The organism is Providencia alcalifaciens DSM 30120 (genome assembly GCF_000173415.1).
GTDB classification, from domain to species: domain Bacteria; phylum Pseudomonadota; class Gammaproteobacteria; order Enterobacterales; family Enterobacteriaceae; genus Providencia; species Providencia alcalifaciens.
Genome location: NZ_ABXW01000017.1, coordinates 57672 through 115342, shown reverse-complemented (window position 1 = coordinate 115342; position 57671 = coordinate 57672). Strand labels below are relative to the sequence as shown.

Genomic DNA, 57671 nt, shown 5'->3' with positions numbered 1-57671 from the left:
TGTCGATACTCGAGGATTAACTTGCTTAATGCTTGTCTTTGGTTTGATGTTAGATAGCGTTTAAAATAACCTTGGATATGCATAAGTACATTAGTATGATTGCGCCTAGTTGCTTGGTGCTGTAATAAATTCATAAACTTATTTCGATACTCATCAAAATAAGAGTCGATTGAATCCCATTCATTGTTACTAGCAACAAAACGACCAAGTTCTCGATAAAGAGGTTGTGAATGAGCCAATAAAAGGAGCTTATATCGAGTATGAAAGTCGATTAATGAGTGACGATTGAAGGCGTTTTTCTTTAGTTCATTTAGCTCATAAAGAGCAAATACCCGTATAATGAAATTTTCGCGAATATGGGGATCACTTAACCTACCATCTTCCTCAACTGGTAACCAAGGCATAACTTTGAGTAATTGTTCAGTAAAAAGCCCCATTCCAGATTTTTTATTACCATTGCCAACAGAATCATACACTCGAACCCTTTCCAAGCCACAGCTAGGTGAGTTTTTACATACAATATAACCACTTAAATCTGAAAGCCTACTCAAATAGTCAGTCGAAAACTGAACCATTTCTTCAGTTAAATCGCCTTCCCGACCATCACTGAATTTGAGTCTAACGTTATTATCTTCAGATTTAACTAGCCTCAATGCGGGTCTAGGTGTTGGTAAGCCAATTGCCATCTCTGGGCATGCTTGTTGGTATTCGAAATAATCTGATAACTCATCTACAGCAAAATGAAAGCACTTATGACCACCATCAAATCTAACGCTATCACCCAATAAGCATGAGCTAATACCTACAGTGATTTTTTTACCTAATGTATTGCTCATATCACTAGAGGTAAGAAGATTAACCATCATTGCCACCTTATATGAAATCACTTATATACGAAATTGATTTATAATAATAATTGAATTCATATTAGTAACATTGCACTTTATTTACTAGCTTTATAAATCACTACTTCACACTCTAATAAAACAAACAAAAAAGCCCCACTGAAGTGAGGCTCATAAGCTGCTGACGTTGTTGTCATTCTTATCACAATATCAGCTATTTTACGATCGTAAAGTATTTTATTAAATCTTCTCTACATACCTATCTAACTCTAATTTTATATCTAACATCATCAACATTCCGTCAATAACACCCTCTGCTTTCTGAAGTTTTTTCCCTATGTGAGTATCTGAGCATTTATGTTCTCTAGCTAGCTGCATGAATGTTTTCCCAAATAAATAATAATCCAGTAGCAAGTCATGCATATGACGGTTCTTTTTATTTAATTGAGCCATACAGCTAGAGATAATCATTGCATCGTCGTCACAACATTGAAGTCGAGATTTAACCTTATTAGGTATTAAGCGACTAAAGCCTGCTGCTGTAGAATACCACTGAACTGACTCGACATTATTCGCAGCCCATGCGCCCCACATTTCTAGTACCTGTTGAATATTACGCATCCGTTACCTCGTATTAATTTGCGAGCTTTTGCCGTCGGATTCAGCGTTAATATGTTTAGCTATAGAAATGGCACTATCTGATTCTTTGGCGAGATTTGAAGTGCCTCTATCTCTTGTCTTGTACATAGTCATTAATCGCCCATTTATCACAGCATGATTTTCAGCATTAACATCGGTAGAGTATTTTTTTACTGTCGCGCGATAACATCCTAAGTACCTAGAAACCTTTGCCATATTTCCATATGTCCTAATAAGCAATTCAGGTATAGTCGTAATTTCAGCTTTCATAAATCCCCCATCTGGTAAGTGATCCCCTGCTGATACCAATCAGGCAATGTGAACTCAATCCGACCTATTACACCGCTAGCCCGTAGCGCCTGAATCCTTTTAAGCTCAATCTTCATGTGCTGATATAACTCATCCATTTGCCACGGTTTCAACTTCACTGAAGTACCGTCTAAACGAGCTACGCGGTCAATCGTCATTTCGCTGTAAGTGATAACAGCGTGAGCATTGAATTCGTGTGGGTCTTCGCCGAGTTTTCGATGGCAACCTACGCAGTGAGCGAAAGCATTAAAGGGATGGTATCGGGTTGATTTGTGTCGTCGTGATTTGAAATGTGAACAGTGGAGTTTTGAAGGTTCGTGTCTAAATTGTCTTCCGCAGTAGTCGCATTCATAATTTGCTCTTTCCCGGACCAACTGCGAAAACACAATATCGTGCTTGTCGCGTTTTAATGCCATTTATTTCTCCTGAATACCCCACTCAGCGACTACAATCACAACCATAGGGCTTTCGCTTAGTTCTATCGTCCTCATAGTATCTACTGCATGCGGTAATATAAATTTGCGCTTTAACATTCCAGCACACTTTCTGACCGCATCATTTGATTTATGAATAGCCCAGCATAATTTAAGGGTAGTAAGTGCGCTCATAAACACTTCAGCCTCATTTCTCATCTCTCTTGTTGCTCCTTAAGTTTCATATATTCCGAGTTATTGGGAATGATGATTGGGATGCCTTTCTCAATACACCATTGTTCATGCTTCTCCATCATTAGAAGCATCCGTGCTTTATCCATCTTGCGGGTTTTCTCACGCTCTCCGTTTTCATCACGACCTAACCAGAGACCGACAAAATATTCATGAGTTTCTTCATTAGTGATTGGCTTTGATAGAACGACTTCACCTGCCCCATTTTTAATATCAATGACAACGCCACGCGCACGTAGCCAATCGCCTGTGGTTTCTATCCACATGCGCCATGTTCTGTTCATTGGTATTGTTCTGAGGTCACGCCATTCAGTAATTCTGATTCGATATCGCTTACCGGTTTCTGTTAATTCTGAGAGGGTTTTGAATATGCCTTTGAGATTAGATTTGTGGAGACAGATGCCATCTGTCAATTAGCCTCCTATTTTACCCTTGCGAAAATTAGTTTTGAGGCGTAGCCTAATAACGTTAACTCGTTAATTAATCAGTTTTTACCTAGCTGCCATCGTATAATGGCTATTACCTCAGCCTTCCAAGCTGATGATGTGGGTTCGATTCCCACTGGCCGCTCCAATCGTCTTATCAGCCACTTTATCCCAATTAACTCTCAACTCCATTGCTAAGTTTAGCTATCAACTCATTTTGCCAAACCTTGATATAAGCTGTTCCACGAGGGAAGCATCTCAATAATTTTTTATTCAATTTACTTTGAATATTTAAGTAGTTCATCCCATTGAGCTTATGTCCTTTCTTTAATGACAGTACCTTACTATTAATATAACAATTGTTTTTTTCATCTAGCTTATGGTCTTTATGAAATAAAACACTCATTCTGTAATCTCTTAGCCGACAGCACTGTGATATTCAACATTCAAGTCATCAAGGCTAGCGTTACCTAAATTAGCCCAAAAGACAATCGTAGCCTCAGCATCCAACGCACACTCTGCTAACATTAGCTTTTCAAATGGCTTTCCATTCCATGTGCCGGTAATGTTGTATACCGCTTCGTCATTCATCTTAAAACTCCTTATGATTCTATGTGTTACTTGAGTCCATATTTGTTTTTCCAATCGGCAATGATTGATAACGCTTTGTCACGCTTAGTGGGTATCACTAAGCTTTCAAGTTGCAAAACTGGATCAGGGATTTTCTCACCTAATTTAATACGATTAGCCATAGTCTTAAGCTCAGACGCGCAAAGTTTTATAACCTCTGAATCCGATAAGTTTCGACTTCGCATTTCTGAGTAAATTTTAGTGACCATCCAGTAACAAGCGTTCGACTGCCAATTAAATCTACGCCAACCTCGCTCAGAGCAATACTTCTTGAACATGTCGTATAGTTCAGTTTCCGTGGGCAATCCGAGCTGAGTAAAGTCTTCCTGTTTGCACCACTTGATGAATTGACCGACTGCGGGGAAAAAAGGCGAATCACTTGCCCTCGCGTGTCTCATTCCGTTTTGAAGTTGCTCGCGGGTAGTAATTCCATTTTCAGCAAAGGCGGCAACCCACTGTCGCTTAGCCGCGAGCTCGTCACTTTCATTTTTAAATATGGTGTTTACTGCGGCAGGAAAGATTTGTTTCAGGTTTCGGAATAACACATCAACGAGTTGCTCAGCTTGTGGGTTTACTATTTTTTGCGGCGTACTGTCTTGAGCAATTTTAGCCAGTGCGCCTGCATCACGATTAGCAATTGCAGTTGCCAAATGAGATTTCATATAAATTCATTCTCCCATGCTTCACGAGTATTCCAGCTTTGTGTTGGCTCTTGCTCTACAACTCGTTTGTTTCGGTTTGGTTGCTGACTTTGAATGACTAAAGTCGCCCATTTCTTGCGAAGTTTTGCAGGAGATAACACAACGCTACACCAGAACGAATCGCGGTTAGCCCATTGGAATAATCGGCAAATATCTTTGTGTGAATACCCGTCTAATTGCCTCATCAAGCGAATATCATTAGCCCATGATGACCAGTTTGGCTCTTTGGATGTAGGACTGATTATCAACACTTGCGAGTAAATCCATTGTGCTGCCTTCAAGTCGTCAGCATTTCCCCACTTGTTACCTTTGGGGGAACAAACAACAGCATCAGCCTTCAAGGTTAAAATGTTATCCAGTGAGTGGTCAGAGGATTCGTTAGAATTCTCTGACGAAAAATTATTAATATTATTGTCTTTGGTAAGACTGTTTTTGGTGTTGGGTGATTTCGCCAAACTAGAAACCTTTTTTTGCCCAACTTTTTGGGCGATTTCGCCCAACTTTTTTTGTGGTGTTTTTGGGCGTTTTTTGGGCAGTCTTTCTAACTGCCATTGCTCAAGATTTACGTTGACACTTACCAGCTTAAATCCGCCGATTTTTCTGAGATTGATAATTTTTCTCTCAGCCAAAACCTTTAACGCATTACCGATATCAGAGTCATCTAACCCTGTCATTTCTGCTAGATAGGTGTTGGTTACCTTATCCTCTGATTTATTCCAGCCATATGTGCAATCAATCACAGCATCGAATACCTGATGCTCTCTTCCAGCCATTTTTAGCTTTGGCTTGAGCCTACTGATACTGGTAGCTAGACGCATATAGCCATTATCAAGACTAGCCACTTGCTCCCCCGATTTATCAGCCAATCGTCGCTTATTAGCAAAATCCACATGCCTAACAATACTCATAGCGACCTCCATATCGATTTGTGATGTAATTCATTTTCATATATAATTACCTTGCGAAATTAAATAATTAATGCGCCTCAGTTGCTCCAACAACTGGGGCGTTTTCTCGTGTAAGCAAGCGTGAAAGCTCGCCAATTTGCTTCCACAAAAAGCGATATTCCTCTTCACTAATTTTCTTTTCACCCGGCAAAACAAAATCAATTACCCCTGCCGCTGCTAATGTCTCACATAGCTCAGGTATCTTTTCGGTTCTACGAGTGATAGTTGAGTCATGAACGCCTAATGATTTAGCGATAACTGTTTGAGATGTTGTTCTGATAACTTGATAAGCGGTTGCCACCAAGTGATTGGATACAAATCGGTTAAACGATTTGCGTGAATTTGCGTTTTCCATAATTTATATTCCTTCATATATAGTTAGTCCGTTACCCACGATCCTGTGGGCGTTTTTATACTTGGTAAATCTGCCGCTTTATCAGCGGCTCCGTAGCAGCAAAAAACTGCGATTGTTAAAGAGCCGTAAATCTATGATGTTTTAGGTGGGAAAACATCATCTAGAGAGCATTTTGCACCAAGTTTTTGTAGCACTTCGACAATTACTCGACAATCATTCAGACTAGGTGTTCTGATGTTTGACTCGTAGTTTGCAATTCGCGATTGCCCCCACCCGATTGATGAAGCTAAAACAGCCTGAGAAATTCCTAGTTTTTTTCGCTGTTCTGCAATGTTATTCATTATAAATATCCTCCATGTCCACTTATTACATTACACACAATATGTGATTAGGTGTCAATCACATATTGTTTGAATACTTGAATCACATTTTGTGTTAAAAGATAGACATGAAAAAAATAAATGAAATTATCGGTGAAAGACTGAAGTCTATTCGGGAATCAAGAGGCTTAAGCCAAGCGCAACTTGCAAAGCTGTGCGGATATTCAGCAGCCTCTAGAATTGGAAATTATGAACTTGGGGAAAGAAAAATAAGTGCTGATGATGCATTGGTCATCAGCGAGGCGCTTGGTGTATCACCAGCAGAGTTAATGTTTGGTACCCAAAGTGATCAAGTTATTAGTAATTACGAATACCCATTGCTGACCAAAATTCAAGCAGGCGCATTTACCGAAAATAGCAACTCTTATACAGAGAAAGATGCTATTGCATGGATACCTACAGCCAAGAAAGCAAGTGAACGCGCTTTTTGGCTTGAAGTTGAAGGTCATTCAATGACAGCAGCACAAGGAGGTAAACCTAGCTTTCCTGAAGGAATGTTGATACTTATTGACCCAAAAGAGCCTGTGAATGTTGGTGATTTTTGTATCGCTAGGCTAAACGGTAACGAATTTACATTTAAAAAATTAATAAGAGAATCAGGACAAACATTCCTTGAACCTCTTAACCCGAAATTTGATTTAATCCCAATAAATGAAAACTGCGAAATCATAGGTAAAGTTATAAAGTGTCAATGGTCTGATGACACATTTTGAGGAGAAAGCATGGCATTCAATGATATTGAACTAGCAAATATTGAAAAGTGCATGGAATTTTTCTTAGAAAAACGCCGCCCAGCAGAACATCTCAGAGATGAGCTCGATTTACAGTATCGTATTGAAGATGACTCGGTCGTTATATTCGAGGTTAGACAGCTAACATGGAGTGACTCAAGAGTAGAAGAACCTGTAGCAAAAATAATACATAACAAAATCACAGGCTCTTGGTCACTACTATGGATGGATAAAGACAGTAACTGGCATCATTACGATGAAAAAATGTTAGGCAGCTTTTCAGATGCTATTAAGCTTGTAGAAGATGACTTGCAAGGTTACTTTTTCGGCTGACGACACACTTTAGTGTGTGCATTTGTTAAATATTAATGGATGACTAATAGTGGCAAAGTGTACTGATTATCAACCTAGCCAAGTAGAAGTTGACAATATCCTATACTGTGAAAAGTTCGTTGACTTCTCTGGTGTTAGCTGGACGGAAAAACCGCCCCCAAACAGACCACTTTTATGGCTTCAAATGAATATTTTGCCATTAGACAGCGATGGAATACCATTGCAAGGCTTAACTATTTTAATCCAATGGAAACCTGATCATGAGCCAAAGCAAGATGGCGATGAAATATTTCCAAAGATTAATATTGTAGCACTTTATAACAAGAAACGAATTTTTGCAGTTGATAGCTATCCATTTGATGGACATACAAATAGATATAAAGTAGATCATCCTGACTTTGTAAATTATATTTTAGGTGCCCACTACCATGTTTACTATGAAGAAGCTGGGCGCTATAGTGACGTAGGATTCCCAATTAAAGAAGCTATAAAATCAGATGATATCAGAGGGTTTTGGCAGTTTTTTTGCAAACATTTAAATATAAAATGCATAGGTGAACTCCCTATACCTTTAGAAGATATATCTGGACAAATAGGATTACCATTATGATGTGCTCAACAGTCATATCTAATCTTGGTTTTGAATGTCACCCTATAGGTGCTGAATTACTAAGAATCATTAGCCCATTCACTTTCTGTGATGATGGGGAGCATGTTGGCGCCTTCGTAAAAGAAATTAATGGTAAATATCTTGTAAGTGACCGATGCGACGCACTAATGAATATGGAAGCACGGGGCATTTCACTTACAAAAAAAAGAATTGATGAAATACGTAGCTTTATAAGCCATCAAGGCGCAGAACTTAACGACAGAGGTGAAATTGTTAGTTGGGCAACAGAAGAGACAGTTGGGTCAGCTACATCTAATGTAATCAGAGCTGGTATATTGGCCTCCACCTTATCTATTGATTGGCATCAATCGGTCAGAGTTGAAAAATTTGAAAGTGAAGTTATAGATTATTTATATCACTCCAGCTTAAAAGATAATATTTCATTGAAGTCTAATGTATTAGGAATGAGCGGGCATAACATAGTCATTCCAGTAACAGTTAATACAGAAGTACCAAAGTATCTTTTTACATCTAGCGTAAAACAAGGTGGAAGCTGGAATAGTGCATACTCTCTACTTGGTAAGCTAATTGATCTAAAAAATGCAAACGCCACATTAAATAATCGATATGTTGTTGTTGATAGCGAATCAATTGGTGCTCAAATGCAACAACTATCTCTTTTATTTAATGAAATAAGCCATGTATTACCTTTTGCCAAAAGAGATAAATGGATATCTAAGCTAGCCGCATAACTTTCACTGCCCAAGCCCTCCCCGCGAGGGCTTTTTTGTATATAGAACCCACAGCCATCTAAATGGATAACCATATGAAAAAAATCATGATTTTATCAGCTTTAATTTCGTTAACTGCCTGCTCTTCAGGAAAAAATGAAAATCCGCCAACACAAGTAGGAATGGCTAACCCTGCTTCAGTTTATTGTGCAAAATTAGGCGGAAAACTAGATATAGTTAACACCAACGATGGACAAGTCGGATATTGCACCCTCCCCTCTGGCGAAAAAATTGAAGAGTGGTCTTTGTACAGAAGAGATCACAAATAAACATAAGAGCCCTAAGGGACTTTTTTTATGCCTTCCCCCTACGAATGTGAATAAAATCACAAATCGTGTCTAAAAATAAAGTTTTTTTCATTTAAAATCATCACGTTAATATCTAAACCCATAATTGAACACAATTTGTGGTTGACATTTAAATCACGATTTGTGAATATTATGAGCATCAACGGAACACAGCTCGTTGATGTTCTTTAACAACGATGATAGTGAGCTGTGTATTAACTATCAGAATGGAGTCGCTGATAAAGCGGCAACCTTCTCAGAAGGTTTTTGTGAGAATAAGGTGTTCACTCACTCCAGAGAGCTCTGCCCAGACATGAGAAACCGCCCTGTAAAAACAGATATAATCAAGGATTTCAATCCTTATTCTCACCAAAACCAACTATTTGGAGGGCATATGGCAACTATTTATGTGAAAAAATCACGCAAACCTGAATTTTTGCGCGGATTATCTAGAAATAGACGTCACGCTAGACGAAAAGCTGAAGCTATTTCGAAAAAAAATATTGAAATGAAATTGGATTCAATATTTCCAACAAGAAAAAATGTAAAACCAATTAGCCGAGTTGAAAAAGCAATTTCAATTCGCAGTACTAAAGTTTATGACTCAGTAGATAATACCTGCTTACCCAACGCTAGTATTTACTCAGCCAAATATCGTAAATCAGGAACGTTATTAGAATCTGGCAAAGTAACGGCAAGAGCTTAAAAGCCCATTCAGTGAGTGAGCTATGGTGAGTAACTAGGAGGAAATGAAAGTATGTTTTAAAGAGTTTACATCACACGGTAGACAGGTTTTAGTAAAAAAAGCGCATAACCCTGATGAGTCAAAACTATCTGTTCGTTTCTGTTGGTTTGAAGAAAACTTTCAAGTTAAATTCGGAACTTCTTTTAAGTTCAATGACGTCTGCGAAGAAAGCTTTAATAAATCCAAACCCTTAGAGATAAGTACGTCGAAGTAATCAACCAAGAAGAGACCGACAAAGTTGTGGCGGCAATCATGCCAGAAATTTAATCATTCATCGAATAGCAATACTTACTCTAGCGTCTTTACGAGGGCGCTAGGTTGAATAATAGGAGGTATAGAATGGCTGGTAAAAAAGTACAGTTACATAGAGTAAAACTTTACGGTAAAAATTTTTATTTTCATGAGAATTCAATTTCTGGGTTCTGGGAAGATGATGAAGATAAAGAAGATATCAGATCAGCAATTATGCTAACTAGCGGTAGTGACTTAGTTTATCCCGTACCGCTATCTGAGCTACTAGAACAATTAAAAGAAATTATTGATTTTCAGCTACCTTAAAAGGTATCTAAGAACGCTTTCGATGGAGGTGGGTTTTCTTTACTCCATTGCTTCTTGGCGACTTCATAGCATTCAGGATATAGAACTTCAATCTCAGCCATTAGTTGCTCTGGTGTCTTGATTGAATTTTGTTTAGTGGCTAATGCTAGAGCCATATCAAAAGCAACCCTTTCTACAGGGTTATGTTCGGTAATAACATTTTTAGACATCAATTCAATCCTCTCTATCTCAGGGGAGGAATAAGTATATCCAATTTATTACTGGGAAGTAATAAACCTCAGCTGCCTGACGTGGTTAAAAGCAGGCAATTTGATATTTATTTTACTCAAAAAAAACACGCATAAGGAGGAAAAATGCCACACGCTAAAGCATCAGTAGATATTAATTTGAAACTCATTCTGTCTGATGAAATGCAACCAAAAGTAAAAGGTATGGCTGAAATATCCGTACCTGAAAATGAGCCAAATATTCAAATGCTATTGGATGAATTTGTGAAAAATCTAATCGGGAACACAGCGGTGAAAACTGCACTCAAAAAAGCCGCATTAAAAACATTAGTCAGAGACATTATCCATTAAAAAAGACTTACCTCTTTCATATTTAATCAAATAAATATCACCAACATCAGGGGACTTTCTATCGCTATCGCAAGATAAGTGAGGATTTCGCACATCCGGAGATAAGCATGAATATTGATAAATACAAACTTTGTTTAGCTCAATCACAAGCTGGAATTGCTCGTTATCTCAAGGATGAGAACGGATGGAGCGAAGCAAATGAAACATTAAAAACCGCATATGGAGTCAAGCATGAATGCAAAGCAGAAATACATAAAACAGCAAATATTCGCCCTACTGCGCGAGTCTGACATGACTGATAAACAAATAGACGAATTAGTTGCTGATTGGAAATTTAAGCAGCAATGCGAAAAGACAAATCGAATTCTTCGGCAAGTTAATTCTCGTGGAGCATACGCATTCACGTAAGGATGAGCCATGAGAATTCAAATATATAGCCCTGACCCTAAGTTTGATATTGGAGAAATGGCTATTGATATTTATAACGAGATTGACGGAGAGGAACTTCGGCAACTATCGGAATCAACCAAGGATAGGATTCTAAAGAAAATACAGGATGTATTGGAAGAGAGGCTTATTCAATGAACGAAGGTATTTATTACGACATTTCAAATGAAGACTATCACCATGGATTAGGTATTAGTAAGTCACAACTTGACCTGATAGATGAATCTCCGGCTGATTTTATATGGCATAGGGATGCGCCAGTAGATAACGAAAAAACAAAAGCTCTAGATTTTGGCACGGCTTTGCATTGCTTATTGCTAGAGCCTGATGAATTTCAAAAAAGATTTAGGATTGCACCAGAAGTAAATCGTAGAACCAATGCAGGGAAAGAGCAAGAAAAGGAATTTCTTGAAATGTGTGAAAAGGAAAATATCACACCAATTACCAATGAAGATAACAGGAAGTTATCACTCATGAAAGATAGCGCGATGGCTCACCCAATAGCTCGATGGTGCCTGGAGGCGAAAGGAATCGCTGAAAGCAGCATCTATTGGAAAGACAAGGATACGGACATTCTTTGTCGTTGTAGACCGGACAAGTTAATCGAAGAGCATCATTGGCTAGTTGATGTAAAAAGCACTGCCGACATACAAAAGTTTGAACGCTCTATGTATGAGTACCGATATCACGTGCAGGACTCTTTCTATTCGGATGGATATAAGTCACTAACGGGTGAAATGCCTGTTTTTGTTTTTCTTGCCGTAAGCACAGTCATTAATTGCGGGCGTTATCCAGTCAGAGTGTTCGTATTAGATGAACAAGCCAAATCCGTTGGTCGCATCACTTATAAACAAAACTTATTCACATATGCAGAATGCCTTAAAACTGACGAATGGGCAGGCATTCGCACGCTATCTCTGCCTAGCTGGGCTAAGGAATTAAAACATGAGCACACCACCGCTAGCTAAAACTGATTTACAGAAAACCCAAGGAACAGAAGTAAAAATAAAAACTAAATGAACAAAAACTTGTAGAGTTTATTAATCAGCCGGGAATGAAAGCACAATTAGCAGCAGCATTACCTAAACATATCACATCTGACCGCATGATTAGAATTGTCAGCACCGAGATTCGCAAAACTCCCTCTCTCGCAAATTGTGATATTCAAAGTTTTATTGGTGCTGTAGTTCAATGCTCACAATTAGGATTAGAGCCGGGTAATGCATTAGGTCATGCCTACCTTTTACCCTTCGGTAATGGTAAGTCAGATAACGGTAAATCAAATGTTCAGCTCATCATTGGCTACCGAGGAATGATTGATTTAGCAAGGCGTTCAGGTCAAATCATCAGTATATCAGCCAGAACAGTGCGCCAAGGCGATAACTTTCATTTTGAATATGGGTTAAATGAAAACTTAACTCATATACCCGAAGGAAATGAAGATTCACCAATTACCCATGTTTATGCTGTTGCTAGGTTAAAAGATGAAGGTGTTCAGTTCGAGGTTATGACCTATAACCAGATAGAAAAAGTTCGCGACTCAAGTAAAGCGGGTAAAAATGGACCATGGGTTACCCACTGGGAGGAGATGGCAAAGAAAACAGTCATTCGCCGACTTTTTAAATACTTACCTGTTTCCATCGAGATGCAAAAAGCCGTCATACTTGACGAAAAGGCTGAGGCAAATATAGAACAAGATCACTCTGCAATTTTTGAGGCTGAATTTGAAGAGGTAGATAGCAATGGCAATTAATCTATTCATCGTTACAGCTCACTTAGGGCAAGATTGCGAACAACGATGGACTCCTAATGGAAAAGCGGTTGTATCATTCAGTCTCCCTGTAAAGCAGGGTTACGGTGAACACGAGAAAGTATCGTGGGTTATCTGCAAGATGTTTGGCTCTAAAGCTGAAAAGCTACCTGAATACTTAACCAAGGGGACAAAGGTTACAGTAACTGGTGAGTTCGTCATGGAAGAATGGACAAGCCAGAGTAGTGAGAAGAAATCAGCACCAGTAATCATTGTTGATAAAATTGAGTTTGGCAATAATCAGGCAGGAAGCCAACAGCCAGCGCTACAACCTCAACAGCCACAGCAACAAGCTCCGCAGAATGACCCGCCTATGGGTTGGGATGACGAAATTCCCTTTGCCCCTATCGGGCTCCCCTATCCTAGCCACGCTATTTATATGATTTAACCAAATGATATAACCATGATTTCATCATATAGATTTTCTTTTTAAGACTGCTAGTATCTAATGCTCAAGTGCATTACATAAGAGGCAAAAAATGGCTACATGGGATATAACAAAAAGCGAAGTTACATGTAAAGGTTGCGGAACTAAATATTTAGAAACCAAACACCAATTACCAATGAGAGAAAAAGGGTCATACAACTGTCGTGTATGTGGAGAAGAGATAAACCGCTGGAATGGTGGAGTTGATTATTCATACACAAAAATAGACGAATAACAGTAACTCTATATACTTCCACCCTGCACTAGCAGGGTTTTTTATACCTAAAATTCAGAGTAACAATTCATGCCAATAATCGGATATGTATTACTGCTTGTAATGCATGGTTCTGCTGTGTCTGTATCTGAACAAATATACACATGCAAGAGTATGAGGGATGTAGTTAGGCTTAAAAGAGAGAATCAGCAATGTCATTATATTTTAAATTCATCTATAGAAAAATATGGAGACAACTATGAATACAAACCTTTCTGTAGAGTGCTTGCCAATATCTAAATACTGCGAGTTATTTGGTGAGAGCGCAGATGCAATCAACAAACGAGTTCAAAGGCGATTCTGGCAAGAGGGAGTTCATGTATTAAAGGTCGATGGTTCAAAAGAGCGTTGGATTGATATAAAGGAAGTCAACAAGTGGGTCAGAAAAAACAAGCAGGATACCTATTACCAAGAGGCGTAACCATCCGTCAAAATAAAACCAAAAATACGTTAGTTATTACATTCACTTATAAAGGGGTTCTGTGTAGGGAACCCTTATCCAGACTAACCGTAGATAATAAAAATATTAAATACGCAGAAAGGCTACTCGCTGAAATTCAAAATAATATCGAAAAAGGTACATTTAATTACTACAAGTATTTTCCTAACTCTAAAAAATCAAATTTCTTCGGAGATAATAACCGTGAAAAAAGAGTTATTGATTATTTAGAAGAATATCTTGTGATTTGTGAAACTAGAAATCTGTCACCATCGACTATCAAAGGCTATGAAAAGTGTAAAAATGCCTTATCAGATTTACACCAATTTCATGTTTCATCACTTACTCCTGCTATTCTTAAAAATTGGATACAGAAGCAAACGACAGTATTAAAAACTATCCGTAATCAACTCTCTTTCTTGCGCAGCTCGCTAGATGAAGCCATTACTGATGGGGTTATATCAATTAACCCTGTCAGCCTTGTATCGGCATCAAGATATCAATCAAAAAATAGTGGAGCTGAAAGCAGTTATATAGTCGACCCATTATCCCCTAAAGAAGTCTCCGCCCTACTCGCTGCAACAAAGTACGAACAATGGAAAAACTTATTTCAATTTGCCATTAATACTGGGTTAAGAAGCTCTGAATTATGTGCCTTGAGATGGAGTGATATAGATTTCATAGAAAACACTGCACACGTGCAATCCGCCAGCGTGGTAGGTGTCATTAAGAAAACCAAAACTAAAGCTGGTACCAGAAAAGTTGAATTAAATAGTGAGGCCATGAATGCTCTAAATGAACAAAAGCAATTCACGTTTATGAAAGACTGTGTAATTTTTGAAGATCCGAAAACAAATAAAGCTTGGGCTGGCGCTGATGCGATCAGAAAGAAAGCATGGGTACCAACATTGAAAAAAGCGGGTATTCGATATCGCAATCCTTATCAAACGAGACATACCTTTGCCACAAGACATATAAGCCAAGGAGCTAATCTGTTTTGGCTAGCTGGACAAATGGGGCATAAGGGGCCAGAGATGTTGTTTAGGCACTATGGAGGATATCTTAAGGAGTATGATGGGAGTAGTGTAAAAAATATCAACTCAATACATTTAGTTTAAAATATTAAAAAAACTTTATTTTATGATTAGTCTTTTCTTAAACGAGCTTAATAATATATTCATAAATAACATGATGAAAAAATCATAGGTAATTAATTTATCATTAAAAAATTAATTACCTCCCCCCTTAAATAATTCTAATTAAATATTATACTGCCTTTATTTAGCTTTGATTTAGTAATAAACATGTTATACATTATTATCACATTGACTAAAAATTAGCAGATATTAATTTTATGAAAAATTTGTCACGATATATCAAAAATATTAAATACCAGCATAGTACAAAAATTGCCAATTGGTTAGTCGAACTTTCAACGTACAAAGCTAAACGAATATTAAAGGAAAGCGAACCTATCGGAGTATTGGTCGATAATACTGTACTATCCCACGCAACAACACATAAAACGACATGGATTCATACAGGTCTTAAGACCATAATGTTAAAACTGGATATTTGGCTCGAACTCCAGTCTATTCATCAAAGGCTAAAACTCGTGAATATGATGACATTAGCTATCTCCCCAGCTTGTTTTCTCTCCAACGAGCAGGACTTCTAAATTTTTATTCATCTTCCGAATTATATAATGAACGATTTTATCAACCAGTCGGGCGATTTCAAGGGTGCGGATACTTAGATTCTAATTTTTTTGAAAACAGACCTCTCAAAATTATTGATCAAAATACTTTCCCTTGCCTTGGTCCTTCATGGATGGAACTTCCAAGTTCGCAAGAACAACTTATCCAACGACTAAAAAAGATGGAGATAGAAGATCCTCTATATGCTTCACTAGTTAAGGTCCTTGGAAGAAAAAATAGTCAAGATGCGTGGCATATACGAACTGCAGAAAAGTACGGACTTTACTGTTTTCTGACGATGGATTTCAAGTTAATTAAAACTCTAGAGGCACAACGGAAGTCTCCACGGATAATTTCCTTGAAAACATCGATCATGACTCCTGCAATGCTAGGAAAAAAATTACGCCTTTATCCAATGCCACCTAAAATTTTCAGTTATACCAATGTAACGCCAGCACATAGTAATGTTGCTGACATTGAGAAAAAATAGTTATAGTTCAGGAAAAATATAACAACTAACTTCTATTAAGAGCCCAGGAAAAATAGCCAATTGAATTTTTCTGGGAATACATAAAATATACGAGAAAATTCATGTCCATAACATTCAAAAATTTAGAACTCATATCTGTTTTGGGTGAATCCGCAGGATTTAAAACAGGCTTAACATTGAGTAAAGATGAAATTATTGATTTATTCTCAATCGATTCAAGCTTTAGAAGAAGTTTATCAGTTCCTGATGAAAAATATATAAGAATATACCCTGAAGAGATCGATGAGATGTTTGCACATATTTTATTCAAACTAGGAAGTGTGGAAACAGATGGATGTATTCCAAGCACAATTCGCCTTCACCATAAATATAAAAACGATTCAAATCTTTCAGTAATTTTTACAGAGATTATGAGATTATGGAATTTACATTTACAGCTAGCTATGGATAAAGCAATGAAAGAAGGTAGAGAAGAATTAGATCCAACCTCTTTCATAATTGAGTGTAAAAGAAAATTTGGACAAGTTGGCTTAAATATTAGTATGGAGTTTATTAATGGTAATATAGATGATATGCACCGGCGCATTAGCAAAATAAGAAGAGTTAACTGGAAAGATACTATAGCACTTAAAGAATTATTCGAGTCTGAATCCTTGGAAAGTGAATATGGTAACTTCATTGATCAAAGATTTATTGATTACCTCCAGAGGAACTCAGATAAATTAAACGAAATGCATTGGAGAAAATTTGAAGGACTTACTGCAGAGTATTTTACTCGTGAAGGATTTAATGTTGAACTTGGACCTGGACGTAACGATGGCGGTATAGATGTACGTGTTTGGAAAGATCACAAAAAAGCTGGAGAACCTCCACTTATTTTAATTCAATGTAAAAGATATAAAAATAAAATTGATCGTACCGTTGTAAAAGCTTTATGGGCAGATGTTGAATGGGAAAAAGCTGAGTCTGGACTTATAGTAACAACCTCAGGGATTTCCCCAGGTGGTCTTTCAGACTGCCAAGCACGTGGATATATGATTAAAGAGGCCAATAAAACAACTATATCCGAATGGCTGAATAAAATGAAGACACCTGGCAGTGGTATATTTATGGGAATATGATTAAGTTACTATTAATTAGCTTATCGCTGTGAGCTAATCATTTAGGACATCTAATCTAAAAAATACCTTGCCTCAAGAGATAATATTACACCTACACATTGACCTTCATGTGCACATCTAGTGCACATTATTGTCCCCTTCTAGAAATACCCTTTCAAAATCAATAAATTGAAAAACTTCGGATGCGGATTCAACTCCCGCCAGCCCACCAAATTTTAACTGTCAGTGATGTGACAACAACTTTAAAAACAGTAAGTTAGTAAAGTTGGACGGACAGCAACATGACTCAGAATGGACTTTGAAATGCACATTTAATGCACGTGCACTAGAAGAATAAAAAAGCTCACTCCGGTGGGCTTTTTTGTTATCTACCAAGCACTAAATTTGTAACACAGCCATCTTAATTATATTTAATCAATTGAGTATATAGGGTGTATTATGACAAACAAGATGTTCGGTAATTTCATAAAACAGATTCGTATCCAATAAAAATATCTCAACTTCAGAGGTAGCTAATAACTTAACTGGAGCTGAGTATATTCGATATGAAAATGGGGATATGTCTACCTACATCGATGATCTGCTTGTTATAGGGAGAATTTTAGATACTAATGTGAATTATCTGCTGGGTATATATGAGAAAAGCAGTTCCTTGTATGAAATGTAACCACAGAAAACCCAGCTTATCCTTATTATATTCAATAGGTTCTTTGCAAGCTTCATCCTTCACCTGTTCGAAAAAAACTCAATATTAACATTTAAGACTTTAAGTGCTGATACCAAAGTATCTCATAACTCCACGTTCCCCCCCAAAAAAATCAAAGTTATATAAAATCTCTAATTTTATTATGTACCACTAATAAATTAATATTATTTTTAATTAACCTTAATTTATAAATCCTCACTAACCTATACATTCAATGAGTTATATACTCTACGATTAAATAAGCTGTCATCTCTATGATTTCAATTCTGTTGAAATCATAGCCAACCTATTTTCATATATTATCAATAAAAGCCTACAAATTAATTTGAAATATTCGAATTGTAAACCTTATTAAACTTTGGATAGAATGTTTCCCTAGAATTTCAATTGTTAATCAATTGTATTAATTGATTGATGACCAAGTTAATTATTTTGGTATTTTTACCATCATACAATCAATTTTATATTCGAGGTCAATTAATGTAGCTTTATCAGATTCATCTGTACATTTCTACTCGCCTCTGGATAGCACATTATCCACCGAGGAATTTAAAACTTTAAATATAAACAAACTGGAATCTAATAACTCATCTTTCTATATGAATGTTGAAGGAATGCATGGCGATTTCCTTAATGTTACTGATTTTTCAGGAAAGAATAACATTGTAAATGTTGCTGGGAGCGGCAAAGAAAGTAGCGATGGATACCACTTGATCCATGCAGGGAATAGTACAAAGGATGCATTTAAACTCAACGGAGATAAGGTTGAACTTGGTTCATTTGTTTATACTCTGGAACAAAAAATGATAATTGGTATTTAAAGCAACATTCAGACCAATTATCTCAATCGGCTAAAAGTGCGTTATCGATCGCATCCTATGCCTCTACTATTTTCACTAATGAATATCATACTATCACTGATAGATTAAATAATAGTATGACCGATATAAATGGAAACCAGGTATGGGGAAGATATATTCATAACGAGTATAGAGTTGATAATGGAGTTAACAATCCCTACAAGTTAAAGCAAAATGGTTTTGAGTATGGTATAGGAAAAACTTTTGATATAAATACTGATAGTCTTAATACTGGTATTTCTTTTGGTATGACAAAAAATGAAATAAAAGAAAAATCAGGAAGTAAATCAGATGTTGATAGCTACTCATTAGGTCTGTATGCATCATATATAAAGGATAACGGTTTTTATTTAGATGCATTAGTCAAAGGAAATTACTTTGATAGTGAAAGTAGCGTCAGATTTAATATGAATAACATCGCGAATACAAGCTTTAAGCAAAAAGGTATTGGCTCTGCGTTTGAAATAGGAAAACAAACTAATTTTAATCATTCATTCATTACTCCTTACGCTAGAATTGAATATTTCTCTGCTAAAAATAATGAGTTAAAAATGACCAATGGAATGAAAGTAAAATTAGGAAATGATAAATCATTAAAAGCGGAAGCAGGTGTTAAAGCAGGTTACACATTCGATATTGGTGAAAAATCCACATTAACACCTTATATAAAAGCCTCATTTGAAAACGAATTCATTAATGATAATACTGTATTAATCAATGATACCGTAAAACTTAAAAATGATTATTCAGGAAGTATGGGCAACTACCGTGTTGGTCTAGATGCTCGTATTAACAAGAATACATCACTTTATACTGAAGTTAGTTATTCAAAAGGCTCAATGATTGAATCGCCTCTTAATATTAACGCCGGTGTTCGAGTGTTTTTTTAGTCCTTAATCATTATTTTCTCAGAAAGCCCAGTAATTAGGCTGGACTTTTCCTCTTTATTACTCCAACTTTTATTGATACCCTCTAGTTCTCTTATAGCGACTTCCCGCTAAATGCTGACTATGGGATTATATGCTGCCCGCAAAAATTGCCCAGCTAAGTTGAAGCAAGTAGGTCCACCGATTTCATCTAACTTTTCCATCTCTTCAGGTTATGTATCATCTCTCGTTACTGTCCCCCTCCCCCATTGAAGCTGCAGGAATACCGGGTAACGAATACACCAACGTAGCACGCCAGTCCACCTCCCGCCACCACGTCCAATACGTGAGATATTGCCAATAATCGCGGCGATTGCCATTATCGGCATCGCTGATTTAGGACCCAATATATTTACCAATATAGGGAGAAGGATTAAAGAAGATCTTGTACCAACGATTCCACTTAATGCACCCGTGAATATGGCAACGATTGTTATGCAGATATAAATTTCCATGATGTCTCTGATATCCGTCTCACCGCTCACGTATTTGTGGCCTCAAATACATGAGTAGTCGAATGGGAAAAATGGATGAAAGAAGCAGGCATAGAAGGTTTATATCCGCTGAGGTTTCAACGTTTTGAACATAACTATTTAAGTATGCAAGCTGTCATTGATGGTTTAGGTATTGGAATTGCAGAGCTTCCAACACTTTCGCATGATTTAAATAAAAAAAGACTTCAAGCACCTTTCCAAGTTCAGGTCACTGGCAGTCAATATGCAGCGCTGGCTGCACCTGATGTTGACAAGTCATTATCATTAACTTTGTCTTTGGAATGGCTTGAACAAGAAGCATTAAAGTAAAATGACTCCTGTTTAATGATTTTCTGTATTTTTAAAATAATGAAAAAGCCATCAATTGGAGTGTGTTAATACAATGCCCCAGCTTAGCGAGCTTTTGATGATAAATAGTCACCCATTTAAATTCAGAAATTCGCGGCAAAATTGGACGATGTTGTTCTCTTGTATCCCTACCCTGCCGCCGTTAATACAACAAAAACTTATTTTTTGATATTAAAAAGCATTATGAAAGCGGTGCACCAAGTTGTATCCTAACGTAAATAAAACAGCAGAAAGAGTATAAATCACATGAAATATCAAGATGTAACAAAATCCCCTAGTGAAAACTCTTATTTTCTCGTTTTTAATATAACGGATAAAGATAAGTATCGTGATGAGCTAGTGGAATTTTGTAATAATTTCTCAGGTCTTATTCGTAGTATGAGAACTCGCTTCCCCGCATTAGAAACGAGCTGTGTTATGGGGTTCGGCGCTCAAGCGTGGCAAACGCTTTTTCCTCAACTCTCTACTCCCAAAGAACTCAGCCCATTTAAAGAGATCAAAGGCAAAAACTTCACTGCCGTTTCTACCCCTGGTGATATCTTCTTCCATATTAGAGCGTTAAATGTCTCAGCCTGCTACGAATTAGCCTCTATTATCAGCCAAAATCTCGGTGATTTTGTAGAACATGTTGATGAAGTTCATGGGTTCCGCTATATGGATGGTCGTTCTATCATTGGATTTGTCGATGGTACTGAAAACCCTGAAATGGAAGATGAGCGTGTTGATTATGCGGTGATTGGTGAAGAGGATCCTAATTTTATCGGTGGAAGCTACGCCTTTGTCCAGAAATACATTCACGATATGACGGCGTGGCAAAATCTCACCACAGAAGAGCAAGAAAAGGTGATTGGTCGTCATAAGTTTAATGACGTCGAGCTATCCGATCAGCAGAAATTACCAAGCTCTCATAACGTTGTGACCAATATACAAGATGAGCATGGCGAAGATCTCAAAATCGTTCGTGCGAATATGCCATTTTCTAATCCTTCTAAAAATGAATATGGTACTTATTTCATCGGCTATGCACGATATTTTTCAACAACCCATCGCATGTTGAAAAATATGTTTAGTGGGGCAGATAATGGTGCAACGGATGAATTATTAAAATACAGCACCCCCATCACGGGAACGCTATTTTTCATTCCACCTCCTTCCATGTTAGATGATATTGAATAATTGATTTTACAGGATGCTAGGAACCAAGAAATTTATCTATTGGTTCCTTTTTGATTTATTACTCGGCATTTTTTCTCTGTGTTTTATTCATCATTATCGCAGTATTCTTAATGGCTATCTTTGACACTCTGATGTGCATGATGGCTGATATGCCCCCAGAATAAACTCTGGGGGTGCAAACGTTAAATAACTAGGCGAATAGATTATCAGTGGTGTTGCATTTCGTGAGCAATATCGTTTCCATTCATCGAATAGGGATAATAAGTCGGCCAATTATCTAACTGAGTCAATAACGCTTCCTGCGACTCATTCCCCATATAAAGATGGAAATGCCCCGCTTTTTCCGGTGCAATAATATGATCACTGAACTGGATAAATTTAGGAGCTTGGCTACTTTTATCTTTACACTCAAATAAGTAGCGAACCCCCTTCTTCCCCGAGGTGTAATTTAAAATCCGATAACCCGCATAATCATATTTACATTGAGTGACCTTATCGCCGCGATGAAACTCAATGATATTATTTTCAATACCAATCATATCCACATCGGTTTTATACCCTTTAGCATAATAAGCTCGGTACTCTTCGGCTGTTTTGTCCTTATTCTTTACTGCTTTTGCTTGCATAACAGGATCCAAAGTCCCATCAGCGAGATAAGGTTCAACAGATTGCCAAACACCATCCCAATCACTCAATTGACGATCTTGAACATCCTTGTCCGAAAAAATACCTTTTGCAGCTTGGCGTTGCGCTTCAGTCTGCGGTTTATCATTATGATGCCCATGTGCCATCACCACGCCACTGAATAAACTGGTTAACAAAACCAATGGAAGCATGTTTTTTGTCATCATACTGCCTCCAATGCCGCTTGAACACGCTGATTTGACTTACAAATTGAGTCGATAAAAATATCGCGACGAGTCATTTTACCATCCTGATAATCTGTTTTTTTCCATGCCAATGAGCATAATACGTGCATCATTTTTCCTCTCTTGTCTGAACAAAATTTCCGAAACGCTTATTAAAGCGAGCAACATTACCTTCCTGAGAATGATTTTTCTGCTTACCGGTATAGAACGGATGAGAGTGAGAGGAGACATCAAGAGTCACATAGGGATAATTTTGCCCTTCAAATTCAACGGTTCTCTCTGTTTTTATCGTTGACCCAACTTTGAAATACACATCAGCAGCAGTATCGTGAAAAATCACTGTCCGGTAATCCGGATGAATATTCGGCTTCATAGCCACCTCCACTTGTTATGTTATAATATAACATTAATATTTTTTTTCATCGTTGACTACTCTTTTTTAGCCTTAATATTTCTATGGTTTACCCGGCTTATTGGCTGATGATTAAAAATACCAAGCAGTACGATCGGAAAATCGAACGCATGCGATGAAGCAAATCCAAGTCAAAGTTGATGGCGAAAATTGCAGTCAATGAAAGCGTTTTATGATCAATAGCAATTCATTTGCATAAGAAGAGGATTAAGGTAAAAGCAATTCTAAACTTTCGATTTTGATCACGTTCGACACGTATCTATCACTCTGCCCGTAAAAATTCATAATTTAAAACATGATGTTAATCGTATATTTCCCATCAAGGATTCCAACTTGGCAGTATTTAATCCGATATAACCACTATTAAGTTACTATCTAGATAAAACAACCGTATTTTTGAATAAGTAAGGATAAACATCCATATTTAATCACGACGTTTACCTGAAAAATGATGTTACTCTCAGTGATTGTTTCATTAAATTTAATATATGAATGTAAAATTAGCTGAATGAGGTCTAAACCTTATAAATTTAAGAAATAAAATTAATCATTGTTTTTATTTCTTACTCGTCAATGCATTTGAGGTTTTATCTTTATTTAATTAGAATTTTTGCCTGTTGATGTTAAGCATTACTCAACTTCAAACTTATATGTCATGAAGGAAATAAAAATGACAGGAAAATATCCTATTGCCAAAATAGTGGGGAGCAGAATAAAAAAACTGAGAAAAGAGTATGGATTAACAGGAACAGAAATTGCAGCATATTTAAATGTGAGTCAACAACAGTTCTCTCGTTATGAACGTGGTATCAATAGAATTGATATAGACTCATTAGTCATGATTGCTGATTTTTTCAAAATAAGTATACATTACTTTTTTGAAGATATTTCCACAGTACAAATAAATAACTGGACGGTGAATACAGAGACGTATTTATAATTAATAAGCAATTGCATTAGACGTAGCAAGCCACAGCTTTTAAGGATCTCCTTATATTTATCCATCCTCTTTAATAATAATCTATGCTCATGTTTTCGGGCACTATAAATCATTAAAATTAATGAACACTTAAATTTCCATCAAATCACTGTGGTACCAATTTATATTGGTATCACGTAATTAACCAGCTAAGGCAAAGTCTTAGTTTATTAGAATCAGTACTATGTATATTAAGGATTTAAAAATGAAAAAGACATTATTAACCTCTTCAATTATCGCATTAACTTTAGGTGCGGCATCCACTGCATTTGCAGCAGATGTAGGAAGCGGTACTATTGAATTTAATGGCACAGTGAATACTGGTGCCTGTACAATTGCGCCATCTTCAGTAAATAAAGAAGTTCAATTAGGTTCAGTACCCGCAGTATCATTAAAAACTGCTGGCGCACAAGGTCCTAATGTAGACTTCACCTTAGAATTATCTGACTGTGTATTAGACCCAACAACAAGCGGAACAGATTTTTCTAAAGTAAAAGTCAGCTTCACGGGTCAAATGGATCCTGCTGGTAGCTTATGGGCAAGCACGGGTACTGCACAGAATGTTGGCGTATTATTCCAAAATGATGCAGGTCAAAGCATCAAGTCTGGCGATACTATTACCCAAAACATGGCTGCGGGAGCAAATACCATTAATTTATCTGCACGTATGCAAGCGTTAGGTCAAGCAACTTCGGGGTCAGTTAAATCAACCGTAGCTTACGTTTTAGATTACCAGTAATTTTTAAAATTAATATTATAAATCTTTATATTAAATTTTAATTAGTAATTAATTTACTGGGTATGCTATGCCTTATATTTATAGTATATCCAGTTTTATCTATTTTAAAAAAATCAATAAAAATAATATTTTTATAGCATACTCCGGTCAATAAAAAATGAACAAATTTAAACAAAACATAGTGACTAGTTTAATTTCTAGCTTATTTTTATATTCAAACTATGTTAATGCAGACTCTGTTCAATTTAATCAAGACGCTTTATCCATTTCTGGTAATACAGATATTGATTTAAGTTCATTTGAAAAAGGAGCCTCACAGGAAGGCGCTTATTTTTCTAACGTATCTATCAATGACCGAAGAATAAACTTTTTTGATAAAATCGATTTTATCAATAGAAATGGAATCGTACAGCCTTGTATATCACAAAAACTAGTCGAAGTTATCGGCTTAAAACAAGAGTTTATTAATAAGATACCTACGTGGGCAGAGGGTCAATGCTATGACTTGTCTGTTCAAGATGACAATATTACATCGCACTTTGATGATGAAAAGCAAGAGCTTGCATTATCAATACCACAAGCCTACTTTTTATATTCAGATGAAAACTGGGTTCCCCCTATGCAACGCGAAGTAGGAATTAATGCGCTTGTATTGGATTATAATATTGTTGAAAACTACATCAAATATAAAAATACTCAAAATACAAATAACTTAAGCTCATTTGGTACTATTGGCGCTAACGTTGGGCGTTGGAGAATCCGCAGTAATTATCAATTACAAAAAGATTTTAATGATAATAAGAATGATAATTTCAAATGGGTTCAAACGTATATTTTTACTGATTTACCGGACTTATCGGCTAAGTTTTTTGCCGGGAAATATTATACTGCCAGCCAAATTTTTGATTCTGTACGCTTCAACGGTGTCAGTATTTTTACTGATGATAATATGTTACCTACTGCTTTAAGAGGCTATGCCCCTAATGTAACAGGTACAGCAACGAGTAATGCAACCGTCGTCATTTCTCAGAATGGTCGTATATTAAGCCAAGTCAAAGTTGCGCCTGGACCTTTTTCAATTGATAACTTGAGCTCTGCTTTATCTGGAACGTTAGATGTAAAAATAACCGAAGAAGATGGGTCGGTGAGAGAATACCAAATATCATCAACAAATATCCCATTTTTAACCCGACCTGGCATGTTGCAATATAAATTAAATGCCGGTCAATTAGCCCCAATGGATGATAAAAATGTCAATAATAACTTTATCTCAACCGAATTTTCTTGGGGATTATTGAACAACTTATCCGCCTTTGGTGGACTATTTGCAACGTCAGATAACGAATACTATGCATATAATGCTGGTATAGGCTTAAATATGGAGTCTTTGGGAGCCATATCATTTGATGTTACGCAATCTAAAAATCATTTACATACGACGAATTCAGGCACTGGAGAAAGCTATAGAATCAACTATGCAAAGCGATTCTCAAATTCAAGTCGACTTGATTTAACGGGATATCAATTCTCAAATGAAGGGTTTATGTCCGTCAATAATTTCATTTATACAAAAGGTAATCCAACGAATCTTCATTTTCGTCAAAAAAATGTTTTTACGACCTCATTTACACAACAAATTCCTGATTTAAATTCAGATGTGAGTTTAAGCTATTCGAGAGAAAGTTATTGGAATGAATCCAAAAGTAATGACACGTTAAACTTGTCATTCAATAAAACGATTAAAAATGACTTTTTTGATAATGCACTTCTCTCATTATCTATTAGCGAAAGTAGCTATGTAGAAGGTAAACGCTCTAAACAAGCTTATCTTTCATTAAGTATTCCCTTTGGTGGCGAAAAAAATTCACGTTTACAATATTTTGGTTCTTACAATGACCGCGATAAAAAATACAGTAATAACGTTAGCTACCATACAAATATAGACAACAATAACGTCAGTTTAGGTGTGTCAACAAAAGACTTTTTTGATAATACAACATTAAATACGTCGATATATCGTGATACTCAATATGGTACAGCTCAAATGACGGGGTCATATGGTAATGATTATCACACCTTAAGTGGGTCATTAAATGGTTCATTAACTGTTACGAGCCAAGGTCCTGTGTTACATCGCAGAGTATATGATAATCAGGCAAGAATGGTTATTGATACTGATAACGCTAAAGATGTTTCTATCAATAAAGATGAGTCGATTACCAATAGATTTGGTTTAGCGGCAATTAGTAATGTGCCAACATACTACAAATCCACTCAATATATTGATCTGAATAGTATCCCTGACAATGTCAGTATTGATGATAGCGTGATTGAATCAACATTAACGGATGGCGCAGTTGGCTATGCAAAACTCAATACAGTTATTGGTGAAAAAGCGTTAATGACTATTCACTTTCCTGACGGGAAAACACCACCATTTGGAGCGTTAGTTTATGACTCAGCAAAAGATACTGTATTAGGGATGATTGCAGAAGACGGTCAAGTTTATTTGACTGGAATTCAATCGAATCAAAAATTAACTATTAAATGGAATGGCGGACAATCATGTCAATTAATGATTGAAAACCAAAACATCCAAAATATTCATAATGTAATTTGTAATAAAGAATAAATACCATGAGAAAATTTAAATTAATTATTAGTAGTCTATTATTAGCATGCACATGCGCGCATGCCTCAATCTCAGCCGATCGTACGCGGGTTATTTATGATGAAGCCAGTAAAGGTGTGAGTATTGTGGTTGAAAATACGGATAATAAAGATCCCTTTTTAGTGCAATCGTGGATTGAAAATGAAAATGGTCATAAGATTAATGAACCATTAATTGCATTACCACTATTACAGCGCATTGATCCTAAGCAAAAGAAACAAGTGAGAATCAGTGCATCGAAAAATAATCTCAACGCCGCGGAAGATAAAGAAACCTTATTCTATTTTAATATATTGGGAATTCCCCCGAAAAGTGAAATTGAAAATGCAGTTGAGATTGTTATTCAATCAAGATTTAAACTTTTTTATCGCCCAACAGGATTAAAAAAATATCCTGATAATAACTGGCAAAAAGAGTTAAAAGTTGAAAAAACAGGAAATTCATTAAAACTCACTAACCCAACGCCATATCATGTTGTTGTGATTAATATTAATGACAATTTAAGCAAAGTTGATAACTTCCAAGAAATTATCATTAAGCCAAATAGTAATTCGGTGTATTCATTACCCGATAACAAAACAAAATCACCGAAAATGGTCATAACGTACATTGATGATTATGGCACGCCAAAGCTATTAAATTACACCTGCCAAAGTACAACCTGTACATTGGTTAATGATAAATAGGAAGAAATGATGCCCCCCTATTTTAAGAAAGTTGTACCCATTATTTTATGTTGCTTTTCATTTTTGAGTTTTAATGCCTTTGGCGCAGTAACGAATTGTCAGGCCTTAAATGGTGAAGAATTCTTACAGGAAAATATTACCTTTGATATCAAAAGCAGCAGTACCACTATATCACCAGGAACCACATTAGCAACAGCATCATCTTCATTTATGTCTTTCACCTGTAATTTTACAGGTAGCGTAGCGGCGCCCAATCATGTTTATTTTAAAAATGTCCTCTCTGCGCAAACAAAAACGCTTTTAATTAACAGTGGAGTTACGGTGACTCAGCGAAGTGCAATTGGTGGAGGAATAACTGCCACCCTCACAGACTCAAATGTTCCAAGTATAGATTTAGGGCATTGGAGTCAACCGGCGGTAGGAACCACGGTAAATATAGGTATCATGTATAATTTTGTCGTCATAAAAGGGTCCAATGCCTTGAAACCCTTTGATACGGGCAATGTTCTATTGGGATATCATGAAGATTATCAAGGTAAATACCTTGGTGCTCCTGTTTATATACGTATCGTGGGTAATTTAACATTGCTTTGTCCGACACCCGCAGTCAGTGTAACCGCATCAAATGGCGGAAGTGTTAACTTTGGCACTATCTCACCAAAACAAATGAACGCAGGAGAAGCTGTGAGTCGCACATTTAATGTGGGTATGGCGGTATCTCAAGATTGTGAAACTGGGTTAAATGTTTCAGTGCGATTTGAACCTAACAATAATACGGTATTGGGGAACAAATACCTTGATATGGGAAACGGATTGCAAACTGTCATCAAAAGTAACGCAACAGAATTAGACTTTAATCAAAACTATGCGATTGGTGAAATTAAGCCTCAATCTCCTGTAAATGTACCTTACACTGCAACCTTAAGTCAGATTAGTGGACGTTCAATAACCTCTGGCCCCTTTTCGAAAACCATACGCGTTGTTGTTTCTTATTAGTCACCTTGACCACCTGTTATGATAAAAATGTCTATCACAGGTGGTCTGCATTCAAAAATATAACCTTAAATAGACAGTCACCATTTGACATTTTTTCGGCGTTGTTATACTAAATATCAAGCCCCCTCATAAGGAGTAACTTAGATGAAAAAGTTAACCTTAGTCCTCGTCGATGACCATCCAATTGTCCTATCGGGATTAAAAAAACATTATCCCAATCACTCCATTTTTCTATTGAAGGGGAATTTACGAATGATTCTGATCTGTTTGCTTTTTTAAAAAGCCACACGGTTGATGTGATTGTGACTGATTACATGATGCCCAATAACACACAATCTAGTGATGGACAAAATTATATCCAATTTCTACGTCGGAAGTACCCGAACATCGCATTAGTCGTATTAACAATGATATCTAACCCAATGATTATTCAGACTTTATATGATAACAATGTGAATGCTGTTGTCTCAAAAGAAGCGCCATTACCAGAATTAATCAAAGCAATCACTTTAGCCGGTCAAGGAAAGCAATATCGCCAACCTATTGTTGATTTAACGACAACAATGAAAAGCCGCAATGCCTCCACACTGGATGAAAGAGTGAAAACACTTTCGCCTCGTGAGTTAGAGGTATTGCGATTATTTGTCCAAGGTAAGCCGATTGTTGAAATCGCGAAACTGCTCAACAGAAGTGATAAGACGATTAGCCTACAAAAAAATGCTGCAATGCGTAAATTAAGAGTTGAAAATAACCAAGCACTGATTAGCTATTGCATTACGCACCATTTGTTTGATTAAGCTGATTTAGCCAATGGGTTAATTCATCACAAATCGCGGTATAGGACTCCGCTGTATTGGATTCTGTTAACTGTTCTTCTAGTACTTGAAGTTTACTGGCAAGGTCACGTTGTTTTACACTGACTAGTGCCCCTCGAATACGATGAGAAAGCTGCTTTACAACGTCGATATTATTATCATTGACGGCTTGGTAAAGGTCATGAATATCAGCCGTAAAATGTTGAATTATATTCGCCCTATCATTGCTATCGAGCGGATTAATCAACGCCATCGTGACGGCATCAGAAGTCATACCTGATGAATAGGTAGGGAAAAAACGATTAAATAATTTGACTAACGTTTCTAACTCAATAGGCTTCACTAGCCAAGTATCCATTCCTGCGGCTAAACAGCGCTCCTCTTCATCCTTTAAGCCATTGGCTGTCACGCCAATAATTGGACACGTTTCACCTTCACTACGCAACTGCTTGGTTAATTCATATCCATCGCGATAAGGCATATTAACGTCAGTTAATATAATATCGACAACTTGATTATCCCAAACCACTAAAGCTTCCTCACCATCACTTGCCATAAAGACTTCACAACCGAGTAATTCTAATTGTTCTTGAAGCGTAACTTGGTTAATCGGATTATCTTCTGCCACTAAAACGCGCAAAGAATATTCATTAGCATATGAAGGTGTTTGTAAGATTGGGCATGTTAATGGTAATGCTGAATTATCCTCATCTTTTAATAAGAAGAGCTGTTGATTAAATTCCGATAAACGGAAACTTGCATCATCACTTATCCATATCTTTCCATGCCAATCTTGAGGTAAAGAGAAATCCTGAATGAATATACTGACAGCAATGACCGATGATGTATCTGTTGGTAATTCCGCTTCGGTAAAATAAACTTTTGCTCCCCACCGAATTAACCAATTATAAATATTATTGGTTAATAATGGGTCGATTGTTCGTAGCCAGATATTCGCCCCTGTTAAACTCTTCCACTGAATATTGTTTTTATCGAATTCTAACGGTAAGGTAATTTGGAAAGAGCTACCTACCGTAAGATTACTGGTGACACTGATTTCTCCCCCCATAAGTTTTACCAACTCGGCACAGATAAATAAGCCTAAACCAGTACCACCATAGGTATGCTGCCCTGAGTGGGCTTGATAGAAAGGCTCAAACAGTTTTTCTTGCTGTTCTTGGCTGATCCCCACACCGGTATCATTGACAAATAATATTATATTGTTATTTGTGCCGTTCCTTAATTCAACCGTAACCTTTCCATTGTGGGTAAACTTAATAGCATTACTTAATAAGTTGCCAAATATTTGTTGTAGCCTTGCCGCATCACCAATTCTGACGGCATAAATATTGGGATCAATAATAGCAAATAGCAGCAACTTTTTCTGCTGAGCTAGCCCTTGATATAACTGAACGGTGTGTTGTATTAAATCGAGTAGATCAAACGATATATGTTGGATATGAATTTGGTTCGCTTCAATTTTACTGATATCAAGAATATCCCCAATAAGATGCATTAATAACTGAGATGTTGTCGACATCCTATCAATAAAGTGTTTTTGTTTTGGTGATAAAGCCGTGTTTTCTAATAATTCTAATGTCCCGATAATGCCATAAAGTGGCGTGCGTATCTCATGGCTCATCGTGGCTAAGAAATTAGACTTTGCTTGATTCGCTTCTTCCGCAAGGCGTTTAGCATGATTAAGCTGTTTTTCAGTTTCAGCTTGTATTGTGATATCAGTAAATGCGCATAAAATAACAGGACGTTGCTGATAATGAGTTGCAGTGCTAACAATATATAATACGTGTTCCCCTGATTTTAAAACAGTTGTCACTTTTTCCTGTTCAGAAATAACACGGCTCAGTAGTTCATTATATTCCATTGAATCGTGAGGAGAATCAGTATTGGGTATATTTAACCAATACTTAGCGAGCTCATTCGCAAAACGAAGATCTTGAGTTTCTGTATCAATAACACAGAGCCCTATCGGCGTTGTTGCAATCAATGTTTGATTAAACGCTTCGCTTTCGACGATAACTTGCTGAGAAAGTATTGCTGGCTGTAGAATTTTTCTATGGTACCACTTCTTATATCCCCAGCCACATAACAAACTAAAAAGTAGAGATATAACAAGACTAATCGGTAACCACATATTATCTTCGAAAAATGCAGCGTAACTAATTCTGTAATAACCTATCCAATCTGTATCTTTAAAGCTTAACTTCATGACTAAACCATTTTGAGTATAGAAAATACCTTCCGATGGCTCAGTAGGCACTGGAGAATCACCCAGTAATAAACCAAAGTCATCATGTAATAGCCAGAATTCATGCCTCAATGTTGGGTTCAATATTTTCTCTAGCACGCTGAGATGGTCTTTACTGACTAGAGAGACTGCATAAATATTTTTAGGGGAGAGATGGGCATTTTGCCATAAATTGGCATCAAAACCTGCGGGAACGATACCCAGCAAGTTATTTTTAAATTTATCTGCTTTTAACCAAATAACGGGCATTTCTTGTTCGTCGTATTGTATGTCAGCAAACTGTTTGTTTATTACTGGTAAATTATCTCTAATACTATCGGTTACTGCACGAAACAATTCAGGTGATATGGCTGTATTCCCCATTAGCGTGCCTACGGATGGGACACTAATACTGATATAGTCATGTTCATTAATAAAAAATACCGCCGCCGCGGGATAGTAAGAGCGCCCCCAAAATGTAGAGTAAAAATCAGCTAAATATGCGCCGAGTGAAAATAAGATACTCGGGACTCTAGAACACTCTAAATTGTTGCCACACGCTAACGTAAATGGCATTGCGACTATAGATTCTTTGCCTTCTAATAGCCTTAATGGCCAATCTCTCGGCAAAAACTGATCATTTATTGAATAGGTTCTACTTTCTAGCAGTTCTGATAAATCCTGATCTTGTTTATTTAATGCTTTTAAAAAAATTTCTTGTTCTATCAAATAGCCAATAAAAGATTTGAATTCAACTTCTAATCGTCTAGTTTCTTGGTGAACTATTTTATTAGCACTCCAAAATAATGTTGTGAGTAATACGAGTAAAAGAGGCAGAGTCACTGTTAATATACTATTAGTTCGCCCAGAACTGCGCGTTATACGAGAAAAAGCAGTGGGTAATTTATTTGGCATAGTACTATTCTCTGCTATGATAGGTCTAATCCAATATATTTATATTAATATAAGATAAGCCAACTAAACAGAAAAGTTTTAGCGTTAATACCTATACAATTGCTGATGTATAATAATCTTTTAAATCATCAAGTTCCCAGCCAAATCCATTTAAACCTGAAATATACATAGATAATTTAGGGTGACGCCCAATGATATAAAATAATCGGTGATAAAAATCAGGGAAGTTAACCTCAATAATTAATAAATATTTAAATAGTACATCAACAGTGAGAGCATTCTCACCACGCTCGTATCGAGATAATTGTTGTTGACTAATACCTAACTTTTTTGCAACACACTCCCCACTAACTCCCTTTTCTATGCGGTATTCCTGCATGCATTTTCCTATCAGTTGACTGATATAATATAATTTTTCTTTTTTCATGATAGATAACGACCTTAGTGTCATAAATTAAACCCACTTCCTAACCCTCAAATTATAGCTAGGTAGATAACCCTATAATATAAGGTATTCCTTATTCGAAAATGAATATTGCTAGCTTCACAATAGTGACGCAATCAAATAGATACATTAAATATTTTTATCTTTATGGTAGTAGCGTATTTCATACAATATTCATGTAGATTTAAGTTTACATCTAATTTTCAACTTTACATATTAGGTTATATTTTATTTAAATATTCATTAAGTACAATAACCTGCCATAAAAAATAATATTCTGTCTTTTTTAATTCTAAACACCACATTCTTATATATAAAAATTTATCATTTTTATTAAAAATAAAATAAGGCACTCAACCACACGCAAATAGCGAGTAACGATAAATACTATTTTTACGTTTATAGTTTATATTGTCCCCTAAAACATACCTATATGATTTTTAAGGTATTAAATACAACTTGGTAGGATAAGGTCAATTGATATAATTTCCGAGCCTTAATTTTATAATTTTTTTTGTATTAAAAATCAGTTATATACCCAATTTTTATTGAAAGAAATTTTTTACGAACATTATCGATTTGGTGAAATATTTTCACATTAAATGCTATTTTATTCTGTCTAGCATACTATTTAGCCATAAAAAACAAAATGAAAAACAAACCATTTATAATCATGCGGTTATATTTATTTATTTCGATATACTCTAGAACAAATAGCCTCTTGAAATAAATTAACACAACATTAACAAATATACATTTACCCCTTCGAAAAAAGTGTAAAACATTATTTACCCTCAATTTACTCTATTAACTCTCTATTCTAGAGCACAGTATTAAATGAAGAAATGTTAAAAATAAAATGTTAAGAAATGAATCTTTTTTAAGATGATTCTTAAGAGAAACAAATATATTACCTAGTAAAGATAAACTCAAAAAACACAAGTCAAATTAACGACCCCACTCACAAGGGAATGCCTTTAGAATCACACCCATTTATCCCCCCTATTTTATCATCATGAAATTTGTTCATGTTGGTAATGAAATTAAGTCGCTTTCTCTCCCTTCCTCACTCTGGCATAAATTAAACATATTAACTTACTGGCAACATAAGATTGATGAATGAGAAAACAGGCAACTTCTCGGCAATCAAGCAGTGAACGCCGTTTTCCTATTAGAGTTACAGCTAGGATGCAGAATACGATGAATACACACTTTACCTTTAACATTACACGCAGCCTTTTTGATGAAAACTATAATCCATCAGAAAATACGCGAATTACGACGAACTTTGCTAATTTAGCGCGAGGCAAAAACCGTCAAGAAAATTTACGTAACACACTGACGATGATCAACAACCGCTTCAACTCACTGGTCTTTTGGGATAACCCTACAAGCGACCGCTATGCTGTTGAACTGGAAATTATCTCTGTAGAAATGAACATCAAGGAGAAAGACAGCACTTTCCCAGTGATTGAAATTTTAAAAACTAACATTATCGATCAGAAAACTCAGCAGCGAATTGAAGGCATTGTCGGGAATAACTTTTCATCTTATGTGCGGGACTATGATTTTAGCGTGTTACTGCTGGAACATAATAAAGATAAAGCTGAGTTTAGCATTCCAAATAAATTTGGCTGCTTACATGGCAATATTTTCAAGTCTTTTATTCATTCCAATGAGTACAAAGCCAATTTTACTAAATCACCGGTGATCTGTTTGAGTGTCTCTAATAGAGAGACTTACCATCGTACAGGAAATCAGCACCCTATATTAGGCATTGAATATCAGCCAACTAATGCCTCTTTAACAGAGCAATACTTCGCCAAAATGGGCTTACAAGTCCGTTACTTTATGCCGAAAAATAGTGTTGCCCCTTTAGCTTTTTATTTTACGGGAGACTTGCTGAGCGACTACACCAACATTGAGTTAATCAGCACTATCAGCACAATGGAAACATTCCAAAAAATTTACCGTCCTGAAATTTATAATGCCAACGCGGTGGCGGGAGAATGCTATCAGCCAAGCCTGAATCAACAGGATTATTCATTAACCAAAATTGTCTATGACCGAGAAGAGCGCAGCCAACTCGCCATTGAGCAAGGGAAATTTACTGAAGAACACTTCATTAAACCCTATCAAAACATTCTGGAGAAATGGTCTGCACAGTATTCGGCTTAATAGAGCGCATCGATTTAGAAAATCAATTCGCTTTCACAAAATAACGCATAACTAAAAATAAAATAAAAGGTCACCTGTCATGAAAAGATTATTACCCACTTCAACTGCCGGTAGCTTACCTAAGCCATCTTGGTTAGCAGAACCAGAGAAACTCTGGTCGCCATGGAAATTGCATAACGAAGAACTTATCGCAGGCAAACAAGATGCGCTACGTTTATCACTCGATGACCAACTGCGCGCTGGGATCGATATCGTCAGTGATGGCGAACAAACTCGTCAACACTTTGTCACGACCTTTATTGAGCATTTGAGCGGTGTCGATTTTGAGAAGCGTCAGGTCGTTAAAATTCGCGACCGTTACGATGCCAGCGTACCGACCGTGGTCGGCGCAGTCGCTCGTCAAAAACCCGTATTTGTGGAAGATGCCAAGTATTTACGCCAATTAACCAACAAGCCGATAAAATGGGCATTACCCGGTCCAATGACCATGATTGATACACTCTATGACAATCACTATAAAAGTCGTGAAAAATTAGCGTGGGAATTTGCCAAAATTCTTAACCAAGAAGCGAGAGAGTTAGAAGCTGCGGGGGTCGATATTATCCAGTTTGATGAACCAGCATTTAACGTATTTTTTGATGAGGTAAACGACTGGGGAATTGCTGCGCTAGAAAGAGCCATTGAAGGGCTGAAATGTGAAACAGCGGTACATATCTGTTATGGATATGGTATCAAAGCCAATACCGATTGGAAAAAAACGCTAGGTTCAGAATGGCGACAATACGAAGAAGCTTTCCCAAAACTGCAAAGCTCAAACATCGATATTGTTTCTCTAGAATGCCACAACTCCAATGTACCAATGGATTTAATTGAACTGATCCGCGGAAAGAAAGTGATGGTCGGCGCCATTGATGTGGCAACAAATACCATAGAAACGCCAGAAGAAGTCGCCAATACCTTGCGAAAAGCCCTTCAATTTGTTGATGCAGATAAGCTGTACCCATCAACCAACTGTGGCATGGCGCCATTATCGCGCGACGTTGCTAGAGGTAAGCTCAATGCCTTAAGTGCGGGTGCTGAGATTATCCGAAAAGAGCTTGCTACAAAGTAAATTACCCATCATTTGGCGATCTCACCATCGCCAAATATCAAAACGCTTCCTCTTCATAACCACTCATTTTCTGTCTTGTCTTACTGAAATTTCAAGCAATTATTTCAACCACTCTCACAGAACTTACCGAACAATATTGTTAGCTATCTATTTTCAATCCTATACTTTTTTTGCTCAAAAAGTGACTAATAACTAAATAACTGGAAGGATATAACCCATGAAATTATCTCTACTAGGATGTTTATTTGCAGCTTCATTTTCTTTGCACGCTTATGCAGCAAGCGAGCCACCAATCCGATTAGTGATCCACGGGGGAGCCGGTACTATTACAAAAAACACTATCACTCCCGAACAAGAAAAAGAGTATCAAGAAAAGCTCACACAAGCGTTGGAAGCCGGCTATGCCGTACTCAACAAAGGAGGCAGCAGCCTCGATGCAGTTCAAGCATCGATCAATGTCATGGAAGATTCCCCACTGTTTAACGCAGGGAAAGGGGCGGTATTTACCCATGAGGGTAAAAATGAAATGGATGCTTCTATTATGGATGGTAGCAACCGCAAAGCAGGTGCTGTCGCGGGCGTCACCAATATCAAAAATCCGATTAATGCCGCTTATGCCGTCATGACCAAAAGCCCTCACGTCATGATGGTATCTAAAGGTGCAGAACAATTCGCGGCAGAACAAGGCCTTGAAATTGTTGATCCATCCTACTTTCGTACCGACTTCCGATGGGAACAGCTCCAAAAAGCAAAAGAAAAAGAGAAAGTGGTTCTCGATCACGATGGCAAAAATGCGGCTCTCTTTGTTGACCCGATGATGTATGACTATAAATATGGCACTGTTGGCGCGGTCGCACTCGATAAAAACGGCAATATTGCGGCAGGAACCTCCACGGGCGGCATGACTAACAAACGCTTTGGTCGCGTTGGTGACTCTCCAATTATTGGAGCGGGTAACTATGCAGACAATAACACTGTCGCGGTTTCCGCCACCGGCTCTGGTGAAATGTTTATCCGCACAGCCACCGCACATAACATTGCCGCTCAAGTCAAATACAACAAAACCCCGATTGACCAAGCAGCCCGTAATGCACTGGATGAAGTCAAAGAGCTCAACGGAAGTGGTGGCGTGATTGTGTTAGATAAATCAGGTAACTATGCCATGGAGTTTAACTCTGAAGGCATGTATCGCGGAACAATCGGTAATGATGGCAAACCGCAAGTCGCGATTTATAAAAACGATTAAGTTCCTCGCATTTAAATTCGCTACGTCATAAAAATACAAAAGCCCACCAATGTGGGCTTTATAACCTTGATTTACAACCTATTATTTATAAATTAATGTTATAGATCAATGTGTTATTAACTACGCCTATATAAACAACGGCTCTCAGCCTAATGACTTTTCAACTGCACCACTGGCCAAATACCCTTTATGGAACGCAGCTTGCCTTGGAGAGATACGCGCAACCGCCTCTGCTGAGCAAGAGGCATCCACCAGCACAAAACTGGCATCATCGCCTTTTGCTGGCCACACTTGCTGGCCCTTTTCATCCAACGGCAATACATTGCCCGTGGCGATGGCAAGGGAACGAGATAATGCCAACTCATCCGGACGCGTGTACAACTGCGCATATAAGTTGGCTTTTTCTAACATATCCCCGAGACCAAATGGCGACCAGTGATCAATCACACTGTCAGTCCCTGTCATCACAAACACACCATTTTTATTCAGCGTTTTTAATGGCATATGCAATGTCCCGATAGGCACGGTCGAGGCTATAGTGATCTGCTGCTCAGCCAAGCGTTTTGCCATCGCATCGGCATCTTCAGGATTTAACATAGCTAATGCAAAGGCATGACTAATTGTCACCTTGCCACGCAAGCTTCGGTTTTCATCCACCGTTTTTATCATATAGTTGATAGCGGCAAGTCCTGCTGGGCTTGTCTCATGCAGATGGATATCAATCCCTTTGTTATAATCCAGTGCAATCTGGAACATCGCATCAAGGGATTTTTCCATCGCCCCATCAACATTGGTCGGATCTAGCCCGCCCACATAGTGCGCCCCCGCTTGCATCGCTTCTCGCATCAAAGGGACTGATTTTGATAGCAGTAAACCATGTTGAGGGAAAGCCACAATTTCACAGGTGAGATCTTGCTGACGTTTATCCAACACCGTTTGCAGTGCTTCAAGGTTTTTTAATCCAGAAACAGGTTCAATATTGCAATGACTGCGCGCGATGGTCGAACCCTGGGATTGAATCAGATCGATCAATCCATGCGCTCGTTCCTGAGTGAAAGGCTGCAATTCAGGCAACATTTTCTGCTCTAACGTGATCATATCCATAATGGTTTTGCCTTCACGGGATTGCGGTGCTTGCCAAGGTCCGCCGTAGAAGGTTTTATCCAAATGGATATGCATATCTCGAAATGCAGGCAGCATCAATTTACCCTGTGCACTATAGGCATTCAACGCTGAGTTAGGATGCTGCTTGTTAGGTAAAACCGCCACGATTTTTCCATCATTAATCTCGATGGTTTGTAACGCAGTTTGCGTGCCAATAACCGTACTATCACGGAAGTTAAAGCCCGTTTCCAGTAATGCATCATCTAAATAATAATGCTTATCCTCAATACGAGAAACACCAGATTGCGGTACATTTTGTGGCGCTGCTCCCGCAGACATCGCTCCTAATAATGTACAAGCGGCTACCACTTTTGCACTCGTGGTCAGAAATTCTCTTCTGCCCGACAATTGTTCTACATCCATAGCAACTCCTTATCATCGATAATTCGACCTCATATCGTGAGGTCGAGTGAGACTCAGCCTTGAATAATGTGGGTTCCCGTCTCGCCACGTAACGCCGCAGGCAGCGCTTCAGGAGTCGTGATAATCACGCGCTTACCGCCATTAGCGATAAACGATAAACTGGCTTCGATTTTCGGTAGCATGCTCCCCGCAGGGAAATGTCCTTCTGCCATATAACGCTGCATATCCGTCGTGGAAGTTTCACCAAGCGCTTTTTGTTCCGGTTTGCCAAAGTGAATACACACTTTTTCAACGCCCGTGGTGATGATCAAAATATCGGCATTCAACTCTTTAGCCAACAATGTCGTCGATAAATCTTTATCAATCACGGCATCCACACTTTGATAACCGCCCCGTCCATTATTCACCACAGGGATACCACCACCACCCGCCGCCACAACCACATAATCATGTTCGGTCAATGTGCGAATGGCCGCAGATTCAATCACTCGCTTAGGTTCCGGGGATGCCACCACGCGGCGGTATCCACGTCCCGAATCCTCCACAAAATGCCAGTCTGGGTTCTCCTTTTGCAACAACTCAGCTTGCTCTTTGCTGAAAAACGCACCAATTGGCTTCGTCGGGGCAGCAAAGTTAGGGTCATTCTTATCCACTTCGACTTGAGTCACGACAGTTACCGCTTGGCGATGCTGCTGCTGAGCTAATACGTTAGTGAGTGCTTGCTGGACTAAATAGCCAATACCCCCTTGAGTATCTGCTACACAGTTAGCCAGAGGTGTTAACGGTAGGCCTTCCGTCACATGGGCAATCTCAGCGCGACGCAAATCCAACCCTACCTGCGGTCCATTACCGTGAGTCAGCACAATATTGTAATTACCTTTAAGCATATCGCTGATGTGCTGAGCCACTTCTTGAACTGCTTTTTCTTGAGCTTCAATGGATTGGCTGCTGTTATCTTTAATAATACTGTTGCCCCCGATGGCAACAACCACGAGTTCTTTCATGATTAACTATCCTGATACCGAAAATTTGGCAGAGAGTGGGCGTACTGAGTACACCCACTATAAAGATTGGCTTATTACGCTGATTTGCTAAGCTTTTCAGCTTTCTCAGCTTGTTGCTGCTCCACCGTTTGGCGACCATCTAAAAAATGTTTGATAACAAACAAAGCGGCCATCATGAGGTATGCGTAGACAAACATCAATGTTGATCCTGTCGCAATGCCCACTGCTGGAGAGTGAATGATACCGAAGAAGACCAAAACCGCACCGACTGCTGCTGCAATCGCACCACGTAATGGTTTATTTAAGATAGCGAAGATAGCAATACAGCCCCATAACATACTCGCCAGTGGTGCACCGTTACCTAAGTGAACAAGACCTTGATAATAAACACCTTTGTGTAATAAAACTTCCGTACCAATGGCACTTGCAGATGTCCCTGCAGCCCCCATCACGCTATTGACCATCGTCAATGCCCAGTTAGCTATCCATGGGAACAGACAGATGAAAATGACGGGTACTTCAATTTTCGGCGTTTCTCGAACAACTTGGTTTGCGGTCACGACCCCGATAAACACCAAGATAGGCACAATCGCAGTCATTGGGATCACCGCTAACATAAATGCCCCAATACCAAATAGCGGTACGATGAACATCGTGATACCGGATGCCAAGGTGTAACCGACACTCGCACCCATGGCTTTCCAGCCAGCATGTCCAACATAAACAGTGACTGGGAATGGGTTACCCAGTACCACACCCACCGTTGAAGATAAGCCGTTTGCTAACATCACCTTGCGTGTGTTGTACTCGTCACCTGCGGCATGAGCACTTTCAATATTTTCAAGATCGAAGATATAGTTAGCTAAACCTAATGGTACTGCGGATGCTAAGTAAGGCAGTGCATGAGGTAAACCTTGGAAGAAGCTATCCACATGAATACTTGGCGGGTTAAAGCCAAATGACGCCATGGATGCCGTAATCGCTTCAGGGCTTTGCAACCCAGAAACCCACGCCAAGACTGACCCCGCGATAAGCAGTAACAATCCGGTAGGAATACGTGCAAAAATAGGTTTTTTACCAAACCAGTTAATGAAAATTAACAGCAGGACAATAAAGGAAACCGTTGGTGCTTCGAAAGCTTGCAACATCGGGTTCATTGCCAGTAGCAGTAATCCAAGACCTGATAGGCAAGATAATAAGACGGTGCGAGGGATCATTTTACGGATGGTTTCACCCAAGAAAGATCCGCCCACTAAAATCATCGATTCAACAAAGCACCAAACCAACGCGATTTGCAGCGCAAATTCAGGATCTTTCGTGGTTTGATAAACCGGCATGATAACTAAAAAAGTGACCGTGAAGATAGAAGGTGCACTTGGACCTGATGGTAATGCTGTGACGTCAGTTCGCCCTGTTTGCTTAATCATTTGCTGACCAAAGTAAGCGTAGCTCACACTGGCAAGTAATACTGCAAAACCAAATGCAGGGGCAATACGACCATAAACAATTTCCGCTGGGATGCCGACAACAAAAATCAGTAAGCCCATCATGGTGAGTAGGTTCGTGAGGTTATTGGTCATCAAACCAAAATAAGCCGCCAAATCACCACGTTTCCATTTAATATTTAATAGACTCATATTCTTACTCCCATTCCCCTCACACCATAAGCAGCACGTTGTTGACGGTCTATCTCTTATGCCACTGAATAATTCAGGGAATGCGTTGCTTTATTTTTATCGCCCGACCGAAATCGGGCATTATTTTTTGCTTAGTTAATATTGAGCTAAATAACAACTAGGCATATTGTTTCGCGTAAGAAAGCATGGCTTTTTCGAAACAATCAAACGGAGGATGTACAATCCCTGCCCCAATCATTCCGATACCCGCATCTTTATGCGCGATAGCTGTGTTGATCACCGGTAGAATCCCGCTTGCCGCAACTTTCGTGATATCAATCGCTGTCGGGATGCCCATAAAGCCCAACAATGGAATCGTCACGTTCGGGTTTTCGCCAAGAGTGATTTCTCGCATTTGGCGAGAAAAATCGACCGCTTCCTCAACCGTTCCCCCGACTAGCGCTACGATAGCCGGTGCTGTTGCCATCGCAAATCCGCCAATACCGTACGTTTCCGTAATCGCTGAGTCACCAATATCCAGCCCCGAATCTTCCGGTTTATACCCTGCAAACATCGGACCGATAACTTGCTGTGAAGGTCCAGTAAACCACTGTCCTGGTAGCCCACTAATACGTAAGCCAAACTCATAACCATTACGAGCCATAGTCGTCACGACTGTGCTGTACTCGATACCGTGCGCTGCATCCATTGAAGCTTTACACATTGCCATCCATGTTGGACCTGAGAAATAATCGCTACTTGCAACGAAATCAAAGACTTCTTTTTGCTGAGCGACCGAGAAATTGGTTTGAATAATCCCCGTCGTCAATGCTTGGATCAACAAGGTTGTTCCCGCATTATTGCGGTTGTGACATTCATCACCCATGTGTAACGCTTGCGCTAGCATTAAACGTAAATCAATTTCACCGACGATTTTCATCGCATCGCGCAACATAGGTCCCAGAACATCACGCATCCAATTTAAGCGGTCAATTACACTTTGGTCATTGGCGCCCATACGTAAAATTTTTGCCATCTGTTCACTCAGGTTGGTGAACGCTCGGTTGCCATAGGTTTTGTTTTCAACGATATGCATAAACATCGATGCCGATGTCACACCCGCCATGGAACCCACACAATCATGCTCATGACATGGGGAGAAAATGATCTCGCCAGAAGCAGCTACACGTTCTGCATCCGCCAAATCTTTCGCAAGTCCTTCAAAAACGAGTGCGCCCGTCACTGCCCCTTTCATCGCGCCACACATATCCTGCCAAGCCACTGGAGGACCCGCATGTAGAATAGTGTTTTTCGTCATACCCGGAACCACATTAATCGCTTGGTCGTAGCCGATTAATACAGGCTGAGACTGAATAATGCGTTCAAGAGCTTGCGCATTCGCTGCGGCGATTTTTGCTTGTAACGTGGCATTACCTTCAATTTGGTCAAGCGCACGGATCACGGCTACGTTACCTTGACCTGGCGGCGTCCAATTCAATTGAGTTACCGGAACGTGCTGTTTTTTCAGATCATCACTGAACATTTCAATGCCAATATTAATTACGTTCAATGGTTGTTTAAATAATGAAGTCATTACGCTTTTTCCCCTTTCCAAACAAACTCACGTCCTAATAAACCTGTATTGGTGCTGCTACTCGCCCAGATCACGCCTGCATCAGTCAGCATCTTGACTTGAGCATCCATCGATGGCGTATCTTGGTCAGTGCCCAATACATAACCAAGGATCACCAGCTCACGACCATCCTGTTTTGCTATTGATTTGGCGGCTTTGATAGCCTCAATCATCACGCCAACCGGATCTTCGTGAGAACCAAAACCAAGAACAAAGTCCATCATGATCACGCCAACTTCCGGATCACGGGCTTCTTGCAGTAAACGTTCAATACGGTTTGTTGGGTCAATCATTGGGTGTGGCTTACCATTGGTAAAATCATCATCACCAAAGTCTAGGAAGGTATGAGCAACACTTTTGTTGATATCTTTTAAGCGATAGTCAGGGTTAGGTTGAATATTACTGTAAACATCATCGTATTTTTCTAACGCCGCAAACATCGCTTCATCACACAACGTTCCGCCGCAGAATAAACCACGAATGTATTTTTGTTCCGGTTTCAGTAACTCTCTCACTTCATCAATTAAAGGTAAATTGAGAGGATGGAGGTCTAAATCTTCTTTGCGAATACCCGTCAGCAACACGGCTTTCAGTGCCGCTTCTTTGGTACCTTGAGCAAATGTTAAGCCTGGTTTGTCATCCGGTAATGGCTGGCTACCTAAGAAACAAACCACCACTGGTTTATGGCATTTTTCTGCTTGTTCTAACACTTTCTTGGCAACCATAGGTGCTGGTGGCTTCGAAATGAGTACAATAACTTGGGTTTCATCATCTGCATCCAGCATTTTCAGTGCATCAATCATCATGATGCCGCCAATTTTTTCACTCAGATCACGACCACCCGTCCCGATTAACTGGGAAACACCAGCGCCAAATTCATGAATACGTACGCTGAGTTCTTGGCTTCCCGTCCCTGATGCGCCAATAATCCCGATGCTACCGCGACGCACATTGTTACCAAAACATAACGCGGTACCATTGATGATCGCCGTCCCACAGTCGGGTCCCATCATCAATAAACCTTTATGGCTAGCGAGCTGTTTTAGAGCCAGCTCATCTTCAATCGAGACATTATCGGAGAACAGCATCACGTTAAGATCATTTTCAAGTGCAATACGCGCTTCACGAGCCGCAAATTGCCCATTCACCGAGATAATGGCTAAGTTAGCCTCTGGAATATGCGTTTTTGCTGAATTAATAGTGGCGTACTTGGCTTCGTGCTGCCCGCCACCTTGGTTTTTCTTATTAAAAAGTTCCTCGATGGCAATAAGTGTTGCGTCATTTGCATCTTCACTCGGACCTTTAATTACTATCATTAAATCGCCGTTTTTTGCCTCTTCTAATTCTGGTGTTAATAAACCTAAGTTTCTTAAAACACCTTTATTCATTTCTGTTGCCATCGCCACGAATGCTTGTTCAACATTTTCCAGTTGGTTTGCCTTGGTGGAAATAGACATTAATGATACGGAATCAAAATAGGTATTCTTCTTTATGACAACTTTAGTCGACATGTGTTTCTCCGAAATAATGGGTCAGAAACAGCGCATCACGAATGCCAAATAGCATGTCGCAACCTGAACTGGACCCGATATTTAAAATCTCTAAAATTTTTGGATAAATATTTTCGTTTCGCCCATCCACTAAACACTGGATGAGTTGATGCATGTTTTCGCGGTAACCTTGATCTAGCGCTTTTTCTAACGTAATGGCACTGATGGGTGTTGTATTCCCTTTGCTGTGTAAAATTCCTTGATAAAAGCTGATATAGAAGGAATTCGCAGGGTGATTTTTCAACAACAAAAAGGCCATCAATCCGACTAAATAGTCATCCCCAGAAGGTGTTAGCCCAATCCCTAGACCAATAAACTGACTCACAATATTGGCTACTTCTGACAACTGTTTATTCATTAAGGCATTAATTAAACTAAACCGTAATTCATTTAATTTTTTGGATGATTCAAGATAGAAAAGATTATTCCCTTGATAATTAAAAAGAGAATGGGTTCTTTTATTTAAAATAGAATTTATTTCATTAAACTTGGATTCCAGAAAAAACAAATAATCCTTATCATTTATTTTCTCAGCAATAAAATGAATTATAGGTGGTTCCCATCGTGTACATAATAAAAATGAAATCGCATAATTCTCACCAATATGAATTTCATTATTTAAAATAAAAACTGAGTCACCTACATTTATTTTATAAGATAAAAAATCCTTATTAATTAATCGGCAGCTATTCGGTGCATTATCAATTTGAGAACTGAGCAGTGTATAAAGCTGATGATTAACCGAAAAATTAATTGCTTTATTAAATACCTGCTCTATGCATCCCGTTAATTGTGGCTGATGCAACAGATGAAGAAAATGCGCGTCAGCCGTTAGCCCATAAATGATTTGCCTCTGAGATTGATCGTTGTTCACAATCCCCCTTAGGGATGGCTATGCACCCGCTGCAATCAATAATTCAGCAATCTCGTGATAACCCTTTTCTTGTGCTAACTCTAATGGCTTTTTACCATATTTATCAGTCATGTGTGGATTAGCACCGTGCTCTAATAATAGTTTCACAATCTGCTGCTGCTTCTCACCACCGTCATTAAGTACGATGGCTTCAAGTAAAGGAGTCCAACCAACGAAGTTGGTATGATTGACATTAATCTCGGTGTGTTCCAATAGTTCACGGACAATCTCAACATGCCCTTTTTCACTCGCTGGCGTAATCCCTACACCACCAAAACGTGTTAACAGATCCAAATTAGGATTAGCCGGTAAAACTAAGCGTAATAATGTTAAATCATTATTCAGGCAGCTTAATAAAAATGGATTAAAACATGTTTGGTCTTGTTTATTGATATCTGCTCCAGCATTAATCAGAAAAGAAACGCACTCATAATGCTGATTTAAACTCGCATTCACAATCGCCGTTCGACCTTGGCGATTAGTGCTATTAATATCAACACCTTTTTCAAGGCAATTTTTCAAAATATCTAATTGACCTTGTTCCGCTGCTTTAAGAAAATCTTGAATGAGTGTACTTTCTGTCATAACGCTCTCCACACTTAGCTATTTTAAGTTTCCAGATAGCCAGTTTAAATATGAATTAAAGATTATTGAGAATGGTTAGAGCATAGCAATTGCCATTAATAAATAGAATCCATTTAAATTTAATTCATCAATCGGCCGTCTAATTATTGATTTAAATTCAACAATCAGCCATTTTTGTGCGGAAAAGCACCCTTTATCGACCTTTTATGATGTTTTTATGCTCATTTAACGTACAGTTTGACCAAATTATTTTGTTAATCGATTTGCCAATTTATTCTTTATTCAATTTTGTGACGCGCATCAAACCAAAGGTTTTCAAATTGTTAACATTGTGATTTTTATGTTTATTATCTAGATAAAATCGAATACCTTAATCACAATTAAATTCAATAATATTAAGCAGTTCGGATATAAACAGTCATTTAATAAGTGACTTTTTGTCGTGACATAAATTAAATACTATTGAAGCACTAAAGCAGATATGCCACCCTGTCTTTGCTTATCCAAAACAATCAATAAACAGTCTATTTTTTAAGCTCTTGAATTTTATTCACAGAAACAGCGATTTCGGTGAATTTTCGCACACGATGGAATAATCTACATGAACTCGATATTTACTGAAGAGAATTTATTGACCTATACCACCGCCGCTAAATTTGCCAGCTTCAGTAAAGCGGCTGAAGAACTCGGCATTACCACATCCGCGGTGAGTTACACGATAAAACGCATCGAAACCTACTTAGACGTCGCGCTATTTATTCGCGATACGCGCAATATTGAGTTAACCGAAGCAGGATACTATTTTTATCGCAAAGCGACTGATCTTCTGAATAACTTTCATTTGATTAAAAAAAGCATCGACTCTATTGAGCAAGGCATTGAAGCTCGCGTTCGTATCTGTATTAATCAGTTGATCTACACCCCTTACCATACGGCAAAATTACTGCAAATTTTAAAAAAACAGTTTGGTACTTGCCAAATTACAGTCACCACCGAAGTCTATAACGGGGTTTGGGATGCCATTATTAACAATCATGCCGATATTGCGATTGGTGCTCCGGGTACACTCATGGATGGTGGAGGTATTGATTATACGGAAATTGGCGCTATTCACTGGCAATTTGCCATCGCATCCAGCCACCCTTTAGCCTTAATGCCGGAACCCATCGCGGAAAGCCAATTACGTCTTTATCCAAACATCATGGTGGAAGATACCGCCCACACGATCAATAAACGTGTTGGCTGGTTGCTTCACGGACAAGAAGCTATTCAGGTACCTGATTTTAATACCAAGTGCCAATGCCAAATTTTAGGGGAAGGCATCGGTTTTTTACCCGACTATATGGTGAAGGAGCACGTTAAAAACGGTGTTTTAGTCACCAAACAAATTCAAAATCCAAGGCAGGATTCTCATATGCTACTAGCTACACAGCACTCCGCAACAGGGCTAGTCACACAATGGATTAGAAAAGAGTTTATGAAAAATGGTATTTTAGCTGAGCTTTATAGTGATTTGCTAAAACCCATCGCGAACTAATGTTGCTCCCCTGTACACAGACCATCTCTGATGAATCAAAGGTTTCAGCAACACGACGTGACGTAATGAATTCATTCAATTAATCCCCTGAATTGAGTTATTTGATTTTTAAATATCACGGTTTTTTGATTGGATTAAAGGAAATAATAGATTCGATAGACATGCTTGAAATGGCATCGTGTAAGCTCGCTCATCACCGTATTTGAATACTTGAAAAGTCAGGTGCACAAACTATGCTCGATAAACAATTTTTACAGCGCACAATTGCCCTTGCCGCGGATAATGTGGCAGAGGGTAGACGCCCCTTTGGTGCCATCATCTTGGAAGATGAAACACAGTCTGCCTTATATCGTACACGGTGGCAGCGACACCATTCATGAAAATAAAAAAATCACTTCCCGCGTCTTTTGGTTTGATCCTGACGATTGCCTTTGTCGGGATCAATCTGCGCCCATTTATGACGGGACCGGGTCCAGTCATCGACAATATCATTCAAACAACAGGAATGAGCTATCAGAGTGTTTCACTGTTAACACTGTTTCCTATGCTATTGATGGGGTTTGGTGCCTTGATAGTGCCTGCCTTAAATCAGAAATTAGGCGATAAGCTGGGTATTAGCCTCGCGATGTTATTTCTACTCGTCGGCTCTCTTTGTCGATTATTTGTTTCTGATGCGAATGCATTATTACTGACAGCATTCTTATGTGGTATAGGGGCTGCCTATATTCAAGCCGTTTTCCCGGGATTGATAAAATTTTCATTCCCACAAAAAATGGCAACAATGACGGGGCTATATTCCGCAACATTAATGGTAGGAGGCGCACTGGGTGCTCAATTGACACCACTGATTACACGCCTTTCTGGAAGCTGGCAGAGCGGACTTGCATGGCTCTCATTTCCAGCCTTACTCGCCTTGATTGCCATCATCGTGAATATCCGTTCGTCAAAAACGCCCCATACTACAACTCAGCTCAGTGTTTTTAATTATCTTAAGCAGCCTCGAGCATGGTTACTCATGGCGGGATTCGGCTTAGTGAATGCAGGTTACGCAACTGTAGTAACGTGGCTGGCGCCTTTCTTTCAACAACAAGGATTCAGTGCAACGGAAAGTGGTTCGCTGGTCGCTATTTTAACCATTTTCCAAGCCGCAGCCGCACTGATGATTCCGGTGTTGGCTTCTCATAATATTGATCGCCGTTTTTGGTTAACCGTCACACTGGTGAGCCAAGCCTGCGGATTTGCTGGATTAATTCTATTTCCTAACTCGTTACCATTACTTTGGGTCGGGCTTCTGGGGTGCGGGCTCGGTGGCTGCTTCGCCTTAACCATCATTGCCTCTTTAGACCATATCGCTCACCCTGCCAGTGCCGGTGTCCTTACCGCCTTAATGCAAGCGGGCGGGTTTATTATCGCAGCATTTGGACCTTTAATTGCCGCCTCATTGCAGCAATTTAGCCACAGTTTCACCCCAGTTTGGCTACTCCATTTTGTTTTAGTGATTGTTACATTACTGCTATTTTTACGCTTGAATCCCAAAGGATATCATCGGATTTTTAGTGTCAAATAACCCTAATAGATAAGGTGATGATCCTGCAATCATCGCCTTGTCTTATGCAACGGTTTCGTCCTGCGCCAACGCAGATTTTGGCAGTCCGAAAATTTTGTCAAATGCCCAATTAAAGAAGAAAGTATAAATTGGAATAAAAATAATCAGTGCAAAATCAAGAACTAATGCCTGCCAAAGCGATACTGATAACCACCACGCAATCAGTGGAATTAAAAATACCACCAGCGTCAACTGAAATAACACGGCATGGGCAAGACGGCGTCTAAAGGTTCTAATTCTGGATTTTTGTTTGGACTCCCAATATTCAAATGCCACATTGAAAACAAAATTCCAACTCACCGCTATCGTCGTAATCACTAATGCCAATGGCCCTGTCGTTCCCGCCGAATTACCGGAAAGCAATGCCAATCCCAACGATGAAATCATCCAACCAATCACTTCGTAGCTCGTAATAAAAACCACTTTACGTTTAATGCCCTGCATCTTTTATCTCGCCTTCTGTTTACTGAAAGCTGGTAAATTAAATCAACATTAATGATAATAAAAGTCAGCTACCATCAATAAAACTGAAAGGTGAGATATGCCATTTAACAGCGAAAACCTCATGATTTTTTTAACTGTACTTGATAAAGGCTCCTTTTCTGCTGCGGCAAGAGCACTACACCGAGTCCCTTCTGCCATCAGTATGGCCATTGCTAACCTTGAGGCTGAATTAGGTTTTTCACTGTTTGAGCGGCATACACGGGAGCCTAAACCCACTGAACAGGCCCTTTCTCTTGCCCCTTACGCGCGTAATATTGTTGATAATTTACGCCAGCTGAATGTGTTCACGCGAGAGCTAACACAAGGGGTAGAAAGTACACTGACGATTGGTGTTGCGGAAGGAATTAATCCCAATGTATTACTGGATGCATTACACACACTGAGCCAGCGCTATCCTTTGATGCATGTTGAACTGATTACCGCCCCTCAGGATGATATTTTGCCGTTATTGCACAGTAAGCGCCTCCAGTTAGCGATTGCTTTTGGCGGGTTATATATCAATGCCCAAGAGCAATTCCAATGTATTGGTTATGAGTCGCTCATTGCCACTATCAGTGCCAATCATCCCTCAATTGAGCATAATCGTGCGCTCTATATCGAAGATCTTGTGCAAACACGCCAAATCGTTGTCGCTAGCTCTCATCACCCAATTAGTGACTGCCGTTCCATTGTTTCCAGCCATTATTGGCGTACCGACAGTTTCACAATGGCATTGAGTTTGGTCAGAAAAGGAATGGGTTGGGGAAATTTACCCACGTCATTAGTTGAAACTGAGTTAAAAGCAGGTTCACTCAAACGTTTAGAATTTCAAAATACACCAAATGGATTAGCACTCCCCATTCATGTAGTGTGTTTAAAAGGTCAGGTACTCAAACGCGGCGCACAAGAGTGTATTGAGCTATTAAAAGCCAATATGTAGCAATACTTTTGAGTGATCTGAAGGTCAAGTTCAATCCATCATCAAAAAGCAAAATAACTGCCTATTTGAATCATAAATAGAGTACTCATTTACCATGTAACTCTTTTGTTGGTGGATTGTGAAAATCACTTGATATTAGCAATCTTTTTAAAGATAATAATTATCAATATCATTCTTATTACCAGTAAATTTTATGTGGTGAATAATATGACCAAGCCACTTTCTGAACTTATTGACGAAACCACAAAATCAAGCTCATTGGCAGATTACTCAGTCAAAAATGGGCTGATTGAAAGCCAAAAATTATTAGGTTCATCGGGCAAAATTGCCATTGAACATCGTGGTGAAATTTATCAGTTACGACAAACCCGTACGGGTAAATTAATTTTAACTAAGTAGTTTTTTCGTACTCACAACGCAGTTTGTTTCAAAAATACAATCTATCTCGCAAGCCACCTACGTCATGATACTAGGCAGCCAGCTTAACTCTATACATCAGGACACAGTTTCTTATGGTGTTTATTACGGGCTTTGCTGCTGTAAATCTGGATAACCTCAAGGCGCACTTTCGAACCCTATCATCGCTTATTGGGTTCAAATACCCCTTTTCACCTATTCCATTGAAAGCGTCACCGTCTCAAGACCCTATAAGCACGCCATAACGCTCTGATGATAAAACTATTCTTAATCCTGTATTTCACTCATCAAAGAGTTAATAATTTTTAGGGAGTATCACCTGTATGTCTCAAGTCTTACGTTTATCTGTGCTGGCAAGCGCCCTGTTGCCTCTGATGGCAACTGCACAGACTGAAAAAACACCCGCCAGCAATCACCATGATGTGATGACCGTGTATGCCACGGGTAACGAACGAGATAGTTTCAACACCCCTATGATGGTGACCGTCATTAAAAATGACTCACCAGAAACCAAAACAGCAACTAACGCTAATGATATTTTGCGTAAAGTTCCAGGAATTGCACTCACAGGGACTAGCCGAACTAATGGTCAAGATATCAGTATGCGAGGCTTTGACCGTCGTGGCATTTTGACGCTCGTTGATGGCATCCGCCAAGGTACCGATACCGGACATATTAACGGCACATTCCTTGACCCTGCGCTTATCAAGCAAGTGGAAATTATTCGTGGCCCATCTGCCTTACTGTATGGAAGCGGAGCCATGGGCGGCGTAATCGCATGGGAAACTGTGGATGCAAAAGATTTACTGCGTGAAGGGCAAAATCAAGGATTCCGTGTCTTTACGCAAGGCGCTACGGGAGATCACAGTTTTGGCTTTGGCGGCTCAACATTTGGGCGCACAGAGGATTTTGATGGATTATTCAGCTTTGTGACCAAAGAAGTCGGTGATACCCGTCTTGGTGGTGGCGAGAAGATGGACAATAAAGAAACTATTGCCAATATGCTGGGTAAAGGAACATGGCAGTTGGATGATTCGCAAACCCTTTCAGGACAAATTCGTTATTACAATAACGATGCTTACGAGCCAAAAGATCCGCAACAGCTCAGCGCCAGTAATGATAATAAAAAGGTGAATCGCACGACTCGCCAACGTGATCTTCAAGCAACTTATCAGATTAACCCAAATGATAACCCATGGCTTAACTTGAAAGTCACCCCTTACTATTCTGATGTGAATATCACCTCTAAAGGTAAGGAATCCAACTATGAAGGACGTAGCCAAAAAACCTACGGACTCAAACTGGATAATCGTTCCAATGTCTACGATTTACCATTAGCTGCGCATAACTTCACGTACGGTACCGAAGCTTATCGCCAAAAACAGACACCTTACGCCACAACCACGCAATTCCCTGATGCAGAAATCACATTTGCCTCCGGTTTTATTCAAGATGAAATCACCTTAAAAGATCTGCCTGTGTCCTTTATTTTGGGGACGCGTTATGACAACTATAAATCCACCGCAAAAGGCAACAAAGATGTCAACGCAGATCAATGGTCATCAAAAGCGGCTGTAAGTATTACGCCAACAGAATGGTCCATGCTATTTGCTTCCTATTCCGAGGCATTCCGTGCACCAACGATGATGGAGATGTATAACGATTCCCTCCATTTCAAAGGCGGCCCAATTTCCAACTATTGGCGTCCAAATCCCAATCTAAAACCTGAATCCACCCGTACTGCGGAATATGGTTTTGGCTTACGCTTTGATGATTTGCTCATGGCACGGGATAACCTGCGCTTTAAAGCGAGTTATTTTGATACTAAAGCCACGGATTATATTAATACTTACGTCCATCCAGACCGCGTTAATTGGGACAATAACTACACCACGTCCATCAATACTAAGCGCGCCAAAATTTGGGGAACCGATGTTTCACTGGACTATACCACTGACTACTTTGCATGGGGTCTTGCTTACAACCACACCGTTGGAATCAATGAACACACTGGCAATGCTATTGAGTCCATTAAACCAGACTCGCTGACCAGTAATCTTTCTATTCCTGTCGCAGACAGCGGCTTTTCTGTGGGTTGGTTAGGTGAGTTCACGACCCATACCGATTTCGATAAAACATCCAAGCTAAAACAACAAGCGGGCTATGCCGTTCATGATTTCTATTTAAATTATCAAGGTAATGGAAGTCTTAAAGGGTTAGATACCAGTGTCGTTTTAGGAAATGCCTTTGACAAAGAGTATTACTCCTCTCAGGGGATTCCCCAAGATGGTCGTAATGCTAAGCTGCTCGTCAGCTTCCAATGGTAATTCACACTACATAAAGGAGAAACCTGTGAATTCAGCACTTTTCGAACGTTATCAACAAGCCAAAGCAGATAATAAAGCTAAGTATGCGAGAGATCTCGCTGCTTATCTAAATGTTTCTGAAGGGGAATTACTGCATAGCCGCGTTGGGCGTGATAAGGCAAAACGCCTTATCATTGATGCGCCAACGTTATTAACTGCTTTGGAAGCTGTCGGTCCAGTCAAAGCCATTACGCGCAATGAATATGTGGTTCATGAGCAAGTTGGACGCTATGAAAACGCAAGATTTAGCCCTCATGGCGGTTTAATTCTTAACCCTGGCGCACTCGATTTGCGCATGTTTTTCTCGCATTGGGACAGTATTTTTGTTTTAACCGAAGACGCTAAGCATGGCGAACGCCACAGCATTCAATTCTTCGATAAACACGGTGATGCACTGCATAAAGTGTATACCACCAATGATACCGATATGGATGCATGGAATGCACTTATCGAAAAATACATGTCCACAGAAAACCCATTGTTAACTGTTGAAAAAGCACAGCCATATAACCCACAACCTATCAGCGATGAATTAAAACAACAGCTCGAGCAAGAGTGGCGCAATATGACGGATGTTCACCAATTCTTCATTTTACTAAAGAAAAATAACTTAAGCCGTCAGCAAGTCTTTAGTGCAGTCAGCGATGATTTAGCTTGGAAAGTGCCGAATGATTCATTCAATCAGTTAGTGAATACCGCTTTAGCAGATCAAAATGAAATCATGATTTTCGTGGGTAACCGTGGGTGTGTGCAAATTTTCACAGGGAAAATCAAACGTTTGATGCCTCATCAAACTGAAGGTTCTGATATCAAATGGTTGAATATTTTCAACCCAGATTTCACCCTACACATGATTGAAAATGGCGTCGCTGAATGTTGGGTTACGCGTAAACCAACGGAAGATGGTTTTGTGACAAGCCTCGAAGTGTTTGATGATCAAGGCAATCAAATCGCGCAAATGTACGGACAACGCACTGAAGGCACTCCAGAGCAAGAGCACTGGTGCCAGCAAGTTATGTCCCTGCCAAGAATCTAATATTAGGTATTTGTTATGAAACAATGGCTTCTAATGACCATCACTCTGGCAGCTTCTTTTGTTGCCAACGCTGCTGACCGTTTAGTGACACTCGGCGGTGATGTCACCGAAATTGTGTATGCACTCGGTGCACAAAATAATCTTGTTGGGCGCGATAGCAGTAGCTTACATCCAGAGCAAGCAACGAAGCTGCCTGATGTCGGGTATATGCGCATGTTAAATGCAGAAGGTGTACTCTCTCTACGCCCAACATTAGTGCTTGCCAGTGAACTTTCTCAACCTTCAATTGCATTAACCCAAATCGAAAAAAGTGGTGTTAAGGTAATTAAAGTAACAGGAAAGCCGAAATTAGAAGCCATTCCTGAAAAAATCACCACTATCGCGCAGGCGGTAGGATTACCCGAAAACGGGGAAAAGCTCGTCGAGAAATTTAATACTGAGCTCCTCGCGGTACCCACTAGCCCATTAAATAAAAAAGTGATTTTTCTGATGAGCCATGGCGGTGTACAACCGATGGCGGCTGGACAAAAAACCGCTGCCGATAGCATGATCACCGCGGTGGGTGCGCAAAATGCAATGAACAACTTCACCAGCTATCGTCCACTTTCCCAAGAAGGGCTTATTTATAGTCAACCCGATTTAGTCGTGGTCTCTGAGCAAGGGATAAAATCCCTTGGTGGTATTGATAAAGTTTGGGAATTACCGGGATTAGCACTCACTCCTGCTGGCAAAAATCGTGCAATTTTAGTGGTAGATGATACAGGGATGCTGAGCTTCAGCTTAAGCACACCTAAAGTCATGCAACAGCTGAGAGAGGCGTTAGAAAAAAGCCAATGAGTCGTTTTAAGCACCCTCTTGTTAAAATCTTTATGTTATTGGTAATACTGGGGGCAGTCACTGTGGCTGCCTCTACAGTAGGGGCGATAAATCTACCTCTAACAACCCTGTTATTCGAACCATCCACCGATCCAGATTGGCAAATTTGGCTCACTATTCGTTTACCCAGAGTGTTGCTTGCCATTTTAGTGGGTTTAGCGCTCGCGGTTTCGGGCGCAATGATGCAAGGGCTATTTCGTAACCCTCTCGCGGACCCCAGTCTTTTAGGGATCAGCAGCGGTGCGGCATTGTGCGTTGCTGCATTTATTATTTTGCCATTTTCATTACCCACATTAATGCTCAGTTACGGTCATCTGGGCGCAGCATTTGTCGGTAGTTTAGCGGTTTCCCTGATCATCTTTAGTCTCAATCGGATGTCTAATGGGAATTTGGCAAGACTCTTACTGGCAGGGATCGCCATCAATGCTCTGTGTATGTCATTGATTGGTGTACTCAGCTACATGAGTAATGACCAACAGCTACGCACATTTAGCTTGTGGATGATGGGGTCATTAGGCAATGTTAATTGGACATCACTCACCATTGCAGCCAGCGTCATTGTTCCCACCTGCTTATTCTGCCTATGGCAAGGTAGCGCCTTGAATATTTTACAATTAGGGGATGAGGACGCTCATTATTTGGGGCTGAATGTTGAACGCAGTAAATTTATTTTGTTATTCCTCAGCGCATTATTAATTGGCTGCGCCGTCGCAATGAGTGGTGTTATTGGTTTTGTTGGACTCGTCGTTCCCCATTTAATTCGTATGACGCTTGGACCTGACCATCGATGGTTAATTCCAGGTTCAGCCATTGTAGGCGCTTGCTTGCTATTAACTGCCGACACACTGGCTCGTACTTTAGCCATTCCCGCTGAAATTCCAGTTGGTTTATTAACCGGATTGATTGGCGGCCCTTACTTTTTATGGCTAATACTTCGCCAACCCGCAGGAAGGATCTAACTGATGCCCCCGTTACTCGAAGCCCACAACTTAAGTTATCGTATTAATAATCGAACACTCATCGACGATATCAGCCTATCCATACAGCAAAATCAAATGGTTGTTATTATCGGTCCTAATGGTGCAGGTAAATCTAGCCTGCTGAAATTATTGACTGGCTACACCCAGCCTACTCAAGGTCAATGCCATATCGAAGGTCGACTATTGTCCGATTGGGATCCTCAAGGGCTTGCAAAAAAACGCGCCGTGATGAAACAGCAAAGTCACTTACAATTTGCTTTCAGTGTTGAAGATGTTGTTGCAATGGGAAGGACACCTTATGGTTCAGAGCATAAACAACAAGCTATTGATATTGCGATGGCTCAGACCCACTGTACCTTACTACGCCATCAAGATTATCGTCAATTATCGGGTGGCGAGCAGCAACGCGTTCAGCTGGCTCGAGTATTAGCGCAATTATGGCAGCCTGAACCAACCCCAGCCTGTTTATTCCTCGATGAGCCGACTTCAGCCCTTGATTTGTACCACCAGCAACACAGTTTGCGGCTTTTGCATCAACTGACTCGCGAAAG

At 39.1% G+C, this 57671-nt stretch carries 64 protein-coding genes, 1 tRNA gene and 2 pseudogenes (2 of these 67 cut by a window edge); 41 read left to right on the top strand and 26 right to left on the bottom strand.

Annotation, left to right across the window (positions count from 1 at the left end):
• The 6 genes from PROVALCAL_RS05505 to PROVALCAL_RS05480 all read right to left on the bottom strand — a co-directional run.
• Positions 1-863: the 5' portion of a YbgA family protein gene (locus tag PROVALCAL_RS05505; RefSeq protein WP_039861651.1), read on the bottom strand. Its footprint begins 133 nt before the window's first position; 863 of the gene's 996 nt are visible here — the first part of the coding sequence; it begins with the start codon at positions 861-863; its stop codon lies off the left edge, out of view.
• Positions 864-1085: 222 nt separating this feature from the next.
• Positions 1086-1466, bottom strand: a complete 381-nt coding sequence (locus tag PROVALCAL_RS05500) for an antiterminator Q family protein (protein WP_006658141.1) — start codon at positions 1464-1466, stop codon at positions 1086-1088.
• Positions 1467-1469: 3 nt separating this feature from the next.
• Positions 1470-1754, bottom strand: a complete 285-nt coding sequence (locus PROVALCAL_RS20200; protein ID WP_006658140.1) for a hypothetical protein — start codon at positions 1752-1754, stop codon at positions 1470-1472.
• Positions 1751-2209 carry a hypothetical protein gene (locus PROVALCAL_RS05490; RefSeq protein ID WP_006658139.1) on the bottom strand — a complete coding sequence of 153 codons (459 nt, stop codon included), beginning with the start codon at positions 2207-2209 and terminating at the stop codon, positions 1751-1753. The genes PROVALCAL_RS20200 and PROVALCAL_RS05490 overlap by 4 nt, the downstream gene beginning before the upstream one ends.
• The gene (locus PROVALCAL_RS20325) at positions 2210-2401 is read right to left on the bottom strand and encodes a DUF7740 domain-containing protein (RefSeq protein WP_473086656.1); all 192 of its coding nucleotides are present in this window, start codon (positions 2399-2401) and stop codon (positions 2210-2212) included.
• A gap of 20 nt (positions 2402-2421) precedes the next feature.
• The gene (locus tag PROVALCAL_RS05480; protein WP_039861650.1) at positions 2422-2871 is read right to left on the bottom strand and encodes a NinB/YbcN family protein; all 450 of its coding nucleotides are present in this window, start codon (positions 2869-2871) and stop codon (positions 2422-2424) included.
• 85 nt (positions 2872-2956) lie between these two features.
• Between PROVALCAL_RS05480 and PROVALCAL_RS05475 the strand changes: the two genes are divergently transcribed.
• Positions 2957-3031, top strand: a tRNA-Gly gene (locus tag PROVALCAL_RS05475).
• A gap of 269 nt (positions 3032-3300) precedes the next feature.
• On the opposite strand, the gene PROVALCAL_RS19730 is transcribed toward PROVALCAL_RS05475, so the two are convergent.
• From PROVALCAL_RS19730 to PROVALCAL_RS05450, 5 genes are all read right to left on the bottom strand, one after another.
• Complete coding sequence (locus PROVALCAL_RS19730; RefSeq protein WP_006658135.1) at positions 3301-3474, bottom strand: subtilase-type protease inhibitor; 174 nt, start codon at positions 3472-3474, stop codon at positions 3301-3303.
• Positions 3475-3500: 26 nt separating this feature from the next.
• Positions 3501-4175, bottom strand: a complete 675-nt coding sequence (locus PROVALCAL_RS05465) for a replication protein P (protein WP_006658134.1) — start codon at positions 4173-4175, stop codon at positions 3501-3503.
• Positions 4172-5122 (bottom strand): replication protein, encoded by a 951-nt coding sequence (locus tag PROVALCAL_RS05460; protein ID WP_226890308.1) that lies wholly within the window; start codon positions 5120-5122, stop codon positions 4172-4174. The genes PROVALCAL_RS05465 and PROVALCAL_RS05460 overlap by 4 nt, the downstream gene beginning before the upstream one ends.
• A 67-nt stretch (positions 5123-5189) precedes the next feature.
• On the bottom strand, positions 5190-5516 hold the full coding sequence (locus PROVALCAL_RS05455) for a hypothetical protein (RefSeq protein ID WP_006658132.1): 327 nt from the start codon (positions 5514-5516) through the stop codon (positions 5190-5192).
• Between the two features lie 131 nt (positions 5517-5647).
• Complete coding sequence (locus PROVALCAL_RS05450; protein WP_006658131.1) at positions 5648-5857, bottom strand: helix-turn-helix transcriptional regulator; 210 nt, start codon at positions 5855-5857, stop codon at positions 5648-5650.
• A 107-nt stretch (positions 5858-5964) separates the two neighbouring features.
• On the opposite strand from PROVALCAL_RS05450, the gene PROVALCAL_RS05445 reads away from it, so the two are divergent.
• The 7 genes from PROVALCAL_RS05445 (at position 5965) to PROVALCAL_RS05410 (ending at position 9951) form a co-directional block, all read left to right on the top strand.
• The gene (locus tag PROVALCAL_RS05445) at positions 5965-6609 is read left to right on the top strand and encodes a LexA family protein (RefSeq protein WP_006658130.1); all 645 of its coding nucleotides are present in this window, start codon (positions 5965-5967) and stop codon (positions 6607-6609) included.
• 9 nt (positions 6610-6618) lie between these two features.
• Positions 6619-6960 (top strand): DUF3024 domain-containing protein, encoded by a 342-nt coding sequence (locus PROVALCAL_RS05440; RefSeq protein ID WP_006658129.1) that lies wholly within the window; start codon positions 6619-6621, stop codon positions 6958-6960.
• Between the two features lie 49 nt (positions 6961-7009).
• Complete coding sequence (locus tag PROVALCAL_RS05435; protein ID WP_006658128.1) at positions 7010-7570, top strand: hypothetical protein; 561 nt, start codon at positions 7010-7012, stop codon at positions 7568-7570.
• Entirely contained in the window at positions 7567-8322 is a 756-nt protein-coding gene (locus tag PROVALCAL_RS05430) for a DUF1828 domain-containing protein (protein ID WP_006658127.1), read from the top strand. The genes PROVALCAL_RS05435 and PROVALCAL_RS05430 overlap by 4 nt, the downstream gene beginning before the upstream one ends.
• Positions 8323-8396: 74 nt before the next feature.
• Entirely contained in the window at positions 8397-8630 is a 234-nt protein-coding gene (locus tag PROVALCAL_RS05425) for a putative hemolysin (RefSeq protein WP_039861649.1), read from the top strand.
• A gap of 199 nt (positions 8631-8829) precedes the next feature.
• Entirely contained in the window at positions 8830-9354 is a 525-nt protein-coding gene (locus PROVALCAL_RS19965) for a transcriptional antitermination N peptide (protein ID WP_006658125.1), read from the top strand.
• A 378-nt stretch (positions 9355-9732) separates the two neighbouring features.
• On the top strand, positions 9733-9951 hold the full coding sequence (locus PROVALCAL_RS05410; protein WP_006658123.1) for a hypothetical protein: 219 nt from the start codon (positions 9733-9735) through the stop codon (positions 9949-9951).
• Here the strand turns inward: PROVALCAL_RS05410 and PROVALCAL_RS05405 are convergent.
• Entirely contained in the window at positions 9948-10160 is a 213-nt protein-coding gene (locus tag PROVALCAL_RS05405; RefSeq protein WP_006658122.1) for a hypothetical protein, read from the bottom strand. The two genes, PROVALCAL_RS05410 and PROVALCAL_RS05405, sit on opposite strands and share 4 nt — an antisense overlap.
• A gap of 144 nt (positions 10161-10304) precedes the next feature.
• Between PROVALCAL_RS05405 and PROVALCAL_RS05400 the strand changes: the two genes are divergently transcribed.
• The 12 genes and pseudogenes from PROVALCAL_RS05400 (at position 10305) to PROVALCAL_RS05350 (ending at position 19690) form a co-directional block, all read left to right on the top strand.
• On the top strand, positions 10305-10529 hold the full coding sequence (locus tag PROVALCAL_RS05400; RefSeq protein ID WP_006658121.1) for a hypothetical protein: 225 nt from the start codon (positions 10305-10307) through the stop codon (positions 10527-10529).
• Between the two features lie 107 nt (positions 10530-10636).
• Complete coding sequence (locus tag PROVALCAL_RS19235) at positions 10637-10819, top strand: hypothetical protein (protein ID WP_006657618.1); 183 nt, start codon at positions 10637-10639, stop codon at positions 10817-10819.
• A gap of 127 nt (positions 10820-10946) precedes the next feature.
• Positions 10947-11114, top strand: coding sequence for a hypothetical protein (locus tag PROVALCAL_RS19725; RefSeq protein ID WP_006657620.1), 168 nt, complete (start codon positions 10947-10949; stop codon positions 11112-11114).
• Entirely contained in the window at positions 11111-11944 is an 834-nt protein-coding gene (locus tag PROVALCAL_RS05395; RefSeq protein ID WP_006658119.1) for a PD-(D/E)XK nuclease-like domain-containing protein, read from the top strand. The genes PROVALCAL_RS19725 and PROVALCAL_RS05395 overlap by 4 nt, the downstream gene beginning before the upstream one ends.
• Positions 11922-12729 (top strand): annotated as a pseudogene (recT, locus tag PROVALCAL_RS05390) (recombination protein RecT). The gene PROVALCAL_RS05395 and the pseudogene recT overlap by 23 nt, the downstream one beginning before the upstream one ends.
• Positions 12719-13174 carry a single-stranded DNA-binding protein gene (locus PROVALCAL_RS05385; protein WP_006658117.1) on the top strand — a complete coding sequence of 152 codons (456 nt, stop codon included), beginning with the start codon at positions 12719-12721 and terminating at the stop codon, positions 13172-13174. Before recT ends, PROVALCAL_RS05385 begins: the two are co-directional and overlap by 11 nt.
• A 91-nt stretch (positions 13175-13265) precedes the next feature.
• Complete coding sequence (locus tag PROVALCAL_RS19460) at positions 13266-13448, top strand: hypothetical protein (RefSeq protein WP_080547031.1); 183 nt, start codon at positions 13266-13268, stop codon at positions 13446-13448.
• Positions 13449-13686: 238 nt separating this feature from the next.
• Positions 13687-13908: a hypothetical protein gene (locus PROVALCAL_RS05380; protein ID WP_039861648.1), complete on the top strand. Its 222-nt coding sequence runs from the start codon at positions 13687-13689 to the stop codon at positions 13906-13908.
• Complete coding sequence (locus PROVALCAL_RS05375) at positions 13863-15044, top strand: site-specific integrase (protein ID WP_006658116.1); 1182 nt, start codon at positions 13863-13865, stop codon at positions 15042-15044. The genes PROVALCAL_RS05380 and PROVALCAL_RS05375 overlap by 46 nt, the downstream gene beginning before the upstream one ends.
• Positions 15045-15501: 457 nt before the next feature.
• The gene (locus PROVALCAL_RS19630; protein ID WP_131657914.1) at positions 15502-16113 is read left to right on the top strand and encodes a hypothetical protein; all 612 of its coding nucleotides are present in this window, start codon (positions 15502-15504) and stop codon (positions 16111-16113) included.
• Positions 16114-16214: 101 nt separating this feature from the next.
• Positions 16215-17234, top strand: coding sequence for a restriction endonuclease (locus tag PROVALCAL_RS05360; RefSeq protein WP_006658113.1), 1020 nt, complete (start codon positions 16215-16217; stop codon positions 17232-17234).
• A gap of 1113 nt (positions 17235-18347) precedes the next feature.
• Positions 18348-19690 (top strand): annotated as a pseudogene (locus PROVALCAL_RS05350) (autotransporter outer membrane beta-barrel domain-containing protein).
• A 209-nt stretch (positions 19691-19899) separates the two neighbouring features.
• Here the strand turns inward: PROVALCAL_RS05350 and PROVALCAL_RS19850 are convergent.
• The gene (locus PROVALCAL_RS19850; protein WP_207383130.1) at positions 19900-20073 is read right to left on the bottom strand and encodes a hypothetical protein; all 174 of its coding nucleotides are present in this window, start codon (positions 20071-20073) and stop codon (positions 19900-19902) included.
• A 183-nt stretch (positions 20074-20256) separates the two neighbouring features.
• Between PROVALCAL_RS19850 and PROVALCAL_RS05340 the strand changes: the two genes are divergently transcribed.
• Both PROVALCAL_RS05340 and PROVALCAL_RS05335 read left to right on the top strand, forming a co-directional pair.
• Complete coding sequence (locus tag PROVALCAL_RS05340; RefSeq protein ID WP_006658109.1) at positions 20257-20529, top strand: type 2 periplasmic-binding domain-containing protein; 273 nt, start codon at positions 20257-20259, stop codon at positions 20527-20529.
• Positions 20530-20814: 285 nt separating this feature from the next.
• Positions 20815-21744: a Dyp-type peroxidase gene (locus tag PROVALCAL_RS05335; protein ID WP_006658108.1), complete on the top strand. Its 930-nt coding sequence runs from the start codon at positions 20815-20817 to the stop codon at positions 21742-21744.
• A 206-nt stretch (positions 21745-21950) separates the two neighbouring features.
• On the opposite strand, the gene zinT is transcribed toward PROVALCAL_RS05335, so the two are convergent.
• Genes zinT through PROVALCAL_RS05325 form a run of 3 tightly spaced genes read right to left on the bottom strand, consistent with a single transcriptional unit; the run spans position 21951 to position 22986 of the window.
• On the bottom strand, positions 21951-22592 hold the full coding sequence (gene zinT / locus PROVALCAL_RS05330) for a metal-binding protein ZinT (protein ID WP_036978523.1): 642 nt from the start codon (positions 22590-22592) through the stop codon (positions 21951-21953).
• On the bottom strand, positions 22592-22726 hold the full coding sequence (locus PROVALCAL_RS20150) for a hypothetical protein (protein WP_006658106.1): 135 nt from the start codon (positions 22724-22726) through the stop codon (positions 22592-22594). Before PROVALCAL_RS20150 ends, zinT begins: the two co-directional genes overlap by 1 nt.
• The gene (locus PROVALCAL_RS05325; protein WP_006661227.1) at positions 22723-22986 is read right to left on the bottom strand and encodes a type B 50S ribosomal protein L31; all 264 of its coding nucleotides are present in this window, start codon (positions 22984-22986) and stop codon (positions 22723-22725) included. Before PROVALCAL_RS05325 ends, PROVALCAL_RS20150 begins: the two co-directional genes overlap by 4 nt.
• A 709-nt stretch (positions 22987-23695) precedes the next feature.
• On the opposite strand from PROVALCAL_RS05325, the gene PROVALCAL_RS05320 reads away from it, so the two are divergent.
• The 6 genes from PROVALCAL_RS05320 to PROVALCAL_RS05295 all read left to right on the top strand — a co-directional run bounded on the left by PROVALCAL_RS05320 (position 23696) and on the right by PROVALCAL_RS05295 (position 29893).
• The gene (locus PROVALCAL_RS05320; RefSeq protein ID WP_036978433.1) at positions 23696-23965 is read left to right on the top strand and encodes a helix-turn-helix domain-containing protein; all 270 of its coding nucleotides are present in this window, start codon (positions 23696-23698) and stop codon (positions 23963-23965) included.
• Positions 23966-24209: 244 nt separating this feature from the next.
• Positions 24210-24743 (top strand): fimbrial protein, encoded by a 534-nt coding sequence (locus PROVALCAL_RS05315; RefSeq protein WP_036978435.1) that lies wholly within the window; start codon positions 24210-24212, stop codon positions 24741-24743.
• Between the two features lie 157 nt (positions 24744-24900).
• The gene (locus PROVALCAL_RS05310; RefSeq protein WP_006658102.1) at positions 24901-27375 is read left to right on the top strand and encodes a fimbria/pilus outer membrane usher protein; all 2475 of its coding nucleotides are present in this window, start codon (positions 24901-24903) and stop codon (positions 27373-27375) included.
• A gap of 5 nt (positions 27376-27380) precedes the next feature.
• Positions 27381-28100: a fimbrial biogenesis chaperone gene (locus tag PROVALCAL_RS05305; protein WP_006658101.1), complete on the top strand. Its 720-nt coding sequence runs from the start codon at positions 27381-27383 to the stop codon at positions 28098-28100.
• A 6-nt stretch (positions 28101-28106) separates the two neighbouring features.
• Entirely contained in the window at positions 28107-29096 is a 990-nt protein-coding gene (locus tag PROVALCAL_RS05300) for a fimbrial protein (RefSeq protein ID WP_006658100.1), read from the top strand.
• Positions 29097-29287: 191 nt separating this feature from the next.
• Entirely contained in the window at positions 29288-29893 is a 606-nt protein-coding gene (locus PROVALCAL_RS05295) for a LuxR C-terminal-related transcriptional regulator (RefSeq protein ID WP_311135482.1), read from the top strand.
• Here PROVALCAL_RS05295 and PROVALCAL_RS05290 read toward each other — a convergent pair.
• Both PROVALCAL_RS05290 and PROVALCAL_RS05285 read right to left on the bottom strand, forming a co-directional pair.
• Complete coding sequence (locus PROVALCAL_RS05290) at positions 29871-33071, bottom strand: ATP-binding protein (protein WP_039861645.1); 3201 nt, start codon at positions 33069-33071, stop codon at positions 29871-29873. The genes PROVALCAL_RS05295 and PROVALCAL_RS05290 overlap by 23 nt on opposite strands.
• 91 nt (positions 33072-33162) lie before the next feature.
• A complete protein-coding gene (locus tag PROVALCAL_RS05285) occupies positions 33163-33498 on the bottom strand; it encodes a helix-turn-helix domain-containing protein (RefSeq protein WP_006658097.1) in 336 nt (111 codons plus the stop codon).
• Between the two features lie 1218 nt (positions 33499-34716).
• On the opposite strand from PROVALCAL_RS05285, the gene PROVALCAL_RS05280 reads away from it, so the two are divergent.
• The 3 genes from PROVALCAL_RS05280 to PROVALCAL_RS05270 all read left to right on the top strand — a co-directional run bounded on the left by PROVALCAL_RS05280 (position 34717) and on the right by PROVALCAL_RS05270 (position 38051).
• Positions 34717-35694, top strand: coding sequence for a DUF1852 domain-containing protein (locus PROVALCAL_RS05280; protein WP_006661218.1), 978 nt, complete (start codon positions 34717-34719; stop codon positions 35692-35694).
• Positions 35695-35773: 79 nt separating this feature from the next.
• Positions 35774-36805: a methionine synthase gene (locus tag PROVALCAL_RS05275; RefSeq protein ID WP_006658095.1), complete on the top strand. Its 1032-nt coding sequence runs from the start codon at positions 35774-35776 to the stop codon at positions 36803-36805.
• Positions 36806-37022: 217 nt separating this feature from the next.
• Positions 37023-38051 carry an isoaspartyl peptidase/L-asparaginase family protein gene (locus tag PROVALCAL_RS05270; RefSeq protein WP_006658094.1) on the top strand — a complete coding sequence of 343 codons (1029 nt, stop codon included), beginning with the start codon at positions 37023-37025 and terminating at the stop codon, positions 38049-38051.
• Between the two features lie 144 nt (positions 38052-38195).
• Here PROVALCAL_RS05270 and PROVALCAL_RS05265 read toward each other — a convergent pair whose 3' ends face one another.
• The 7 genes from PROVALCAL_RS05265 to PROVALCAL_RS05235 form a co-directional block, all read right to left on the bottom strand.
• A complete protein-coding gene (locus PROVALCAL_RS05265) occupies positions 38196-39578 on the bottom strand; it encodes an amidohydrolase family protein (RefSeq protein WP_006658093.1) in 1383 nt (460 codons plus the stop codon).
• 53 nt (positions 39579-39631) lie between these two features.
• Positions 39632-40582 carry a carbamate kinase family protein gene (locus tag PROVALCAL_RS05260; protein WP_006658092.1) on the bottom strand — a complete coding sequence of 317 codons (951 nt, stop codon included), beginning with the start codon at positions 40580-40582 and terminating at the stop codon, positions 39632-39634.
• Between the two features lie 74 nt (positions 40583-40656).
• Positions 40657-42219: a hypothetical protein gene (locus PROVALCAL_RS05255; RefSeq protein WP_006658091.1), complete on the bottom strand. Its 1563-nt coding sequence runs from the start codon at positions 42217-42219 to the stop codon at positions 40657-40659.
• Positions 42220-42376: 157 nt separating this feature from the next.
• Positions 42377-43792, bottom strand: a complete 1416-nt coding sequence (locus PROVALCAL_RS05250) for a YlbE family protein (RefSeq protein ID WP_006658090.1) — start codon at positions 43790-43792, stop codon at positions 42377-42379.
• The gene (gene fdrA, locus PROVALCAL_RS05245) at positions 43792-45342 is read right to left on the bottom strand and encodes an acyl-CoA synthetase FdrA (RefSeq protein WP_006658089.1); all 1551 of its coding nucleotides are present in this window, start codon (positions 45340-45342) and stop codon (positions 43792-43794) included. The genes PROVALCAL_RS05250 and fdrA overlap by 1 nt, the downstream gene beginning before the upstream one ends.
• Entirely contained in the window at positions 45332-46255 is a 924-nt protein-coding gene (locus PROVALCAL_RS05240) for an oxamate carbamoyltransferase subunit AllH family protein (RefSeq protein WP_006658088.1), read from the bottom strand. The genes fdrA and PROVALCAL_RS05240 overlap by 11 nt, the downstream gene beginning before the upstream one ends.
• An 18-nt stretch (positions 46256-46273) precedes the next feature.
• Positions 46274-46879, bottom strand: coding sequence for an ankyrin repeat domain-containing protein (locus PROVALCAL_RS05235; RefSeq protein ID WP_006658087.1), 606 nt, complete (start codon positions 46877-46879; stop codon positions 46274-46276).
• A gap of 601 nt (positions 46880-47480) precedes the next feature.
• Between PROVALCAL_RS05235 and PROVALCAL_RS05230 the strand changes: the two genes are divergently transcribed.
• The 3 genes from PROVALCAL_RS05230 (at position 47481) to PROVALCAL_RS05225 (ending at position 49983) form a co-directional block, all read left to right on the top strand.
• The gene (locus PROVALCAL_RS05230; RefSeq protein WP_006658085.1) at positions 47481-48416 is read left to right on the top strand and encodes a LysR substrate-binding domain-containing protein; all 936 of its coding nucleotides are present in this window, start codon (positions 47481-47483) and stop codon (positions 48414-48416) included.
• Between the two features lie 233 nt (positions 48417-48649).
• Positions 48650-48796, top strand: coding sequence for a hypothetical protein (locus PROVALCAL_RS19720; RefSeq protein WP_006658084.1), 147 nt, complete (start codon positions 48650-48652; stop codon positions 48794-48796).
• Entirely contained in the window at positions 48793-49983 is a 1191-nt protein-coding gene (locus PROVALCAL_RS05225; protein ID WP_006658083.1) for a cyanate transporter, read from the top strand. Before PROVALCAL_RS19720 ends, PROVALCAL_RS05225 begins: the two co-directional genes overlap by 4 nt.
• A 42-nt stretch (positions 49984-50025) precedes the next feature.
• Here PROVALCAL_RS05225 and PROVALCAL_RS05220 read toward each other — a convergent pair whose 3' ends face one another.
• Entirely contained in the window at positions 50026-50466 is a 441-nt protein-coding gene (locus tag PROVALCAL_RS05220) for a PACE efflux transporter (protein WP_006658082.1), read from the bottom strand.
• A gap of 97 nt (positions 50467-50563) precedes the next feature.
• On the opposite strand from PROVALCAL_RS05220, the gene PROVALCAL_RS05215 reads away from it, so the two are divergent.
• From PROVALCAL_RS05215 to PROVALCAL_RS05185, 7 genes are all read left to right on the top strand, one after another.
• Entirely contained in the window at positions 50564-51445 is an 882-nt protein-coding gene (locus PROVALCAL_RS05215) for a LysR family transcriptional regulator (protein WP_006658081.1), read from the top strand.
• A gap of 207 nt (positions 51446-51652) precedes the next feature.
• Positions 51653-51844, top strand: coding sequence for a hemin uptake protein HemP (hemP, locus tag PROVALCAL_RS05210; protein ID WP_006661206.1), 192 nt, complete (start codon positions 51653-51655; stop codon positions 51842-51844).
• Positions 51845-52185: 341 nt separating this feature from the next.
• A complete protein-coding gene (locus PROVALCAL_RS05205; RefSeq protein ID WP_006658079.1) occupies positions 52186-54189 on the top strand; it encodes a TonB-dependent hemoglobin/transferrin/lactoferrin family receptor in 2004 nt (667 codons plus the stop codon).
• A gap of 25 nt (positions 54190-54214) precedes the next feature.
• A complete protein-coding gene (locus PROVALCAL_RS05200) occupies positions 54215-55264 on the top strand; it encodes a hemin-degrading factor (protein ID WP_006658078.1) in 1050 nt (349 codons plus the stop codon).
• 15 nt (positions 55265-55279) lie between these two features.
• On the top strand, positions 55280-56101 hold the full coding sequence (locus PROVALCAL_RS05195) for a heme/hemin ABC transporter substrate-binding protein (protein ID WP_006658077.1): 822 nt from the start codon (positions 55280-55282) through the stop codon (positions 56099-56101).
• Positions 56098-57099 carry a FecCD family ABC transporter permease gene (locus PROVALCAL_RS05190; RefSeq protein WP_006658076.1) on the top strand — a complete coding sequence of 334 codons (1002 nt, stop codon included), beginning with the start codon at positions 56098-56100 and terminating at the stop codon, positions 57097-57099. Before PROVALCAL_RS05195 ends, PROVALCAL_RS05190 begins: the two co-directional genes overlap by 4 nt.
• 3 nt (positions 57100-57102) lie before the next feature.
• Positions 57103-57671: the 5' portion of a heme ABC transporter ATP-binding protein gene (locus tag PROVALCAL_RS05185; RefSeq protein ID WP_006658075.1), read on the top strand. Its footprint extends 211 nt past the window's final position; the window shows 569 of its 780 coding nt (coding positions 1-569); the start codon lies at positions 57103-57105; its stop codon lies beyond the right edge, outside the window.

Bases quoted from the DNA above. Each gene is read 5' to 3' on its own strand.
- PROVALCAL_RS05250 (WP_006658090.1), bottom strand. From the start codon at position 43,792: ATGACTTCATTATTTAAACAACCATTGAACGTAATTAATATTGGCATT.
- PROVALCAL_RS19730 (WP_006658135.1), bottom strand. From the start codon at position 3,474: ATGAATGACGAAGCGGTATACAACATTACCGGCACATGGAATGGAAAG.
- PROVALCAL_RS05290 (WP_039861645.1), bottom strand. From the start codon at position 33,071: ATGCCAAATAAATTACCCACTGCTTTTTCTCGTATAACGCGCAGTTCT.
- PROVALCAL_RS20325 (WP_473086656.1), bottom strand. From the start codon at position 2,401: ATGAGCGCACTTACTACCCTTAAATTATGCTGGGCTATTCATAAATCA.
- fdrA (WP_006658089.1), bottom strand. From the start codon at position 45,342: ATGTCGACTAAAGTTGTCATAAAGAAGAATACCTATTTTGATTCCGTA.
- PROVALCAL_RS05215 (WP_006658081.1), top strand. From the start codon at position 50,564: ATGCCATTTAACAGCGAAAACCTCATGATTTTTTTAACTGTACTTGAT.
- PROVALCAL_RS05235 (WP_006658087.1), bottom strand. From the start codon at position 46,879: ATGACAGAAAGTACACTCATTCAAGATTTTCTTAAAGCAGCGGAACAA.
- PROVALCAL_RS05400 (WP_006658121.1), top strand. From the start codon at position 10,305: ATGCCACACGCTAAAGCATCAGTAGATATTAATTTGAAACTCATTCTG.
- PROVALCAL_RS05425 (WP_039861649.1), top strand. From the start codon at position 8,397: ATGAAAAAAATCATGATTTTATCAGCTTTAATTTCGTTAACTGCCTGC.
- PROVALCAL_RS05270 (WP_006658094.1), top strand. From the start codon at position 37,023: ATGAAATTATCTCTACTAGGATGTTTATTTGCAGCTTCATTTTCTTTG.
- PROVALCAL_RS05460 (WP_226890308.1), bottom strand. From the start codon at position 5,122: ATGAGTATTGTTAGGCATGTGGATTTTGCTAATAAGCGACGATTGGCT.
- PROVALCAL_RS05380 (WP_039861648.1), top strand. From the start codon at position 13,687: ATGAATACAAACCTTTCTGTAGAGTGCTTGCCAATATCTAAATACTGC.
- PROVALCAL_RS05455 (WP_006658132.1), bottom strand. From the start codon at position 5,516: ATGGAAAACGCAAATTCACGCAAATCGTTTAACCGATTTGTATCCAAT.
- PROVALCAL_RS19460 (WP_080547031.1), top strand. From the start codon at position 13,266: ATGGCTACATGGGATATAACAAAAAGCGAAGTTACATGTAAAGGTTGC.
- PROVALCAL_RS05315 (WP_036978435.1), top strand. From the start codon at position 24,210: ATGAAAAAGACATTATTAACCTCTTCAATTATCGCATTAACTTTAGGT.
- PROVALCAL_RS05430 (WP_006658127.1), top strand. From the start codon at position 7,567: ATGATGTGCTCAACAGTCATATCTAATCTTGGTTTTGAATGTCACCCT.
- PROVALCAL_RS05340 (WP_006658109.1), top strand. From the start codon at position 20,257: ATGAAAGAAGCAGGCATAGAAGGTTTATATCCGCTGAGGTTTCAACGT.
- PROVALCAL_RS05490 (WP_006658139.1), bottom strand. From the start codon at position 2,209: ATGGCATTAAAACGCGACAAGCACGATATTGTGTTTTCGCAGTTGGTC.
- PROVALCAL_RS05385 (WP_006658117.1), top strand. From the start codon at position 12,719: ATGGCAATTAATCTATTCATCGTTACAGCTCACTTAGGGCAAGATTGC.
- PROVALCAL_RS05320 (WP_036978433.1), top strand. From the start codon at position 23,696: ATGACAGGAAAATATCCTATTGCCAAAATAGTGGGGAGCAGAATAAAA.
- PROVALCAL_RS05325 (WP_006661227.1), bottom strand. From the start codon at position 22,986: ATGAAGCCGAATATTCATCCGGATTACCGGACAGTGATTTTTCACGAT.
- PROVALCAL_RS05305 (WP_006658101.1), top strand. From the start codon at position 27,381: ATGAGAAAATTTAAATTAATTATTAGTAGTCTATTATTAGCATGCACA.
- PROVALCAL_RS05300 (WP_006658100.1), top strand. From the start codon at position 28,107: ATGATGCCCCCCTATTTTAAGAAAGTTGTACCCATTATTTTATGTTGC.
- PROVALCAL_RS05255 (WP_006658091.1), bottom strand. From the start codon at position 42,219: ATGAGTCTATTAAATATTAAATGGAAACGTGGTGATTTGGCGGCTTAT.
- PROVALCAL_RS05205 (WP_006658079.1), top strand. From the start codon at position 52,186: ATGTCTCAAGTCTTACGTTTATCTGTGCTGGCAAGCGCCCTGTTGCCT.
- PROVALCAL_RS05465 (WP_006658134.1), bottom strand. From the start codon at position 4,175: ATGAAATCTCATTTGGCAACTGCAATTGCTAATCGTGATGCAGGCGCA.
- PROVALCAL_RS05225 (WP_006658083.1), top strand. From the start codon at position 48,793: ATGAAAATAAAAAAATCACTTCCCGCGTCTTTTGGTTTGATCCTGACG.
- PROVALCAL_RS05335 (WP_006658108.1), top strand. From the start codon at position 20,815: ATGAAATATCAAGATGTAACAAAATCCCCTAGTGAAAACTCTTATTTT.
- PROVALCAL_RS19720 (WP_006658084.1), top strand. From the start codon at position 48,650: ATGCTCGATAAACAATTTTTACAGCGCACAATTGCCCTTGCCGCGGAT.
- PROVALCAL_RS05360 (WP_006658113.1), top strand. From the start codon at position 16,215: ATGTCCATAACATTCAAAAATTTAGAACTCATATCTGTTTTGGGTGAA.
- PROVALCAL_RS05450 (WP_006658131.1), bottom strand. From the start codon at position 5,857: ATGAATAACATTGCAGAACAGCGAAAAAAACTAGGAATTTCTCAGGCT.
- PROVALCAL_RS05445 (WP_006658130.1), top strand. From the start codon at position 5,965: ATGAAAAAAATAAATGAAATTATCGGTGAAAGACTGAAGTCTATTCGG.
- PROVALCAL_RS19965 (WP_006658125.1), top strand. From the start codon at position 8,830: ATGTTCTTTAACAACGATGATAGTGAGCTGTGTATTAACTATCAGAAT.
- PROVALCAL_RS05500 (WP_006658141.1), bottom strand. From the start codon at position 1,466: ATGCGTAATATTCAACAGGTACTAGAAATGTGGGGCGCATGGGCTGCG.
- PROVALCAL_RS20200 (WP_006658140.1), bottom strand. From the start codon at position 1,754: ATGAAAGCTGAAATTACGACTATACCTGAATTGCTTATTAGGACATAT.
- PROVALCAL_RS05275 (WP_006658095.1), top strand. From the start codon at position 35,774: ATGAAAAGATTATTACCCACTTCAACTGCCGGTAGCTTACCTAAGCCA.
- PROVALCAL_RS05195 (WP_006658077.1), top strand. From the start codon at position 55,280: ATGAAACAATGGCTTCTAATGACCATCACTCTGGCAGCTTCTTTTGTT.
- zinT (WP_036978523.1), bottom strand. From the start codon at position 22,592: ATGACAAAAAACATGCTTCCATTGGTTTTGTTAACCAGTTTATTCAGT.
- PROVALCAL_RS05190 (WP_006658076.1), top strand. From the start codon at position 56,098: ATGAGTCGTTTTAAGCACCCTCTTGTTAAAATCTTTATGTTATTGGTA.
- PROVALCAL_RS05440 (WP_006658129.1), top strand. From the start codon at position 6,619: ATGGCATTCAATGATATTGAACTAGCAAATATTGAAAAGTGCATGGAA.
- PROVALCAL_RS05405 (WP_006658122.1), bottom strand. From the start codon at position 10,160: ATGTCTAAAAATGTTATTACCGAACATAACCCTGTAGAAAGGGTTGCT.
- PROVALCAL_RS05285 (WP_006658097.1), bottom strand. From the start codon at position 33,498: ATGAAAAAAGAAAAATTATATTATATCAGTCAACTGATAGGAAAATGC.
- PROVALCAL_RS05280 (WP_006661218.1), top strand. From the start codon at position 34,717: ATGAATACACACTTTACCTTTAACATTACACGCAGCCTTTTTGATGAA.
- PROVALCAL_RS05265 (WP_006658093.1), bottom strand. From the start codon at position 39,578: ATGGATGTAGAACAATTGTCGGGCAGAAGAGAATTTCTGACCACGAGT.
- PROVALCAL_RS19725 (WP_006657620.1), top strand. From the start codon at position 10,947: ATGAGAATTCAAATATATAGCCCTGACCCTAAGTTTGATATTGGAGAA.
- PROVALCAL_RS20150 (WP_006658106.1), bottom strand. From the start codon at position 22,726: ATGATGCACGTATTATGCTCATTGGCATGGAAAAAAACAGATTATCAG.
- PROVALCAL_RS05410 (WP_006658123.1), top strand. From the start codon at position 9,733: ATGGCTGGTAAAAAAGTACAGTTACATAGAGTAAAACTTTACGGTAAA.
- PROVALCAL_RS05220 (WP_006658082.1), bottom strand. From the start codon at position 50,466: ATGCAGGGCATTAAACGTAAAGTGGTTTTTATTACGAGCTACGAAGTG.
- PROVALCAL_RS05395 (WP_006658119.1), top strand. From the start codon at position 11,111: ATGAACGAAGGTATTTATTACGACATTTCAAATGAAGACTATCACCAT.
- PROVALCAL_RS05260 (WP_006658092.1), bottom strand. From the start codon at position 40,582: ATGAAAGAACTCGTGGTTGTTGCCATCGGGGGCAACAGTATTATTAAA.
- hemP (WP_006661206.1), top strand. From the start codon at position 51,653: ATGACCAAGCCACTTTCTGAACTTATTGACGAAACCACAAAATCAAGC.
- PROVALCAL_RS05310 (WP_006658102.1), top strand. From the start codon at position 24,901: ATGAACAAATTTAAACAAAACATAGTGACTAGTTTAATTTCTAGCTTA.
- PROVALCAL_RS05230 (WP_006658085.1), top strand. From the start codon at position 47,481: ATGAACTCGATATTTACTGAAGAGAATTTATTGACCTATACCACCGCC.
- PROVALCAL_RS19235 (WP_006657618.1), top strand. From the start codon at position 10,637: ATGAATATTGATAAATACAAACTTTGTTTAGCTCAATCACAAGCTGGA.